At 40.0% G+C, this 57,671-nt stretch carries 52 protein-coding genes, 2 tRNA genes and 1 other RNA gene; 23 read left to right on the top strand and 32 right to left on the bottom strand.

The window, feature by feature from the left end; genetic code table 11:
• The first annotated feature begins 78 nt into the window (after positions 1–78).
• From HMPREF9969_RS01305 to ccsA, 4 genes are all read left to right on the top strand, one after another.
• Positions 79–1,383: a hypothetical protein gene (locus tag HMPREF9969_RS01305; protein ID WP_009434142.1), complete on the top strand. Its 1,305-nt coding sequence runs from the start codon at positions 79–81 to the stop codon at positions 1,381–1,383.
• A gap of 41 nt (positions 1,384–1,424) precedes the next feature.
• Positions 1,425–2,786, top strand: a complete 1,362-nt coding sequence (locus HMPREF9969_RS01300; RefSeq protein WP_009434178.1) for an imelysin family protein — start codon at positions 1,425–1,427, stop codon at positions 2,784–2,786.
• A gap of 102 nt (positions 2,787–2,888) precedes the next feature.
• The gene (locus tag HMPREF9969_RS01295; protein WP_009434116.1) at positions 2,889–4,586 is read left to right on the top strand and encodes a di-heme oxidoredictase family protein; all 1,698 of its coding nucleotides are present in this window, start codon (positions 2,889–2,891) and stop codon (positions 4,584–4,586) included.
• A gap of 78 nt (positions 4,587–4,664) precedes the next feature.
• Entirely contained in the window at positions 4,665–6,842 is a 2,178-nt protein-coding gene (gene ccsA, locus HMPREF9969_RS01290; RefSeq protein WP_036894584.1) for a cytochrome c biogenesis protein CcsA, read from the top strand.
• A gap of 725 nt (positions 6,843–7,567) precedes the next feature.
• Here ccsA and HMPREF9969_RS01285 read toward each other — a convergent pair.
• The 3 genes from HMPREF9969_RS01285 to HMPREF9969_RS01275 are packed head-to-tail and all read right to left on the bottom strand — an operon-like array spanning position 7,568 to position 9,418.
• On the bottom strand, positions 7,568–8,134 hold the full coding sequence (locus HMPREF9969_RS01285) for a UpxY family transcription antiterminator (protein WP_009434151.1): 567 nt from the start codon (positions 8,132–8,134) through the stop codon (positions 7,568–7,570).
• A gap of 28 nt (positions 8,135–8,162) precedes the next feature.
• Complete coding sequence (locus tag HMPREF9969_RS01280) at positions 8,163–8,741, bottom strand: anthranilate synthase component II (RefSeq protein ID WP_036894582.1); 579 nt, start codon at positions 8,739–8,741, stop codon at positions 8,163–8,165.
• 14 nt (positions 8,742–8,755) lie between these two features.
• Positions 8,756–9,418 carry a phosphoribosylanthranilate isomerase gene (locus tag HMPREF9969_RS01275; protein WP_009434162.1) on the bottom strand — a complete coding sequence of 221 codons (663 nt, stop codon included), beginning with the start codon at positions 9,416–9,418 and terminating at the stop codon, positions 8,756–8,758.
• Positions 9,419–9,597: 179 nt separating this feature from the next.
• On the opposite strand from HMPREF9969_RS01275, the gene HMPREF9969_RS13260 reads away from it, so the two are divergent.
• Positions 9,598–9,726: a hypothetical protein gene (locus HMPREF9969_RS13260; RefSeq protein ID WP_009434083.1), complete on the top strand. Its 129-nt coding sequence runs from the start codon at positions 9,598–9,600 to the stop codon at positions 9,724–9,726.
• A 12-nt stretch (positions 9,727–9,738) separates the two neighbouring features.
• Positions 9,739–10,395, top strand: a complete 657-nt coding sequence (gene rpe, locus HMPREF9969_RS01270; RefSeq protein WP_009434202.1) for a ribulose-phosphate 3-epimerase — start codon at positions 9,739–9,741, stop codon at positions 10,393–10,395.
• A 76-nt stretch (positions 10,396–10,471) separates the two neighbouring features.
• On the opposite strand, the gene HMPREF9969_RS01265 is transcribed toward rpe, so the two are convergent.
• A complete protein-coding gene (locus tag HMPREF9969_RS01265) occupies positions 10,472–11,068 on the bottom strand; it encodes an RNA polymerase sigma factor (RefSeq protein ID WP_009434175.1) in 597 nt (198 codons plus the stop codon).
• A gap of 203 nt (positions 11,069–11,271) precedes the next feature.
• Positions 11,272–11,754 (bottom strand): DUF6359 domain-containing protein, encoded by a 483-nt coding sequence (locus HMPREF9969_RS01260; protein ID WP_009434219.1) that lies wholly within the window; start codon positions 11,752–11,754, stop codon positions 11,272–11,274.
• A 357-nt stretch (positions 11,755–12,111) separates the two neighbouring features.
• Here HMPREF9969_RS01260 and HMPREF9969_RS01255 point away from each other — a divergent pair, with 357 nt between their 5' ends.
• Complete coding sequence (locus tag HMPREF9969_RS01255) at positions 12,112–12,693, top strand: hypothetical protein (RefSeq protein ID WP_009434112.1); 582 nt, start codon at positions 12,112–12,114, stop codon at positions 12,691–12,693.
• A 251-nt stretch (positions 12,694–12,944) separates the two neighbouring features.
• On the opposite strand, the gene HMPREF9969_RS01250 is transcribed toward HMPREF9969_RS01255, so the two are convergent.
• From HMPREF9969_RS01250 to gap, 6 genes are all read right to left on the bottom strand, one after another.
• The gene (locus HMPREF9969_RS01250) at positions 12,945–14,345 is read right to left on the bottom strand and encodes a glycoside hydrolase family 57 protein (protein WP_009434192.1); all 1,401 of its coding nucleotides are present in this window, start codon (positions 14,343–14,345) and stop codon (positions 12,945–12,947) included.
• 46 nt (positions 14,346–14,391) lie between these two features.
• Positions 14,392–15,660, bottom strand: coding sequence for a glycosyltransferase family 4 protein (locus HMPREF9969_RS01245; protein ID WP_009434091.1), 1,269 nt, complete (start codon positions 15,658–15,660; stop codon positions 14,392–14,394).
• A 14-nt stretch (positions 15,661–15,674) separates the two neighbouring features.
• Positions 15,675–17,618, bottom strand: coding sequence for a glycogen debranching enzyme N-terminal domain-containing protein (locus HMPREF9969_RS01240; protein ID WP_009434101.1), 1,944 nt, complete (start codon positions 17,616–17,618; stop codon positions 15,675–15,677).
• A 436-nt stretch (positions 17,619–18,054) separates the two neighbouring features.
• On the bottom strand, positions 18,055–18,993 hold the full coding sequence (locus HMPREF9969_RS01235; protein WP_009434103.1) for a diacylglycerol/lipid kinase family protein: 939 nt from the start codon (positions 18,991–18,993) through the stop codon (positions 18,055–18,057).
• A complete protein-coding gene (miaA, locus tag HMPREF9969_RS01230; protein WP_050899956.1) occupies positions 18,987–19,955 on the bottom strand; it encodes a tRNA (adenosine(37)-N6)-dimethylallyltransferase MiaA in 969 nt (322 codons plus the stop codon). Before miaA ends, HMPREF9969_RS01235 begins: the two co-directional genes overlap by 7 nt.
• Positions 19,956–20,065: 110 nt before the next feature.
• Positions 20,066–21,094 (bottom strand): type I glyceraldehyde-3-phosphate dehydrogenase, encoded by a 1,029-nt coding sequence (gap, locus tag HMPREF9969_RS01225; RefSeq protein ID WP_009434068.1) that lies wholly within the window; start codon positions 21,092–21,094, stop codon positions 20,066–20,068.
• A gap of 268 nt (positions 21,095–21,362) precedes the next feature.
• Here gap and mscL point away from each other — a divergent pair, with 268 nt between their 5' ends.
• The gene (mscL, locus tag HMPREF9969_RS01220; protein ID WP_009434147.1) at positions 21,363–21,788 is read left to right on the top strand and encodes a large-conductance mechanosensitive channel protein MscL; all 426 of its coding nucleotides are present in this window, start codon (positions 21,363–21,365) and stop codon (positions 21,786–21,788) included.
• Positions 21,789–21,927: 139 nt separating this feature from the next.
• Positions 21,928–23,589, top strand: coding sequence for an IS1182 family transposase (locus tag HMPREF9969_RS01215; RefSeq protein ID WP_009434036.1), 1,662 nt, complete (start codon positions 21,928–21,930; stop codon positions 23,587–23,589).
• Between the two features lie 285 nt (positions 23,590–23,874).
• Here the strand turns inward: HMPREF9969_RS01215 and guaA are convergent, their stop codons facing one another.
• The 6 genes from guaA to HMPREF9969_RS01185 form a co-directional block, all read right to left on the bottom strand.
• Complete coding sequence (gene guaA, locus HMPREF9969_RS01210) at positions 23,875–25,419, bottom strand: glutamine-hydrolyzing GMP synthase (protein ID WP_004383348.1); 1,545 nt, start codon at positions 25,417–25,419, stop codon at positions 23,875–23,877.
• Positions 25,420–25,446: 27 nt separating this feature from the next.
• A complete protein-coding gene (locus HMPREF9969_RS01205) occupies positions 25,447–26,253 on the bottom strand; it encodes a nucleotidyltransferase family protein (protein WP_009434186.1) in 807 nt (268 codons plus the stop codon).
• A 142-nt stretch (positions 26,254–26,395) separates the two neighbouring features.
• Complete coding sequence (locus HMPREF9969_RS01200; RefSeq protein WP_009434078.1) at positions 26,396–27,937, bottom strand: phosphotransferase; 1,542 nt, start codon at positions 27,935–27,937, stop codon at positions 26,396–26,398.
• 70 nt (positions 27,938–28,007) lie between these two features.
• Entirely contained in the window at positions 28,008–28,208 is a 201-nt protein-coding gene (locus HMPREF9969_RS01195; protein WP_009434160.1) for a hypothetical protein, read from the bottom strand.
• A 775-nt stretch (positions 28,209–28,983) separates the two neighbouring features.
• On the bottom strand, positions 28,984–30,609 hold the full coding sequence (gene groL, locus HMPREF9969_RS01190; RefSeq protein WP_009434124.1) for a chaperonin GroEL: 1,626 nt from the start codon (positions 30,607–30,609) through the stop codon (positions 28,984–28,986).
• Between the two features lie 183 nt (positions 30,610–30,792).
• On the bottom strand, positions 30,793–31,062 hold the full coding sequence (locus HMPREF9969_RS01185; RefSeq protein ID WP_009434220.1) for a co-chaperone GroES: 270 nt from the start codon (positions 31,060–31,062) through the stop codon (positions 30,793–30,795).
• Positions 31,063–31,298: 236 nt separating this feature from the next.
• Between HMPREF9969_RS01185 and HMPREF9969_RS01180 the strand changes: the two genes are divergently transcribed.
• Positions 31,299–32,018 carry a DNA alkylation repair protein gene (locus HMPREF9969_RS01180; RefSeq protein WP_009434223.1) on the top strand — a complete coding sequence of 240 codons (720 nt, stop codon included), beginning with the start codon at positions 31,299–31,301 and terminating at the stop codon, positions 32,016–32,018.
• 229 nt (positions 32,019–32,247) lie between these two features.
• On the opposite strand, the gene HMPREF9969_RS01175 is transcribed toward HMPREF9969_RS01180, so the two are convergent.
• The 4 genes from HMPREF9969_RS01175 to HMPREF9969_RS01160 form a co-directional block, all read right to left on the bottom strand.
• The gene (locus HMPREF9969_RS01175) at positions 32,248–32,694 is read right to left on the bottom strand and encodes an HU family DNA-binding protein (protein ID WP_009434119.1); all 447 of its coding nucleotides are present in this window, start codon (positions 32,692–32,694) and stop codon (positions 32,248–32,250) included.
• Between the two features lie 435 nt (positions 32,695–33,129).
• On the bottom strand, positions 33,130–34,890 hold the full coding sequence (locus tag HMPREF9969_RS01170) for a hypothetical protein (RefSeq protein ID WP_009434069.1): 1,761 nt from the start codon (positions 34,888–34,890) through the stop codon (positions 33,130–33,132).
• A gap of 65 nt (positions 34,891–34,955) precedes the next feature.
• On the bottom strand, positions 34,956–35,129 hold the full coding sequence (locus tag HMPREF9969_RS01165) for a hypothetical protein (RefSeq protein ID WP_036894564.1): 174 nt from the start codon (positions 35,127–35,129) through the stop codon (positions 34,956–34,958).
• A 716-nt stretch (positions 35,130–35,845) separates the two neighbouring features.
• The gene (locus HMPREF9969_RS01160) at positions 35,846–37,264 is read right to left on the bottom strand and encodes a threonine/serine exporter ThrE family protein (protein WP_009434231.1); all 1,419 of its coding nucleotides are present in this window, start codon (positions 37,262–37,264) and stop codon (positions 35,846–35,848) included.
• 403 nt (positions 37,265–37,667) lie between these two features.
• Between HMPREF9969_RS01160 and sppA the strand changes: the two genes are divergently transcribed.
• The 5 genes from sppA to HMPREF9969_RS01135 all read left to right on the top strand — a co-directional run bounded on the left by sppA (position 37,668) and on the right by HMPREF9969_RS01135 (position 42,743).
• Complete coding sequence (gene sppA / locus HMPREF9969_RS01155) at positions 37,668–39,446, top strand: signal peptide peptidase SppA (protein ID WP_036894640.1); 1,779 nt, start codon at positions 37,668–37,670, stop codon at positions 39,444–39,446.
• Positions 39,447–39,452: 6 nt separating this feature from the next.
• Positions 39,453–40,631, top strand: a complete 1,179-nt coding sequence (lpxK, locus tag HMPREF9969_RS01150) for a tetraacyldisaccharide 4'-kinase (RefSeq protein WP_009434086.1) — start codon at positions 39,453–39,455, stop codon at positions 40,629–40,631.
• The gene (locus HMPREF9969_RS01145) at positions 40,561–41,325 is read left to right on the top strand and encodes a purine-nucleoside phosphorylase (RefSeq protein WP_036894561.1); all 765 of its coding nucleotides are present in this window, start codon (positions 40,561–40,563) and stop codon (positions 41,323–41,325) included. The genes lpxK and HMPREF9969_RS01145 overlap by 71 nt, the downstream gene beginning before the upstream one ends.
• A gap of 99 nt (positions 41,326–41,424) precedes the next feature.
• Complete coding sequence (locus HMPREF9969_RS01140) at positions 41,425–42,534, top strand: thiamine-phosphate kinase (protein ID WP_009434110.1); 1,110 nt, start codon at positions 41,425–41,427, stop codon at positions 42,532–42,534.
• Positions 42,535–42,670: 136 nt separating this feature from the next.
• Positions 42,671–42,743 (top strand) — tRNA-Phe (locus HMPREF9969_RS01135).
• Between the two features lie 314 nt (positions 42,744–43,057).
• On the opposite strand, the gene HMPREF9969_RS01130 is transcribed toward HMPREF9969_RS01135, so the two are convergent.
• The 3 genes from HMPREF9969_RS01130 to HMPREF9969_RS12960 form a co-directional block, all read right to left on the bottom strand.
• Positions 43,058–44,185: a metallophosphoesterase gene (locus HMPREF9969_RS01130; protein ID WP_009434210.1), complete on the bottom strand. Its 1,128-nt coding sequence runs from the start codon at positions 44,183–44,185 to the stop codon at positions 43,058–43,060.
• 310 nt (positions 44,186–44,495) lie between these two features.
• A complete protein-coding gene (locus HMPREF9969_RS01125; RefSeq protein ID WP_036894558.1) occupies positions 44,496–45,845 on the bottom strand; it encodes an MATE family efflux transporter in 1,350 nt (449 codons plus the stop codon).
• Positions 45,846–45,849: 4 nt separating this feature from the next.
• Complete coding sequence (locus HMPREF9969_RS12960) at positions 45,850–45,990, bottom strand: hypothetical protein (protein ID WP_009434072.1); 141 nt, start codon at positions 45,988–45,990, stop codon at positions 45,850–45,852.
• A gap of 172 nt (positions 45,991–46,162) precedes the next feature.
• On the opposite strand from HMPREF9969_RS12960, the gene HMPREF9969_RS01120 reads away from it, so the two are divergent.
• Together HMPREF9969_RS01120 and HMPREF9969_RS01115 are read left to right on the top strand one after the other, a co-directional pair.
• Positions 46,163–46,564, top strand: coding sequence for an FKBP-type peptidyl-prolyl cis-trans isomerase (locus HMPREF9969_RS01120; RefSeq protein WP_009434107.1), 402 nt, complete (start codon positions 46,163–46,165; stop codon positions 46,562–46,564).
• A 51-nt stretch (positions 46,565–46,615) separates the two neighbouring features.
• Positions 46,616–47,041: a hypothetical protein gene (locus tag HMPREF9969_RS01115; RefSeq protein WP_232212629.1), complete on the top strand. Its 426-nt coding sequence runs from the start codon at positions 46,616–46,618 to the stop codon at positions 47,039–47,041.
• Positions 47,042–47,118: 77 nt separating this feature from the next.
• Here the strand turns inward: HMPREF9969_RS01115 and HMPREF9969_RS12735 are convergent.
• The 5 genes from HMPREF9969_RS12735 to rnpB form a co-directional block, all read right to left on the bottom strand.
• A tRNA-Cys gene (locus HMPREF9969_RS12735) sits at positions 47,119–47,189 on the bottom strand.
• A gap of 196 nt (positions 47,190–47,385) precedes the next feature.
• Positions 47,386–47,571 carry a FeoB-associated Cys-rich membrane protein gene (locus tag HMPREF9969_RS01110; protein WP_004382722.1) on the bottom strand — a complete coding sequence of 62 codons (186 nt, stop codon included), beginning with the start codon at positions 47,569–47,571 and terminating at the stop codon, positions 47,386–47,388.
• Positions 47,572–47,590: 19 nt separating this feature from the next.
• Positions 47,591–47,998 (bottom strand): YkvA family protein, encoded by a 408-nt coding sequence (locus HMPREF9969_RS01105; protein ID WP_009434176.1) that lies wholly within the window; start codon positions 47,996–47,998, stop codon positions 47,591–47,593.
• Between the two features lie 21 nt (positions 47,999–48,019).
• Complete coding sequence (locus HMPREF9969_RS01100) at positions 48,020–48,448, bottom strand: hypothetical protein (RefSeq protein ID WP_009434198.1); 429 nt, start codon at positions 48,446–48,448, stop codon at positions 48,020–48,022.
• Positions 48,449–48,538: 90 nt separating this feature from the next.
• Positions 48,539–48,923: RNase P RNA component class A (rnpB, locus tag HMPREF9969_RS12275), an RNA gene on the bottom strand.
• A gap of 620 nt (positions 48,924–49,543) precedes the next feature.
• Between rnpB and HMPREF9969_RS01095 the strand changes: the two genes are divergently transcribed.
• From HMPREF9969_RS01095 to HMPREF9969_RS01070, 6 genes are all read left to right on the top strand, one after another.
• The gene (locus HMPREF9969_RS01095; RefSeq protein ID WP_009434073.1) at positions 49,544–51,016 is read left to right on the top strand and encodes a S1C family serine protease; all 1,473 of its coding nucleotides are present in this window, start codon (positions 49,544–49,546) and stop codon (positions 51,014–51,016) included.
• 171 nt (positions 51,017–51,187) lie between these two features.
• On the top strand, positions 51,188–52,051 hold the full coding sequence (locus tag HMPREF9969_RS01090; RefSeq protein WP_009434031.1) for an RNA polymerase sigma factor RpoD/SigA: 864 nt from the start codon (positions 51,188–51,190) through the stop codon (positions 52,049–52,051).
• A 21-nt stretch (positions 52,052–52,072) separates the two neighbouring features.
• Positions 52,073–52,492, top strand: a complete 420-nt coding sequence (locus tag HMPREF9969_RS01085; RefSeq protein ID WP_036894549.1) for a hypothetical protein — start codon at positions 52,073–52,075, stop codon at positions 52,490–52,492.
• Between the two features lies 1 nt (position 52,493).
• Positions 52,494–53,381 (top strand): hypothetical protein, encoded by an 888-nt coding sequence (locus tag HMPREF9969_RS01080; protein ID WP_009434206.1) that lies wholly within the window; start codon positions 52,494–52,496, stop codon positions 53,379–53,381.
• A gap of 3 nt (positions 53,382–53,384) precedes the next feature.
• Positions 53,385–53,876: a S24/S26 family peptidase gene (locus HMPREF9969_RS01075; protein WP_009434146.1), complete on the top strand. Its 492-nt coding sequence runs from the start codon at positions 53,385–53,387 to the stop codon at positions 53,874–53,876.
• Between the two features lie 79 nt (positions 53,877–53,955).
• Positions 53,956–54,348 carry a PqqD family protein gene (locus tag HMPREF9969_RS01070; RefSeq protein WP_009434195.1) on the top strand — a complete coding sequence of 131 codons (393 nt, stop codon included), beginning with the start codon at positions 53,956–53,958 and terminating at the stop codon, positions 54,346–54,348.
• A 644-nt stretch (positions 54,349–54,992) separates the two neighbouring features.
• Here HMPREF9969_RS01070 and HMPREF9969_RS01065 read toward each other — a convergent pair.
• From HMPREF9969_RS01065 to HMPREF9969_RS01055, 3 genes are all read right to left on the bottom strand, one after another.
• Entirely contained in the window at positions 54,993–55,460 is a 468-nt protein-coding gene (locus HMPREF9969_RS01065) for a DNA-binding protein (protein WP_009434120.1), read from the bottom strand.
• 234 nt (positions 55,461–55,694) lie between these two features.
• Complete coding sequence (locus HMPREF9969_RS01060; RefSeq protein ID WP_009434087.1) at positions 55,695–57,275, bottom strand: fimbrillin family protein; 1,581 nt, start codon at positions 57,273–57,275, stop codon at positions 55,695–55,697.
• Between the two features lie 34 nt (positions 57,276–57,309).
• Entirely contained in the window at positions 57,310–57,522 is a 213-nt protein-coding gene (locus HMPREF9969_RS01055; RefSeq protein ID WP_009433829.1) for a hypothetical protein, read from the bottom strand.
• Between the last annotated feature and the right edge of the window lie 149 nt (positions 57,523–57,671).

Raw genomic sequence — 57,671 nt, 5'->3', positions numbered from 1 at the left:
AGATATAGGTATTGCCTTATTCAATAAAAGAAAGTAACTTTGCAAACGAAATAATAATAAATAATAGACAAGAACTCTATGAATAATTTTACATTCGGGATTATCTTTGGAGCACTCCTAGCAGGAACGACTACTGCACGAGCACAAGTAAACGCTGCTGACTCTGTAATGAATCATGTCAAAGGAAACAAATTAAGTCTTGGTGGTTATGGTGAGGCTGCTTACTCACGCAACTTCTATAGCGATAATGGTAATCGTTATACAACACCAAGTCTCTATAAGAAAGACCCAAGTCATGGTCGATTTGATATTCCTCATGCAGTTATCTACCTTGGTTACGACTTCGGTAAAGGCTGGTCAATGGGTAGTGAAATAGAGTTTGAACATGGTGGTTCTGGTTCTGCTATTGAATATGAAGCAGATGAAGCTATTGAGTTTGAGCACGAGACAGAGAAAGGTGGAGAAGTAGAGCTGGAACAATTTTGGTTACAAAAATCATTCGGAAAAGCTTTCAATATCCGTGCTGGTCATATCGTTGTACCATTCGGCTTAGTGAATGCTCATCATGAGCCATTAAACTTCTTCACTGTTTATCGTCCAGAGGGAGAAAACACAATTCTTCCAAGCACATGGCATCAAACCGGTATATCTTTCTGGGGACGTAAGGGTGACTTTAGCTATGTAGCACAAATGATTGCAGGATTGGATGCCTATCACTTTAGTCGTGCTAACTGGATACAGAAAGGTACGTCAAGTCCTTTCGAGTTTGAGGTCGCAAATAAATATGGTTTCCTTGCACGTGTAGACAACTACACTATCCCTGGTCTTCGCATTGGTGTTAGTGCTTATGCAGGACAGGCGATGCACAATAACGTACCACATGATAGCGAGAAGGGTGCAAAGAAGAAGATTAAAGGTAATGTTTATCTTGGTAGCTTAGACTTCACCTATAATAAATACAACTGGATTGCAAGAGGTAACATCGATTATGGTTACGTTAGCAATGCAAAAGAGATTACACAGCTTTCTTATCCAAACGTTCAATATGTTAAGCCATACGAGTCGGGGAATGGTAAATACTTCGGTAGTCATGCTATGGCAATGATGTTTGAAGTAGGTTACGACATCTTCTCTCAAATTAATAAGATGCGTGCCGATAATCAGAAGCTCTATATTTTCGGTCACATTGAGCATTATGACTCTTATATTCATGCCACAACCAAGCAATGGACTAACAGAACCATCCTTGCAACAGGTATCAACTACTATCCTATCCCACAGATAGCTATCAAGGCAGAGTACAACTATCGTAATCTTAAGAAAGGATACAACGATGAACCTTCTATAAATATAGGTATTGCATACGAGGGCTTCTTCCTATAAGAGAAAACACTATTATAAATTATCATTAAATAAAGATTGTAATGAAAAAAGTAACAAAACTCGCAATGTTCCTTCTTGCAGGAACATTAGCTACAGGCTTCGTATCATGTAGTAGTGATGATGATGAGCCTATTAACACAACAATTCTCACACCAGAACAGCAATCTGCTTTAAGCCAGGCTGCAAGCGAAAGTAGAGCAAACGCTAATAAAACAGAGATGGGCAAGGTTGTTGCCAACTACATTAATGAAGTTGTTAAACCTACATATTTAGACTTGGCAGAGAAGTCTGATATCCTTTATAAGGCTTGCCAGAATCTTTATCAGAAGCGTAAAGCAGGTACTTTGACTCAGAGTGATATTGATGCAGCTTGTGAGGCTTTCAAAGGAGCACGTAGAGATTGGGAGCAGAGTGAGTCATTCCTTTATGGCGCAGCTTCTGATAATGAGATTGACCCACATATCGACTCATGGCCACTCGACCATGATCAGTTGACAAGAGCATTGAATGATGCTTCCGTTATTGCTGGTATCAATGGTGAGAACCCAACCAAGTATGTTTATGACAACAATGGTAACTTCGACTCTGTGTTAGGTTTCCACGGATTGGAGTTCGTTCTCTTCCGTAATGGTAAGAATCGTACAGTAGCAGACTTCAATGCTGAGAAAGAGACAGAACAAGGTCTTACAAGTGTAAGTACTGTAAACGAAGCAGCCTTTGCAGCAGCTGTTGCAGGTGACCTCCGTAACATGACTTACCTTTTGGAATATGGCTGGTTAGGTACAAGTATACCAACTTCTCACGTGAACCAGCTTGCTGATGCAATGTGGGTAGTTAATGGAACACGTCACAAAGGACTTTCTCCAAAGTTGATTCCATACCGTGATTACTCACAGTTCGCCACTACAGAGAATGGTATGTTTGCTTCATGGCATGAGACACTGAACAATATATTCATTGGCGGATGCTCTGGCATCTGCGAAGAAGTTGCTTCACAAAAACTTGGTCAGGCTTATCGTAAGGCTACAGGTACTGGTACGGCAGACGATGCAGCTAACTACATCGAGTCACCTTATAGTAAGCGTTCATTCCAAGACTACCAGGATAACATCTATTCTATCAAGAATTCACTCTATGGCAAACGTGGTACAGAGACAATCTCTACTCCAGCAAAGAACTCTATCATGAACTTCTTGAAAAATAACAATTATCCTAAGTACAATGAGTTGAACAACGCTCTCAACGAGGCAATCGCATCTTTGGAGACAGCTAAGAAGAGCGGTATTGCCTTTATTGATCAGCCTGGTCATCCACAGGTTAAGAATTGTATTGAAAAGGTTGATGCCTTGAACGAAGCACTTAATGCAGCTGGTACATGGATTAATCAACAGACTGACAAGTAAATTAGTACTTGTATATCTGAAAATCAAAGATAATTAAAAACGTAGCTTTGTCTTCTTTAGGCAAGGCTACGTTTCAAACGTAAATTTAAACTATAAAACATTATGAGACACAACAGCTATAGCAAATTCCTACTTGCGGGAGCGCTATTATGTGCATTTGCTGCTTGTTCTGACGACAATGTTTCGCCAGAAAAGCCACAGCAACCATCAGAACCTGAGACAAAGTACATTGGTCAGGCTGTAGGTAACTTCTCTGCTGATGAGTGGTATCCAGGTGGTAAGCTCGGAACAACAGAGAATACTGCTGCCGGTGGTTATGAGGATAATACACCTGCTATCGACGAACAAGGACTAACCGATCTCTTCAACCAAGGAGATATGATGGCAAGTGCTAAGTACACCCTTAGCACCGAACCATACAAAGGTTGGGGACCGGTAGCTTCACGTCGTTCATGCGAGTACTGCCACTCTGGTGGTTATGCTCATGGTCATAGCCGCAATGACATGGAGCCAGTAAAGGGCAATGGTTACATTGTTTCTGTTTATACACCTGATGCTCCAGGCAGCAACAATGGTACTCCTATCAATCAGCTCACAACATTCACAATGTTGCAAGCCGTTGAGCCATTCTTGCCTCCTGTTGATCCGAAGCAAATACACATCACATGGCATGACGTAACATCTATGCCAAGTGGATTGCCAATGCAGTTCCCTGATGGTGAGAAGTATCATCTTCGTTATCCATCAGTATCTATTCCACAATCTGCATTCAACACAGACCCAGTACCAAGCAACTATGAGGTACGCTTGATAGCATCTTGTAATTTCCAAGGTCTTGGTTTGATTGATGCAATCTCTAACGAAGACTTGGAGAAGCAATACAAGGCAGAAGGAAAGTACGTAGAGTTGAACCCAGAGTTCTTCGATAATACAACAAAGCAGTTGAAGCCTGAGGCATGGGCAGAAGATGCTTTTGGTAATAAGTTTGTAAAGCGTTTCAACTACGACTTACTCGATGGTTGTCTCGAGAACGACGTTGCTCTTTGGGACGAGTTGAATGTTCTTCGTTCAGATATCAAGCACATCTGTTCTACAGAACCATGGGCTAAAGCAATGTCAGAGAACGAGAACGTAATTAGTTACATCCAACAGCATGGTAGTGATCCAAACTCTTACGTACATCCATACTACAACGATGGAACACGTGAAGGTATCAAGAAGGCTGTTCGTTACTTGCTTTCACCAAGCGACAACGTAAACCTTTACAACAATCCTTACTATAACTTCAAACCAGAGGTGAGCGATGAAGCTTATCACGCATTCATGGTTTGGCACAGAGGTATTGCCGTTCCACGTGCAAGAAACTTAAATGACAAGGACGTACAGCGTGGTAAGGAACTCTTCACAGGAGAGTTAGGTTGTGCACACTGTCACAAGGCATCTTGGACAACAGGTGCTGATAACCATGGTTCTTCTGTAATCCTTGGTAACAAGCAGTTGCCTAAGTATGCTAATCAGAAGATCTATCCATACTCTGACTTCATCCAGCATAAGCTCGACATGAAGAACGATATCCACGGATCTTGGTGCCGCACTACTCCGCTTTGGGGCAGAGGTCTTTCATTGATAAACTCTGGTGCAGAAGATCGTCTACACGATGCTCGTGCTCGTAATGAGATTGAGGCAATCATGTGGCACGCTTATAGCAAGAATAGTCAGGCTTATAAGGCAGCTGTTCAATTCTATAACTTGCCAAAGAAAGATAGAGATGCTGTTGTTAAGTTCATCCGCTCTATCTAATGAATAGCAATTAACCAAACATTAATAAGAAGAAGATGGGATTCGCAAAAGAATTCCGTCTTCTTTTATCTTACAATAATGCGAACAAAAAGATTACTTGAGATTGTGTATATTCTCATTGTTGCCATAATGGCGATAGGAACAGTTATAGGAAAATACACAAGTCTTGATTATGTTTCAGATAATATCTTCGGTTCTTGGTGGTTCTGCCTATTATGGGCAATAGGAATTGCTGCGGGAATCGTTTACTTCATAAAGCGAAAGACGCGCCGCCCTATCATCGTATTGTTACATTTATCATTTGTTGTCATCCTCCTTGGCGCATTGCTTACACATCTTACGGCGCACAAGGGAATGTTACATCTTAGGCAAGGTAAAGTCGTAAACACGTATATAACAAAAGACGGCAACGAGGCACAATTACCTTTCTCTATCTCACTCGACAGATTCAATATTACCTATCACGCAGGCAATATGGCTGCAATGGATTATGCTTCTGTGATTACTATAATAGAAGGTGAAAGGAAAGAAGAGTTTCAGGTATCTATGAACAAGATATATTCAGGCTATGGCACACGTCTTTATCAAAGTAGTTTCGATGAAGATATGAAAGGCTCATACTTATCCGTCAATTCTGATCCATACGGAATCCCCGTAACATATATAGGTTATGCCCTACTCTTCCTTGGACTCATTGCCATGCTCATCGAACCTAAAGGGAACTTCCGTCGCTTACTTCGTAGTAATAGTGGTAAAGCCATTGCGTTACTCTTACTACTTCTAGCAGGAACATCACCTATCAGTGCACAACCATCATTAACACGTGAGACTGCAGATGAGTTCGGAAAGGTTCTTATTGTTTATAATGGTCGTATCTGTCCTATGCAAACCTACGCCATTGACTTCACAAAGAAACTATATGGTAAAAAGAATTACAAGGACTTCACTCCCTGCCAAGTACTAACAGGTTTCATGTTCTGGGGGAAGGAATGGATGAAAGAACCTATCTTTAAGATAAAAGGAAGTGAGCTACGTAATAAATTAGGGCTCAGTGAATATATATCCCCTATGAGTCTTTTCGGACAACAAGGATATATTCTCGGTCCATATCTTGAAGACGCACAGAGTCAACCTAACGATGCTGTCGCTAAACAGATTCTTGACACTGACGACAAGATGATGTTATTAATGGATCTTATGCAGGGCAAAACGCTCAAGATATTCCCTTATACTTCAAATAAAGGAAACATTGACTGGTTTGCACCTACCGATCGTATGCCCAAAGCTATGCCCAAGGCACAACAGCAATACATTCATACAATTCTCTCCTTAGCAAGACAATTAGCCAACCAAGGAAACACTGGAATGCTGAACGAACTTGCTCTAAAGTTGCAGAAATATCAACAAGTTTATGGTGGTAATACGATCCCTACACCAACGGAAATAAAAGCAGAGAATATCTATAATTCTTGCTCGTTCGCAACGATTCTCTTCATCGCCAATCTGACGTTAGGACTTTTATCCATCTTATTCTTAAACAAAAAGAAGAGATACAGAATTTTCACCTGTCTCATGGGCTTATCATGGCTTATCCTTACATTTACATTAGCTTTAAGATGGATTATCAACGGGACGATTCCTATTGCAAATGGCTATGAAACAATGCTTTTACTCTCATGGCTCATTATGATTGTATCAATCCTAACAACCCATAAGATGCAACTAATGACCACTTTCGGACTACTCATGAGTGGATTCATGCTACTCGTAAGTCATCTTGGTGAGATGGATCCGAGTATCACGCCACGTATGCCCGTACTAAATAGTCCGTTGCTGAGCATACATGTCAGTATTATCATGATATCTTATGCCCTATTTTCTTTGACATTCATCAGTGCAATCGCCTATTTCTTTACAAATAAAAGTAAAAAAGCAAGTATCATTCAGATTAATAAGCAACTGACAACGCTCTCACAAATATTCCTCTATCCTGCTATAACCACCCTCGGATTAGGAATATTCATAGGAGCAATTTGGGCAAATATCAGTTGGGGTACTTATTGGGGATGGGACCCGAAAGAGACTTGGGCACTCATAACTTTCATGATTTATGCCATTCCTTTGCATAAAGCAAGTTTACAGTCATTAAGAAGTGAGAAGAAATATCACATCTTTATGTTTATTGCATTCTTAAGTATCCTAATGACTTATTTCGGTGTCAATTACATTCTTGGTGGTATGCACTCTTACGCTTAGAAAAAGCATAGTAGCATCAAGTGCTTTCGTCCTAGCTTACAGACTTTCAGTGAGTAAGTTCTGAGACGATTCCATAAGATAAACAAGGAAAAGTTCGCAAACAAAATCGAAATTGTTTGCGGACTTTTTTCATATTGTCTGTAAACAATTCTCCGTATTTCATAGCTCTATTATCATCCTTCTAATGATTGAATTTCTTATTACAGCTTAGCAAATATCCGCCACATCGCTAGGTTCATTTTTTCATGCTAATAGATGTTCCGTGAATGGTAATAACAGAAAACGTTCCGCTTAATTCGGAGAAATAACTTAGAAAAACTCTATCTTCATTACAAAAATATATTACATTTAATTTTATTATTCTAGCGTATTCTAGAAAACGATTTATCAATCAAACACGTAAAATAGGACTTAAAAATAAAATCTCATTACATTTTCAGAGATTTTCCAGTACTTTTCACCCGAAAAATAAGGACTTTTCATAAAAAACGATAGTACTTTTTGACGGAAACGATAGTACTTTTTAATCAAAACGATAGCACATTTCAGTAAAATAGATAGGATTTTCTTCTCAAAACAATCTAACTTTTTGTAACTCTATGACTATCAGATTATTACAAATAGTAGGAAGAATTATCTCAAAAATCGTATATTTCAGATGGAAATATAAGTTGCTTTCGAATAACGAAATTATAGGTATCAAAAATAACAATATTACTTTACATTTATTTCTCCATAGGAACACAACACCATCTGGAAATCTTTAGCATTACACCGATACCAGGAATCTCCTTTAATAAATAATACTTTTTGTTAGAACGAACCAATCGCCCAGTCATTCCTTTCATGGGTCCGAACTTGACCAATACCTCATCACCAGCTTTTAGATGTGCCTCGTCGGAAGAAACGAACTTTCGCATTGTCACTTCAGGATTACACATAAGACGAAATTCATACATCTGGTCGTGCGGAATAAGGCAATATTCCTGAGAACTGATTGATTTGCGCAGAACACTTACCTTATAGTTCATCTCGCTAACAATATGGCAAAACTGCTTTTCGTCAATGGACTGTTTCACAAAAACAAGGTTACGAACGACAGGACGCAATATTTGATGTGGCTTGCCATCACGCCCTTCTATCGTAATATATTGCTCGGGAATGAAACATTCTAAGCCTTTTTCCTCAAAATAGGTTCTTACTTCTTGTTGACGAATGGTAAAGAGTTTTACTGCATACCATGATAATCCGTCGTCAATAATTGTATCTATATATTTAGTTGTCTCTACCATCGATGATTATAGATGTAATAAATATTGTTCAAAGCACTAACCAGTTGTGAAGAATCCTATTGCCTTGTGGCGTTAAAACACTTTCAGGATGGAATTGAATGCCATATAAATTATAGTCACGATGCCTCAATGCCATGATAATCCCATCAGACGTTTCAGCTATTATCTCTAAACAATCGGGAAAATCATCCTTTGAAACCGCCCAACTGTGATAACGCCCTACGATGATTGGACGCTTTAATCCTGCAAATAAAGGGGAGTTGATGGGCTGAATTATCTCTGCGGAAACTCCGTGAAATACGTCTGAAAGGTTCTCCAGCTTAGCCCCGAAGCTCTCCGCAATAGCTTGATGTCCCAAACAAACACCTAAGATTGGTTTGTGACCAGCATAATGACGAATGACATTCATTAATTGACCCGCTTGAGAAGGTAGCCCTGGTCCAGGACTAAGTATTATCTTGTCGAAACATTCTAACTCATTAAGTTGGAAGTCATCATTATGAAAAATGGTTACTTCTCCCCCAACTTCTTTGATAAGATGCGCTAGATTATAGGTGAATGAATCATAGTTATCAATGATAACACACTTCATTTTCGTAAGTTTCATTTATGCGTCCCCGTTTATCTTCGCACGCCTTCTAAGAAAGTCTTAAGCAGAGTGATATCTTTCATGGCTGGTTCTTTCTCAAACTTCTGATCAATGTTAATGCCATAGAACTGAGGATGAGAAAAATCATTAATGCTTGATAGGTCCTCTATGCCAATATTTCCTGACAACAGAAAAGGAATATTCCCATCGTATTCATTTAAAATTGTCCAATCCTTAGCACAATCTTCCGAAGTTTGCATATCAAATAGGAAATAATCAGCACTATTTACATACTGCTTATACTGGTTTATATCCTCACGAGTCCTAACCGAAATAGTCTTCATTATCTTTATTCCAGCATGAATGTCGGGATCAATCGTGCGACGAAGATTATCTAACATGACAGGACTTTCCTCGCCATCAAGCTGAACGATATCAAGATTGAAATTATAGACACACGTAACTATGTTCTGTGGCATATCATCTTTAAAAATACCACATAACTTCGGGCGATTACTTTCAGATGTATCCACCTTTAACGAACCATAATCTGGGATAATACCAGCGCGCGAGGAGATTTGACTGACATAACGTTTATCTGATGGGCAGAAGTTTAATCCTAACCACTCAATACCTAATTGCGATACATCATGTATATTCACGGCATCACGCATGCCACATATCTTTACTATCATAGTTATATTTTTTGTGCTACAAAGATAATCAAAAAAAAGATTGTACCCGTAGTATCGCTATAAAAACATTGCGAATGTGGGAGATAAAAGGAAATAATGTTTCTATCAGATATAATAATCTTTAGACAAGCACGTTTAAAAAACAAAGAACTCTCTAATTAATAGCATAATTTAAGCCTATGGTGAATATTTTTACTCCTGAAGAATTAAAGCCTTCTGAGAAGACTTTAGCCCTTATCCGACAGATAGCTTACACCTATCGTACCTTTAAAATGAATGGGAAAATACAGTCTTATTGCTTGAATTAAGAATAAAAAAGTATGGAAACAATAGTATCTCCTTCCCTTCTCTCTGCTGATTTTTTGCATTTAGACAGAGAGATTGAAATGATTAATGAGAGCGATGCCGATTGGCTTCACATGGATGTTATGGATGGTGTATTCGTTCCTAACATTTCCTTTGGATTTCCAATCTTGGAAGCAGTGGGTAAGGCTTGTAAGAAACCTATGGATGTACACTTTATGATAGTTCATCCAGAGAATTACATCCAGCAGACTGCTTCGACAGGAGCTGCAATTATGAACGTACAATATGAGGCTTGTGTGCACCTTCACCGAACAATACAAGCAATTCATAGTGCAGGAATGAAAGCGGGAGTAACACTTAACCCATCTACTCCCGTGAATGTGCTTGAAGATATTATTTGTGATGTGGATATTGTACAACTCATGAGCGTTAATCCTGGCTTCGGTGGTCAGAAGTTTATAGAACATACGATTAAAAAGGTTCAACGACTTCGCCAAATGATCGATAACGAAAATAGCAAAGCTCTCATTGAAGTTGATGGCGGTGTACAACAAGAAACAGCACCGCGCCTTGTAAAAGCTGGAGTTGATATCCTCGTTAGCGGTAGTTATGTCTTCAAAGCGACTGATCCGAAAGCCACAATCCATTCGTTGAAGACTTTGAAACGATAAAATGAAAAGGTGTTGAATATTAGAAATATATAAAGGTTATGGTTACATAACATCTAATATTCAACACCTTCTTATATTAAGCAAACTGTAAATTTAGATTATATTCACGCACCATCCTTCTCAGATTAAGGATTGCATAACGCATACGTCCAAGACTTGTATTAATGCTCACACCAGTTGTCTCGGCAATCTCCTTAAATGACATCTCCTGATAAAAACGCATGTATACAACTTCTCGTTGTGGTGCCGGCAATAAGTTCATCAAACGCTTAACTTCTGAAAGAGTTTGGGAATTAATAAACTGACATTCAATATCCCCTATGGTAGTTTCACTGCCAGCTATGTTAGAAAGGTTATTTTCTTTTGGTGCATCAACAATCTTGTCTGCACGCTGAGCACGATACCAATCCATTATCACATTGTGAGCAATACGCATAATCCAAGCATAGAACTTTCCCGTTGGAGAGTACTTACCTTGTTGTAGTCTAGTTATAACCTTCACAAATGTTTCCTGAAATAAATCATTAGCAGCATCTTGGTCATGCACTACAAAAAGAATATATGAGAATAGTTTTGATTGATTACGTAAAAGCAATAAATCAAAAGCCTCGTTACTTCCATTAATATATGACAATGCCAACTGCTCGTCGGTCATATCACTTAGATTCTTCATTTATATTGTTATTATTTTATGAAGTATAATTGTTTCGATAGGCTTTTATTGCTTTATCTTAATTTAAAAATAATCATTCCGTACTCACTGAAAAAACTTAGGCAGATAAAGGTAAAATCATTCTCTTTCATCTTACCCATTACAGTTAAAGTTTTGCAAATATAGCAACTTTTATCCTTTGCAGCAAACTTTTCATACAAAAATCATTCATCTAGCCATTGTCCGCCCACAACATTCTTCTTCATTCCTAGTACACCAAGATACTTTTGCTTTGTACCATAGAACGCAACAGTACGCCCATAATTATCAGGCGTTGTAGCTAAACCAAACTCTGCCTTCATTGCTTTTGTCCTTAACTGAATAGCAATAACCTTCTCTGGAGTACAATCTCCTAAACTATCTGCTAATAAAATTGCATTATCATAGGTGAATGGATCCATCCATTCTGCATATTTAATACTCTTACTACAAGCTCCTACAATAATTCCCTTCACCCAAACATACCTATCGCCTAATTCCGTATTACGAAATTCTTCGACGCTATAAACTTTCTGTTCTGAAGAAGGATCGTCATCCTCCTCTTCATATCTAGGTAAAGTCTCGCTATTATCTGCAGGACTTGTTTTCTGACATCCAAAGCAAATAACACAAGCTAAAAATAGTATTATCAATCTATTCATTTTCATAGAATCAAGTTTATATTAACTCCACAAAGATATGAAAAGATTCAGATAATGTCAAGGGAATCAATAAAAAAGAGGTTGGTGCAGGAAGCTACCAACCTCGAACTAGATTTAGCAAAACATCTAAATCTGTGAAAAACACGCTACAAATATAGCGCATATAAAGGAATAAAACAAATTTTATTGATATAAAAAGGAGAATTTAACATTAAAAGCGCACACATGAAGAAAACGAGGAAAGAAATATCGTTATTTATCAATTCAAGTTCAAATTATAATAAGAAACTTAATTGCAAATATCATATCAAATACCTAAATTTGCATTGTTATTTATTCTTTTAATCATTAAACAATTTTATTATGAACAAAACTTTACGCTTAATTATCACTATTGCTTTCACGGCAATCAGTTCTTTTTCATTTGCACAGAAGCAAGTAGTTATCAGTCCTGAGGAACTACAAGGTCCGACAGCTGGCAAAGACATCAGTATTAATAAAGATGGAATAACTATAACGATATCATACGGAGCAATGAATAACAAGTTTTCATACCGCCTCTATCAGAAAGCTACAATGACTATCACATCTGCCAATTATAATATGACAAATATCATCATCGAATGTGATACACACGAAAGTGGGGGAAAGAGATATCTTGCCGATGGGTTTGCTGATAATATGGAAGGAGTCACTGTTTCTAGTGATAAAGTTACCGTTACATGGACTGGTGATGCAAAAACAACTTCTTTCACTGCAGCAAAGAAACAAGTACGCATTAAAAAGTTCACCATAACTTTAAAGGATACACCTAATGATATCACAGGAATAAATGTAGAGTCTAATAATAACGCACAACCAATGTATAACCTTTCAGGGCAGCGTGTAGACAAAAACTACAAAGGAGTTGTTATTCAGAATGGTAAAAAATTTATCAACAAATAAGACTGTCTATACATAAAGTTCTAACAAATTAAATTTCAGAAGAGCCTTTTCTCCAACGAAGAAAAAGCTCTTCTCATGTAAAGAAAGGTACTATGTCACATCAAAGAGAGTCTTCTTTCAATATTTAATAAACAGTTTAATCGAAATTAATAGGTATTAATGTAAAAATGATAGGTACAGATGAATCTTTCCGTACCTATCATTTATTTTAGCAAACCATTATAACTTATAACGGATAAGTAATATTTTACTTACTTAATTGCAGTTTTTGCATTCTTTGAAGTGGCCTTCTTTGTCGATGTCTTTTTGGTAGAAGTCTTCTTAGCAAGCTCTGCTCTCAACTCTTCTTCCTGTATCTCTAACTTTTGAACCTTAGCCTGAAGATGAGAGATCTCCTTTGTTTTGATATCAATCTCTTCACCTTGATTACGGATAGTTGTAAGTAAGCCATTCAACTCTTCATTATCAATTTCTGCAGGATAGAGGCTATTGACACGACTAATGAAATCACCAAGAATGTTCATATAATTAGTAAAGGCATCAAAAGGACTCGCATATATCCCTCGATCCATTCCAACACGTGAAGGCTTGGTTGACATGAATCGGAAGTTATCACTAGCTTGCAAATAATCCCAATCTTGATTTATCTTAGGGTCATTGGCAATACGGACACGATCAGCAATACCATAAAGTTTATTGAAGGCTTCACGTTGCATTGCGTTTCCTAACCATGTACTAACATCACGTTCTTCATCCATCCAACTTAACGTATCTGGTACAGAGAGACTATCAACACTCTTCAACTTCATACAAATCTCCGTTGGAGTTGAGAATGTTATGCCACGCTGTTTAGCACACGCAGGCAATGCCTTGAGGAATTCTAAGATATTACTTGATAATGGCTGTTCTATACCCAAAGCCGAGAGATTCATAAAGATACCAATTACCTGTTCTTCGTTGGGTAGCGCCGCAATCTCATCCATATAAGTATCAGCAAACAAAGGATAGCCTTCCCAGTCAGAATTATTAAAGCGAAGAGAGATATCATCACTCAATTTGACATCACGCAATAGTAGTTTTAGATTAGGATCTAATGCACAATTATATACATAATGTGGACTCTTCCAGCCTAAAACATGTTTTGCTCCTTCAGTCAACATCGCCTTAAAACCCATTTGCGAAGCAAGTAAACCAATTTCGTCACTATAGATAAGCGAAGAGTTACGAAGAACCTTTGGTGTTTGACCAAAGTATTCCTTTATCTTATGTGCTTGACGCTTTACTTCAGACTTAAAACTTTCCTCATTAGCCAATGAGGCAAGACCATGCGAATAAGGTTCTGCCAAGAACTCTACACAACCAGTATTATTTAATTCTTGCAATTTCTCAAGAACTTGTGGGGCGTGCATTTCAAGTTCCTCTATTCCTACTCCTGATAATGAGAAAGCCACCTTGAAAGCTTTTCCATGTTCATGAACCATTTGTAACATAGCCTCCAATGCTGGCATATAACTCTTCTCAGCTATATCTGTTATCGAACGTTCATTCTCAAAGCTATCATAATAATAATGGTCAGTCCCAATATCAAAAAAACGATAACGCTTTAAGTGAATAACCTGATGTATCTCGAAATATAAACAAATTGTCTTCATTGCTAATTATTTTGGTTTTTAAAGATTATGGTTTTTTATTTTGCTTTTATTGCCAACCTAATGTGTGGAGATAGAGTTCACGAATCCATGCACCAACTTTCTCCCACGTAATCTGATCGACTTCTCTCTTCCCTTCTACAGATAAGTAATCAAAGAGACTCTCATTATGACAAATAGAATAGATGGCATCGGCCATTGCATTAATATCCCAATAATCAACCTTTATACAATTATCGAGAATCTCAGCACATCCACTTTGTTTTGATATAATCGTTGGTGTTCCGCACTGCATAGCCTCTAAAGGAGAAATTCCGAAAGGTTCGCTGACTGATGGCATAACATAAACATCTGAGGCTTTTAAGCACTCATAGACTTGTTTACCACGCATAAAACCAGGGAAATGGAATCTATCAGCAATCCCACGTTCTGCCACTAAAGTTATCATTTGCTCCATCATATCCCCCGAGCCTGCCATACAGAAACGGACATTACGCGTACGATGGAGAACCATATTAGCAGCCTCAACAAAGTATTCTGGTCCTTTCTGCATCGTTATTCGACCGAGGAAAGTAACAACCTTCTCTTTACCTTTATGGTCAGGGCGTGGTATATCAGCAATCTCTTTATCTAATGGATAAACAGCATTGTGTACTGTAAATACCTTTCGGGGATCTTGATGATACTGATGTATAACTGTCTGTCGTGTCAATTCTGATACACACATGATACAATCCGCATTATCCATACCATCTTTTTCTATACCATACACGATAGGATTTACTTTACCACGCGAACGGTCGAAATCAGTTGCATGTACATGAATACACAAGGGCTTACCACTAACACGTTTCGCATGTATACCAGCAGGATAAGTCAGCCAATCGTGTGCATGAATAATATCGAAATCGTATGTACGTGCAACAACACCTGCTATAATCGAATAATTATTAATCTCCTCATGCAAATTTGAAGGATAACCACCAGCAAAGTCCATTGCACCAAGCTCGTTAACATGCATATAATTGAAGTCGGCATAGATATGCTCACGTAACTTGAAATAAAGTTCTGGAGTCATGACATTGCCTAATCGATTCTTCACATAATCATAACTGAGCTCACGATAAGCAATAGGAACACGATTCATTGCTACAATTTCAGCATAGTTATGGTCTTCATCACCGAAAGGATGAGGCAAACAAAGAATTGTCTCAATATCACCTTGCGCGTGGAGTCCCTCAGAAATACCAAAATTAGCAGTTGCAAGACCGCCATATACATGAGGAGGATACTCCCATCCAAACATTAAAACTTTCATACTTGTTCTGCCTTTTAATATTTATACTTCTCTAGCAACTCTAACGTACGCAGAACTTCGGCTACATTCATAGCAAAAGAGATTGCACCACGACCACTGAATGGAGGATTGCCATCGAATAGTTCTGGTAATGTACTTAGACAATGATAGAACATTTCATCTTCATAACCAACTAACTGTCGCTCAACAAAGCTTAATCTAGTTTGCTTATAGAGCTTTAAACAAGCCTCAAGATAGAAACCTTCTAGCCATGGCCAAGCTGTTCCCTGATGATATGCCTGATCACGTTGCGCTTGTGGTCCAGTATACATTGGATTATAACCACCACTCTTTGGAGAAAGCGAACGGAGTCCCTTTGGAGTTAACAATTCACGTGTACAAATATCTAATACACCTCGCTTTTGTTTCTGATCAAGTGGAGAATAATCAAGAGCTACGGCGAAAACCATATTAGGGCGAACGCTCCAATCTATCATCTTACCATCTACAAAATCGTAAAGATAACCATACTCATTTAAGAAGGTATCAATGAAGGAGGCTTTACACTTATCTGCTAATGTGTCCAGTTTCTCCGCATATTCTTCATTACCTGATTCCCGCTCTATTGTTGCTACAAAGCGTAACGCATTATACCAAAGGGCATTGAACTCAACAATATATCCAGAACGAGGAACAACAGGCTGACCATTATTCATAGAGTTCATCCATGTAATAGCCTCTCCCTTAGCGTCTGCATAGAGTAAGCCGTTCTCATCAAGAACAAGATTAGGATGTTTGTCTGTGGCAAGATAGTCTATAATGTCATGCAAGAAAGTTCCATAAAGTTCTTTACAACGGACTTTACCAGCCTTCTTTGCATATTGTTGTATTGCCCAAACACACCAAAGAGGGACATCCGGTTTATCCATCTCATAGATGTCTACACTAACAGGTTTGTCATTCATAAACTCGCGTAAACCTTTCTCTGCAGTCTGCATAACAAGTTCAAAGTAGTCCTGTTCTTCTATGCTCAATGTTAATCCTGGCAATGAAATAAATTGATCACGAGCACGGCATTTAAACCATGGATAACCAGCAAGGATATAGCGTTCATCATTCTTTGTACGATTATGAAATTGATGAGCTGCATTAACAAGACAATGGAAGAAATTGTCTCTCGGACTTCTTGTCTCAACTTCTTTATCAAATAAATCTTGTAAAGTTGACGTGTCACACTCTGCCGTTGACGCCGCAAAAACGATACTTTCCCCTTTACTAATGTTCATCTCAAAGTAGCCTGGAACATATAAATCTTCATTAGAATCATAGCCTCGTTCCTGCTCTTTTGGGTATTCTAAGCCACGATACCAATAAGGTTCAAAATGAAACTCATTACTCTTTGAAAATTGCATAAATAGCAAGGGGTAACCAGCATACATACAAGTGCTAATACCATTATCTACTTGTTCATAAGAGCGATTTACAGCCGAATTCTCGTGAGTAAACTGTCGAACACTACGAAAAGCTAGAAATGGGCGGAATTGTAAAGTAGTTTGAGAATGAGCTTCTAATAATGTATAACGAATTAAGATGCGATCCTCATAGTGTTGGAAAACTACTTCTTTCTTTAACAATACACCACCAACACGATAAATCGTGGTCGGAACAATATCACAATCAAACTCTCGAATATACTTGTGTCCTTGCGGACTAAAATTCCCTCCTTGATACTTATGCAATCCTAAATTGAAAGCAGCACCATGCTGAATAACCGTTGGATCAAGCGAACTCAGCAGTACATGATTCTCATCATCCAGTTCAGGGACAGGGACAACAAGTAATCCATGGTACTTGCGCGTGTTACAATCAACGATTGTGGAACAAGAATAGGCACCAGAGCGATTGGTTCGTAATAACTCTCTAGGAAGCGAGTCCTGAAGATTTGCCATGAGGGCTTTTTCAAATTTTAAGTAGCTCATGTCTGTTAAGGTTTACTATTTGGTTTTTATATCATTCGGGTAGAATCCTTTACTGATTTTACCATTTGGCACTCCAAAGATACAAATATTTTTCATAACAGCATTAAAAGTAAGATATTATTTTCAAGGTCAGATTTATCTTATGACTTGTTGTACGAAAAAGTTTTAAATATCTTTGCCTTAAAAGCTCTTATAAACAATAGGAAAAGCTTAGGAGCTTTTTAGGAAAAGCTTAAGAGCTTTTTAAAGAAAGCTTAGGAGCCTTTTGGAGAAAGCTTAAGAGCTTTTTAAAGAAAGCTTAGGAGCTTTTTGGAGAAAGCTTAGGAGCTTTTGAAGAAGTAATTAGGATCTACCTATAATTTGCATAAAAGGAAAAAGAATTTCCTTCTATAAAAAGCAAGAAAATAGATAGAACCTATATAATATATAAGGTGTATTAACTCGGTATGATAAAGTTAATAACTTCCTTCTCCACACTAATTCTAAATGTACCAACAGGCGTACCATTCAAGAGTCTTCCATCAACACTGACTGGTGTATGCGGAGCTATCTGTGCGCTCAATTCCTGTGTTCTATAAGGTAATACACTACGATGATTCAATATCTTGTCCCGTAATAAAAGATACATACCCTCCATTGCTTGTAACATCTTTGGCTGAGAAACGATTGAAACATCTAGCAAACCATTATAAGGAACAGCATTCGGCGTCTGTCCATAACCTTGAGCATTACCAACACAAACAGTCATCAGACGCTGTTTGATAGTATCTGTATTAATTTTCAATGACATCAAATAATCCATACGCTGAAACAAAAGTAAAAAGAATGAGAGGATAAACGAGATTGTGCGAGAAATAAAGAGGTGACGCATACGACGACGCATACTCATGATATTTGCTACCATACCTATGTTCACACAATTAAGGAAATATCTACGACAACGTTCTTTCTTTTTGTTTTCATAGTGAATGCATCCAATATCTACTCGTCTTACACGCTTCTGCTTGAGCCAAGCAATCGTCTGTTCCAAGTGTGACTCATCAAATCCCCAAAAATGTGCAAAATCATTCAGTACACCATTTGGAATAACTCCCAACGTTATACAATTACGCTCTTCAGGCTTTAAGAGCATGAGATAGTTGACTGCGTCATTCAGTGCCGAATCGCCACCATAAATGATAATGGTCTTGTAACCATTACTAATCAGCATGCGAACCAAACGATCCACACCTCGAGGATTCTCGCTCTGTACCATATCATATTGTATACCATGTTCTAGCAGACAACGTTCAGCCTGCTCCCAACGCTTTACAGGATTAGTAAACAATCGACCTTTTGGACAATAAATAATGCCCCATCTTCCTTCCTCTACCATAATTTCAATATTTCTTCTACTTTTTCTTCCATCTTCCGCGCAGCATTTACCCAATGAATCGTAAAGCCCCGACGCTCCATACCACGAAACCACGTCATCTGCCGCTTAGCAAACTGATGAATAGCAATCTCTAACTGTTGGAACATTTCATCATAAGACAATTTTCCTATAAGATATTCCGTCACAAATTTATATTCCAAGCCATAATAGATAAGATCTTCTGCTGGGATGCCACGCTTCAATAATCCATCTATCTCATCAACCATCCCCCCCTCAAGGCGTGTTTTCAAACGATGAGTAATCTTTTCTCTTCGCGCTTCTCGTTCAATATCCACTCCTATTATTAATGAATCAATCGGCGGACACTGGCGTTCTTCTGTCGGCTTTGTGAGGTTATAGGTTTCTATCTCTATCGCACGAATAGCACGCTGACAAGAATCAACATCGGTCTTATTGTGCATAACAGAATGATTCCTTCTCTTCAAATCTACCAATATGTTTGTAAGTTCTTCGAGATTCTTACCCTCTAATTCAGTACGTAAGGCTGGATTCTGAGGCACTGGCGAGAGGCTATAACCTTTCAATACGGCTTCTATATAAAGACCTGTACCACCACAGAGGATAGGCAATGTTCCTCTACTTCGTATATCCTCATAACAATCAAGGAAATCTTGTTGATAGCGGAAGAGATTATACTTCGTACCAGGCTCACAAATATCTATCAAATGATAAGGTATAACATGACCATCAACCACGTAATCAGCCAAATCCTTACCCGTACCAATATCCATGCCACGATACACCTGGCGACTATCAGCACTGATAATTTCAGCATTGAGGCGAGCTGCTAAATGCGTTGCAAGATCTGTCTTGCCCGAAGCCGTAGGACCTAATATTGTTATCATACGCCTTGCTGGACTATCTTTCGAAACCATTAATTCACTTGCTTGTTCATGATTCATGTCACAAAGATAACAAAAAAATCCCTGCCAGCAAGCTGACAGGGACTAATATTTTATCCGTCAATAACTCTCTACGCAAGAGAGAATTGCAGATGACCTTTCGGTTGGTATTACTTCAACTCTGCGAAGTACTTGATTGTACGAACCATCTGAGAAGTGTAAGAGTTCTCATTGTCGTACCAAGAAACAACCTGTACCTGATAAGTATCATCGTCGATCTTGCTTACCATAGTCTGAGTTGCATCGAACAAAGAACCGAAACGCATACCGATGATATCAGAAGATACGATCTGATCCTCGTTGTAACCGAAGCTCTCTGTTGCAGCAGCCTTCATTGCAGCGTTGATACCCTCAACAGTTACGTCCTTACCCTTAACAACAGCAACAAGGATAGTTGTTGAACCTGTTGGAGTTGGAACACGCTGTGCAGAACCAATCAACTTACCATTCAACTCTGGAATAACAAGACCGATAGCCTTAGCTGCACCAGTTGAGTTAGGAACGATGTTGCAAGCACCTGCACGTGAACGACGGAGGTCGCCCTTACGCTGTGGACCATCAAGAATCATCTGGTCGCCAGTGTAAGCGTGGATTGTTGACATGATACCTGACTGGATTGGAGCGTATGCATTCAAAGCAGCTGCCATTGGAGCCAAGCAGTTAGTTGTACAAGAAGCTGCAGAAATAACAGTATCAGCTGCAGTCAAAGTCTTGTGGTTTGTATTGAAAACGATTGTAGGAAGATCGTTACCTGCAGGAGCAGAGATAACTACCTTCTTAGCACCAGCCTTCAAGTGAGCAGAAGCCTTCTCCTTAGATGTGTAGAAACCTGTACACTCGAGTACAACGTCTACCTTATTAGCAGCCCATGGGCAGTTTGCAGCGTCCTTCTCAGCAGAAATCTTAATCTCCTTACCATCAACGATAATTGAGTCCTCAGTAGCCTCTACAGTGTGCTTACCCTCGCCGAACTTGCCAGCGAAACCACCCTGAGCGGTATCATACTTCAACAGATGAGCAAGCATCTTAGGACTTGTCAAGTCGTTGATTGCAACAACCTCATAACCTTCAGCCTCAAACATCTGACGGAATGCGAGACGACCAATACGGCCAAAGCCGTTAATAGCTACATTTACCATTTTTACTTTAATTTATTTATAAAAGTTTATAAAACTAGTTGTCTTTTTACCTCCTAATGAACATTATTCTATGTTACGATTGCAAAGATACAATATTTTTTTTATTTTTGCAGTCGCTTTGCGTTTAAATATTATAAAAAATGGTTCGTTTCAGTTGCATGATAGAATCAACGATAACACTATAATCCATGTTTGTAATATCTATGTAGCAAAGCACATAAAAAGAACATATAATCAATAAAAGAACAAATTAATAACATTTAGAATCATGGGTAAATTCATTCAAGAGTTTAAAGATTTTGCAGTTAAGGGTAACGCAGTTGACATGGCTGTCGGTGTAATCATTGGTGGCGCATTCGGCAAGATTGTTTCGTCTATCGTTGATGACATTATCATGCCACCTATTGGCTGGTTGATTGGTGGTGTAAAGTTCACAGATCTTAAGTACACTCTCCCAGCAGTTCAACTTCCAGGAATAGAGAAGATGGAAGCTGCGACTATTAACTATGGTAACTTTTTACAGACAACACTAGATTTCATCATCATTGCATTCTGTGTATTCCTTCTAGTAAAGGGTATCAACAAACTTTCAAAGAAGAAGGCGGAAGAACCTGCAGCACCAGCTCCTGATCCAGAACCAACAGCAGAAGAGAAGCTCCTTACAGAAATTCGAGACTTACTTAAGAAAAAGTAATAGTAATCATATAAATAAGAAGAGGGTGTGTCAAAATGTACACATCCTCTTTTTTATGCACAAAGCCCCGACTTTCTCAAGCCAGGGCTTTGCTATTTCCTAAAGTTTTTGTACCTTTAGGCATACAAAAAATCTCATTATGACAAAGGTACACTTTCGTTCTTACATACACAAGAAAATGATTCTTTTTCCTCAAAGGATCGATAAGGATATCGCAGAAGATGCCCCTGTTCGTCTTTTAGACGCCTTGGTGGATAATCTTATGTTGGATAATGTCTACAAACTTTATAAGCCCAGTGGTCGCAAGCCTTATCATCCACAAATGATGCTCAAGGTGATTCTTTACGCCTATATGAATAATATCTATTCCTGCCGTCGTATAGAGTCGCTTCTCAAGCGTGACATTCATTTCATCTATCTTGCAGGATATGAGCAGCCTGATTTTATTACCATCAATCGTTTTCGTAATCGTGTGAAAAAGGAAATCAACAATATATTCACACAAGTGGTATTAGTACTTGCAGCCAAAGGTTTGATAAGTCTTGACGTTGAATATATTGACGGCACAAAAATAGAATCGAAAGCCAACAAGTATACCTTCGTTTGGAAGAGAACCGTGGAAAAGAACCGCGCCAAGTTGCAGGAACAAATACGCACACTTTTACTTCAGGTTGATGATGTCATAGCGCAGGACAATGCCGCTAAAACAGAAGGTGTCGAGTTTACTGTAGCTCTGCTCGATGAGATATCCGAGGAATTGAACAAGTCTTTGGAATCAGCCCCTGAGCCTAAGACTAAAGAAGAGAAGCAGACTGTTAGATCCAAGAAAAAACAGCTTAAAGAACTTGAGAAGAAACGTAATAAACTCCAGGAGTATGACCAACACCTTGAGATTATGGGAGAGAGAAACTCCTACAGCAAGACCGACCCTGATGCCACGTTTATGCACATGAAGGAGGACGCTATGCGGAACGGACAGACTAAGCCTGGATATAATCTGCAGATAGCAACGGAGAACCAGTTTATCACAGACTTTGCACTCTATGCTAACCGTACAGACACACTCACACTTCCTTCTTTCTTGGAGTCCTTCAAATCACGCTATCATCGTTATACCAAGACAGTCGTAGCCGATTCAGGGTATGGTTCCGAGGAGAATTATCTGTTCATGGACGTACATAATATGGAAGCCTATGTGAAGTATAACTACTTCCATAAAGAGCAGCGCCCACGCTACACACCTAACCCATTCAGTCCCGCAAGCCTTTATTATAATAAGGAACAGGATTTCTACGTCTGCCCTATGGGACAGCATATGAAGCGTATAGGTATGAAGCGTTCCCTAACCTCTAATGGATTCGTTACTTACAGCGTACGTTATCAGGCAGAACGCTGTGAGGGATGTCCGCTGAGAGGTTCATGCTTCAAGGCAAGAGGAAACTGGATTATAGAAGTAAACCACCAACTACAGCACTATAAACAAAAGGCACGGGAACTACTGACCTCGGAAGAAGGCATCAAGCATCGAGGACGAAGGTGCATAGAACCTGAAGCTGTTTTTGGACAAACAAAATATAATAAAGCCTATAAGAGGTTTAGGCATTTGGGGAAAGACAAGGTCAATACGGACTTTGCCTTCTTTGCCATTGCCTTTAACATAGGGAAAATGTGTAGAAAAACCAATCTCAAGGAACTAAAAGACATTATGGAGGTACTTTTAGGCACCTTCAGATGCTCTATACAAGTTTATATAGGCTATTTAAAGCCCTATAAATCATTTTATATGAAATTAGCAGCATAGCTGCAATAAATAACGAATTATGTGGTAGACAAGGTAAAGGGAGAGTAAAAAAGAGGATGTATCAATTTTGACACACCCTCTTTTAATTTATAAAGATTTACTTTATCATTCCTATTCCTAAAAGGGAGACTCTCCTTCTTTCAGAGAGAGCCTTTGCTATCCTCGAGAATAGCCTTTGCTAAACTATAAACAATACTTCCTTCAAATTATGATTATAACTAAGTGGAAATCAGCTAAGATACTTTTCTATAATTCAAAAGAGCACTCCCCATTTAGCAAGAGTCTTTACTCCCACTCAATGGTCGAAGGTGGTTTTGATGAGATATCGTAACATACACGATTAACTCCCTTCACCTTGCGAATAATCTCATTAGAGACATCTGCCATAAAGTCGTATGGAAGATGTGCCCAGTCAGCTGTCATTGCATCCATAGAGGTAACAGCACGCAAAGCAACTGGATGCTCGTAGGTACGCTCATCACCCATCACTCCTACCGAACGAATTGTAGAAAGCAACACTGTTCCAGCCTGCCAAACATGATCATAAAGACTCGAACCATCTGGCAATGTATAATCGTGCATCTTCTCGATATAGATATCATCCGCATCTTGAAGAATACGGACTTTCTCACGAGTAATATCACCTAAAATACGAACAGCTAATCCAGGACCAGGGAACGGATGACGCTTAATAAGACGTTCTGGCATTCCCATCTCATGACCTACACGACGCACTTCATCTTTAAACAACCAACGAAGTGGTTCACAGAGCTGCAAGTGCATCTCTTTTGGTAATCCACCAACATTATGGTGACTCTTAATAACCATACCCGTTATGCTCAAGCTCTCAATGCGATCAGGGTAGATTGTTCCTTGTGCAAGCCATTTGGCATCAGTAATCTTCTTCGCCTCTGCATTGAACACCTCAACAAAGTCACGACCTATTATCTTGCGTTTCTCCTCTGGGTCACTTACTCCCTCAAGATCTTTAAAGAACTTTTCTGAAGCATCCACACCAATAACATTCAATCCAAGTCCCTTATAAGCATCCATCACCTTTTGGAACTCATTCTTACGCAACATACCATGATCAACGAAGATACAAGTAAGATTCTTGCCAATAGCTTTATTCAATAAGGTAGCACAAACGGAAGAATCTACACCACCAGAAAGTCCAAGAATAACACGATCATTACCAACTTGCTCTCGAATCTCTTGCACTGCGCTCTCTACGAATGAGGCTGCACTCCACTCCTGTTTACTACCGCAGATATCTACAACAAAGTTCTTCAGAAGCTGCTTACCTTGTAATGAGTGATAAACTTCAGGATGGAACTGAACAGCCCATACTGGTTGTGTCTTTGAAGCAAAGGCTGCATACTTAACATCACCTGTAGAAGCGATGATCTCATAATCTGAAGGAATAGCCGTAATGGTGTCACCATGGCTCATCCATACTTGAGAGCCCTTTTCAAAATCTGCGAAGAGGCGGTTATCAAGATTGATTGTCTCTAGATTCGCACGACCATACTCACGTGTTCCTGTCTGTTCCACCTTACCTCCATTAGAATAAGAGATGAATTGTGCACCATAGCAGATACCAAGCACAGGTACCTTTCCAATGAATTGGCTAAGATCAACCTTAAAGGCTTCTGCATCATGTACCGAATAAGGCGAACCAGAAAGGATTACACCTATCACGGACGGATCATCTTTTGGGAACTTGTTGTAAGGTAGGATTTCGCAGAAGGTATCCAACTCGCGTACACGTCGACCTATCAACTGTGTTGTCTGCGAACCGAAATCCAAAATGATTATCTTCTGTTGCATGTTAGTGATGATATGTTTTAAAAAGTATCATTGCTCCGCTTTGGGGCTTTGATAACCTAAATTTACAATAAAGTCTTCTGCTGCTTGCAGTGTATCGAGCTTACCTACATCAAGAAGTTGCAGATCGCTCTTCAATTCTCCATAGATATTCAACTTGTCACAATTACGAAGATAGAAGTCCATTATGGGGAACTTATCCTCATCAACAGCCTCAACCGCCTGTATAGCAGTGGGAGCTAAGACATGAATACCCGAGAAAGCATAGAGATAATGACCATTCTGATGATAAGAAGTAGTATCATCAGTTGGCTGTACAAAATGTAATTGTCGCACATCCTCATACGGCGATTTCACTTCTCCTGTAGCAACATTCGTCCAACCAACAAGGCGCATATCTGAATTAAAGACTAGATAACGCTGCGTGATACGACGGCTAACCAACAGAAGAGCATCCGTTTTACTATCTACGGCATGCTGATAGAAAGCTTTCAAATCAACATTACTCAGAATGTCTACATTATGAATGAGGACAGGCAAGCTATCATCAAAAAGCGAAGCAGCTCGCTTGATACCACCACCGGTATCAAGGAGCTGCTTTGTTTCGTCAGACACAAGAATATCCACCCCATAATCGTGCATATTCAGATAGTCAATAATCTGATTAGCGAAGTGATGGACATTAACAACCATACGCTTGCATCCTGCGCCTATCAATCGATTTATTACATGTTCAAGCAGCGGCGCACCCCCTACCCTTACTAACGCCTTTGGCATTGTGTCAGTAAGCGGTTTCAAACGAGTGCCGAGACCGGCTGCAAAAATCATTGATTGCATTAGCTTTTCTTTTATATTTGCAAAATTACGGCTTTTATTTCAGTTGACAAAGGAATCACAAGCCTAATCTTCTCCCGTTGCTCTTATTGCTTCTTGTCTATTCTATAATAATAAAGGTGAGAGGAGTTAGGCTGAAGCCTTCTTACTTTGCCGACAATACTTGCTCAATACCTTGTTCTCTATGCGTTATTCGCACCTCAATGCCATATTTCTTATTGAGATGTTCGGCAAGATGTTGCGCACTATAGACGGAACGATGCTGCCCACCCGTACAGCCAAAACTGAACATTAGATCCGTAAAACCACGTTGCATATAACGTTCTACATGATGATCAGCCAACTGATAAACGGGTTTCAAGAACTCAAGTATCTCACCATCATCCTCTAAGAAACGAATAACAGGTTCATCCAAACCAGTGATCTTCTTATAGGGTTCATACCGACCCGGATTATGCGTGCTCCGACAATCGAATACATAACCGCCCCCATTACCAGTTGTATCCTCGGGAATACCTTTCTTAAACGAGAAACTAAACACCCGAACTACCAATGGACCTTTCCCATCATATTTAGAGAATGTAGCAGGACCATCCAACGGATTCGCCTTATAGACATCCTTCTCTGCCGTTTTAAATCCATCGGTTCTATTAGCCGCTGGCTTCTCAATGTGCGCAAATTGCGGTAATTGTGTGAGTCGTTTCAGCATATCAAGCATATAAGGATAAGGGAAAACCTCTTCGCCTAAAGCCAATATGTCACGCAAATTCTGTATTGCTGGAGGAATAGAATCAATAAAATGCTTCTTACGCTCAAAGTAACCTCGGAATCCATAAGCCCCAAGCACTTGCAACGTTCGGAACAATACGAAGAGGGAAAGGCGATTGACAAAGTGACGTTTTGAGGGTACTTCAGTATAATTCTTCAAACTTTGATAGTATTCAAACACAAGTTCACGACGCAACTTGAAGGAATACTTCGCACTTGCTTGCCACAAGAATGAAGCTAAATCGTAATAAAATGGTCCCTTACGCCCTCCTTGGAAGTCTATAAAATAAGGATTACCAGCAGTATCTAACATGACATTCCGAGCCTGAAAGTCACGATAAAGGAACGAATCCATCTTTTCGGACGTTAGGTCTTTGGCAAACATTCGGAAATTCGCCTCAAGTTTCAACTCATGGAAATCAAGCTCCGTCGCTTTGAGAAAGCAGTATTTAAAGTAATTCAAATCGAAAAGAACGCTCTCTTGATCGAACTCTGGCTGTGGATAACACTGACTAAAATCTAGCCCGCGCGCACCACGAAGCTGTATATTAGGCAACTCACGGATAGTTCTTCTAAGCAATTCCTGCTCTGCAAGATTATATCGCCCACCTGCTTCACGCCCGCCTCGTATAGCATCGAAAAGAGAAACAGTGCCTAAATCCGACTGTAAATAACAGGTTTCGTCAGCCGTAACTGCCAACACATGAGGCACAGGCAACTGACGTTTCTCAAAATGTTTCGCCAGATAAACAAAAGCATGATTCTCATCACGACTCGTACCAATAACACCTATCACTGCCGAGCCCGCATCATCTGTCAATCGATAATACTCACGATTACTACCAGCACCAGCAAGTTTCTCCACATTGACTGCTTCTGCACCCTTCCACATCCTATACAATTCCAATAATTCCTTCATGCTTTGTCTTGATTGCTTATCCAATCATCCTATAAAGTTACGGCAACGAATCATATCTCATCAGCTAAAACTAATCTTCTAGCTTCTTTTTTATCTCTTCCGCCTGCCTCTCGCCCTTCTTTTTATTATCATATTGACGCAAAAGACCATCTATGAGCAAAAGAAGAACAAGGATGCCGCTTGTAATCCACAACGACCTCGTTATATAATATAAGCATCCAATAACGATGAAGAGTACTATAAATTCTTTCCAGTTGACTAATCTTTTCATGCCACAAAGTTAAGCAAAAGATTAGATATAGGACGTGAAAGTAGGAAGTTTTTAGTCTTTTTCAAATCCATTCCTAATATGTTAATACCAACACAAATACTTGTTGCAAATCAAATCAATCCATTCCTACATCTTATCAGAACTAAGAAACAAAACAGATACAGCCCACTCACATAGCTGAAAGAGAGGACTTTCTACACAAAAAAAACCTTACATTTAATTCTTTCTATCTATCCTTTTCTAGAACGTAACAGAGCTTTAAAACGAAACGAAATGAGCTTTTTCTAGAAACGTATATAGGTTTTTAGTAAAACCAACCTCCATTTTTAGCAAAACCGACCTCCGTTTTGACTGAATCGTACCTCCGTTTTGAGTAAAAAGTACTATCGTTTTGGGCAAAAAGTACTATCATTTTAGGTAAAAACTAGCCCATTTCCCTATATTTCGACGATTCCATTCAGTCAACAAAATGCTTCATTCCTTACAACCTACTAGTAATCAACCCATTACAAGTCTAACCATTTCCTTCTCTCTATTTCCCGTATTTCCGAGCAAACACCAATGCTTCTCAGAAAAACGCAAATATAAACCATCAAATTTGCTATATTTTATTACAAAATAAATCCTATTGATAAATTCAAAATGAAGAATGGTAAAGGCTTTTTATACTATAAGAAGGACACAAAAGTCAGCTATTTTCAAATAGAATCAAATAAAAAAAGGAAGATACTCTCAGAGCATCTTCCCTTTTTTGATTGTATGATTTAATCTGAAATTACATCATTCCGCCCATGCCTGGTGCTGCTGGCATTGCAGGAGTTTCCTCTGCCTTGTCAACAATGAGGCATTCGGTTGTCAAGAACATTCCAGCGATTGAAGCTGCATTCTCCAATGCTACACGAGAAACCTTAGCAGGATCGATAACACCTGCAGCACGCAAATCCTCGTAAACATCCTTGCGAGCATTGTAACCATAGTCACCCTTGCCCTGACGAACATTGTCAACTACAACGGCACCTTCGCCACCTGCATTCGCAATGATCTGACGTAAAGGCTCCTCAATAGCACGGCAAACAATGTTTATACCAGTCTGCTCGTCCTGATTCTCGCCCTTGAGATCCTTCAATGCCTCTTGAGCACGGATGTAAGTGGTACCACCACCAACAACAACGCCCTCTTCCATTGCGGCACGAGTAGCACAAAGAGCATCGTCAACACGATCCTTCTTCTCCTTCATCTCTACCTCAGAGTTAGCACCGACATAGAGAACAGCTACGCCACCAGCCATCTTTGCCAGACGTTCCTGCAACTTCTCCTTGTCGTAAGAGCTTGTTGAAGCAGCAATCTCATTTTTGATTTGTGCCACACGCTCCTTGATTGCGTCCTTATCGCCAGCACCATCAACGATGGTTGTATTGTCCTTTGATACATTAACCTTCTTAGCTGTACCCAACATATCGAGTGTAGCCTTATCCAATGAAAGACCCTTCTCCTCGCTAATAACAACGCCACCAGTCAATGTAGCTATATCTTCTAGCATTGCCTTACGACGATCACCAAAGCCTGGAGCCTTCACTGCACAAATCTTCAAGCCTGCACGTAGGCGGTTTACAACCAATGTTGTCAATGCTTCAGAATCAACATCCTCTGCAATAACCAACAATGGGCGACCACTCTCAGCAGCTGGCTGGAGAATTGGCAAGAAATCTTTCACATTTGAAATCTTCTTGTCATAGAGAAGGATGTATGGATTCTCCATTACACACTCCATCTTATCAGTGTCGGTAACGAAGTAACCTGATAAATAACCGCGATCGAATTGCATACCCTCTACTACGCCAATGCTTGTCTCACGGGTCTTGCTCTCCTCAATCGTGATAACTCCATCCTTAGAAACCTTACGCATTGCATCAGCCAACAGCTTACCAATCTCAGGATCATTATTAGCACTAACGGTTGCAACCTGCTCAATCTTGTCATAGTTATCGCCGACAACCTCAGCTGATTCCTTGATATGCTCAACAACCTTTGCTACAGCCTTGTCAATACCACGTTTGAGATCCATAGGATTAGCGCCAGCCGCAACATTCTTCAAGCCTTCTGTTACGATAGCTTGTGTTAGGATTGTGGCAGTTGTGGTACCATCACCAGCATCATCACCAGTCTTACTAGCTACACTCTTTACTAATTGTGCACCAGCATTCTCGAAGTTATCTTCAAGTTCCACCTCCTTAGCAACGGTTACACCGTCCTTTGTTATCTGTGGAGCACCGAACTTCTTACCGATAACAACATTACGACCTTTAGGACCTAGCGTCACCTTTACTGCATTTGCTAACTGATCAACACCACTCTTCAAGAGCTCACGTGCATCTGTATTGAATTTTATCTCTTTTGCCATTTTACTTTTACTTTGAATTTTGAACTTTAATATTGACTTTGATATCTAAACTTTGAACTTTAACGTTTGATTTTTGAACTTTAGATTAGATGTTCAAAGCTATCGTTCCATTCCTGTTCTCCCCTCCTTTCGGAGGGGTTAGGGGGAGGCATCCCTCCCTTCGTTGGGATTGGAAGAGGTTTTTTATTCTACTACAGCGAGAACATCGCTCTGACGCATCATCAGATACTTCTCACCTTCATTCTCTAATTCCGTACCAGCGTACTTTCCATAGAGAACCTCATCACCAACTTTGAGAATCATCTCCTCATCCTTTGTACCATTACCAACTGCTACAACCTTACCACGCTGTGGTTTCTCTTTAGCTGTATCAGGGATAATAATACCACCAACTTTCTCCTCTGCTTGTGCAGGAAGAATCAATACTCTGTCTGATAAAGGTTTAATTGTCATAATCTCTTTATATTTTTAGATTTTAATCTTTTGTTTATCTACTAAACCAGTAGTTCCGCTTTGCTTTATACGAAAACCATGCCAAAGAAACATACATATAAACATTCAAAACAATATCTGACATCCTGTCAGCATACACATACAACATTAAGAATTTATAGAAGAACCCTCATCAATTTCTATTGAGCCATAACATAAATGTAGTATCTTTGCAACAAAAACAAATTTATACAAGTATGACAGAAAGCATAAGCCCAACAGTGAAAATGATTATTGACGAACTCCAAGCGTTATCAAATGCTGAAAAGAGAGAAGTATTCCCACGCTTCTTCAAAACAGGAAAAGGGGAATACGGTGAGGGCGATCTCTTTTTAGGTGTCACAGTTCCCAACATCCGCACTATAGCCAAACAACATAAAGATATATCCTTGGATGTAATACGAGAACTAATGCTGTCAAAATGGCATGAGGTAAGACTCTGCGCACTGCTAGTCATGGTAGAGAAAAGCAAGAAAAAGGACGAAACACTTCGCAAACAGCTCTTTGACCTCTACCTCGCCATGACCGAAAGAATTAATAATTGGGACTTAGTCGACCTCTCCTGTCGTTTTATCGTTGGTGAATACCTGCTTGACAAATCGCACGAACGCCTCTACCAATTAGCACAAAGCCAACTTCTATGGGACAACCGAATCGCCATCGTTTCCACCTATGCCTTTATCCGCAAAGGTCAACTGGAGGACACATACGCACTAAGTGACCTTATGATGCGCCATCCACACGACCTCATGCACAAGGCGATTGGCTGGATGCTTCGTGAAGCTGGCAAACGGAATCCCGAGCGACTCTATGCGTATGTCATGGAACGCCGCGCGGATATGCCACGCACCATGTTACGTTATGCCATTGAGAAATTTAGTCCGAAAGAACGTGCTATACTTATGAAGCGAGTATAAGCACAAAAAGATTTGAAACGATTTGCATGATTCCCCAGACATAATCCTACTAAAAAGGTGCCTAACGGCAGAAATAGAACAAATCGTTTCAAATCAAACAAATAAGATTCTTACGAACTATATCCCGTTAGGCACTCCCCGCCCTCGGCTTGAAGAGGTTTTCCGTAGCACATTTTCTAACTAGCCCCCGTAGGCACATCCACTCCGGAGGAGGGGATTGGGGAGGCTTTTACCCTGCTGTCGGTCCACTTTCCTCTTCTTTCTTTTTCTTCTCCTCTTTCTCCTCCTTTTCTTCCTTCTTCTTTCTCGGCAACTCATACAAGTTGTCGCGTAATCCATTTTTCAGTTCCACGCCTGGCGTAAATGTTACTCGAGGTTTGATGGTTTCAACCTTAAAACTCTTCTCGTCCAACGCACCAGTACTAGATAAGGTTAAGCGCATCGTACCGAACTCGCCCAACTGTACGCTAAAGCCATCACGGAGATAAGAAGGCAAACACTCCATAAAGTTTGTAAGCACATTTTCAATGTCACCGCGTGTCAATGACGAACGACCCGCAATATCTCTCGCAATGTCGCGCAACGTCTTCTTACCAACATTCACTGGGTTTGCATACAACTTACCTGCGTCTTCCTTTGCGCCTGGTCTCTTTCTTTTTACTAATTTAATTTTCATGATTTATTTTATTTTTAGTTATAATTAATGTGCTGCACTTTGCAGCATCTTCATTTCTTATTACTTTAAACCGATGGAAATAAACGCCCATCAGCCCGAATCTTCAACCCAAACAGCCTCCAATTCCAAAGGCATTACGACAGCGTTCAATTTCCATCAGCTTTACGATAAATTTCCAACCTGTTCCCCATAAATTTCTAACACGTTAGAAATTTTCTTCTAACACGTTCCCCGTAAACCGCAAACACGTTAGAAATTTCTCGCAAACACGTTCCTCGTGAATCGCAAACACGTTGGAAATTTTCGGAGAACAGGTTGAGAAGTCCGTGCAGCATTTTCTTTCCATATATTCGCTTTTTACTCTTTATGCTTTCGTATGCATCAAGGGCATTAGCTTTTTTATTTTCTGCTACGCCTCTTTCAGAACAGGGACTTTTAGTGATAGAGAATAACTGGTCTTATCTTCGCAGTTTCCGTCTTAGACTTTAAGCCCAAGTGGAACTTACCACCAGAAATCTCTATCGTTGCCATCTTATATTCCGTTCCATCTTTGCATTCCATGTATGTCCAATACGTGCCTGATGGAGGCGTGCCACCTTCTTTCGTAAACGCATTGTTGAAGCGTGCCATGTCCATTGCTGGGAAATTGACAGTAGAGGGGGCTGGGGTGAAGCCCGTTGCTGCGGCTCCTGAAGGTATAAAAAAAGCATAATCTTTTCCACTAACTACATAAGATACGTAATCCTCAAAGCTACTACCTTCCTTAATTCTTCCCAAGGTAGTTCCCATTTGAAAGAAATTCACCAATGTAGGGACTCGCCATGTATTCCCAGTAGGAGCTGCGGGAGCATATCCACTCACAGCACTTTTTGCAGCTCCTGTAGCATTCACTGCTCTTCCATATTGATTAGCATCAAAAAGATCTGCATAATTCGCACAAGTATTGTACCAGGATGGCACTTCTGAAGAAGTAGTGTTACTGCCCCATTGCAGCTGCTCTGCCCCTCCTTCATTGACATCATGGAGCGCAATTGCTATGCGGTCAGATACAATCACTGCGATAGGTGTCTTAGTAGAGTTTTGAGAGCGTGGACCATAACTGCCGTCACTGTAAACATATCGGTCTGCAAGGTAGAGACGCATTATAACCGCATAAGCCTTATTCGCCTCTACCAACGTACTCGTTGGTATCGTGATAGACTTGCCTGCCAGATTACCACCATTTATTTTCCCGTGTGTAAAAGTAAGTTTCATATCGGCACAATTGGTTGAAGGAAGATAATAATCGGCAGGTACACGGATTGGAGATCCGTTGAAGGCTGTACCAGGCGTGCTATATGCAACGGGGGCTGTACCAAGATTTACATTTGCAGACTTAGAGACCTGCTCCGTTGTTGGGTAGGAGTAAGTATCGGTAGCAAAGTTGTAAACCATGGTTGAAGGCACTGTGCTTGCTGCTGATGCTATCTTGTACTTGATACGATCTTCTTCATTTGCAAAATCGCATACATACGCAGGTTGTCCATACTTATCTATGGTTTGAGTATTTGTTACTATTCCCTCAAACACAAATTCTTGAGATTCAAGGTAATAGCTAACAATTGCACCTGCATGCTTGAGGGTAAATTCAACTTGCTGCTTTGGATCTTGATTGATAACAACTCCGCGTTTTACCGTAAAGCGGGCTGTCGCAGCAGCAGAGCGATTGACAGTGAGTTGCGTACCGTTGGATGTAACATCATCGTTGAAGCAGACGAAGTCGTAAGTGCCATGAGGGAGACCGATAGCTTCTGGCTGACCAGTATCTGGCGTAAACGTAGAGCCATTGAATGTGCCTTTTAGTTCGCCTTTCTTTACGCCGCCTTGAAAGGCTTGGATAGTGTAATGGGTTGACTTGTTGATAGCTCGTGTCTTGGGCGTAGTGGATATATGCGTGGTGTCAGGCACAAGGCTAACTTCTGCCATCAGTCCGTCGCCAAGGTCTTGTGTTACTGATTTTGTCTCCTCTGCAGCTGCACGCGTCTTAGGGTTGTCAGTTGCTGGCTCGTAATCCTTTTCAACGATAGAGAATGACACGTTGCCCGTTCCCTTCTCTTGGGGATTAACGTTGGCAATGTCTTCGTTGCTGCATCCTGCGAGCGTCATACCAGCGAGGGCGAGCAGCAGAAATGCCGTATTAATTCTTTTGATTTTCATTGTTGTTTCCTTTTTAATTGTTTCTTAATTGAGATAAGTACGGAATATTCTTATTGGGAAGCAGATTAAATATCTTGTGCTCCACCGTCTACTGATCCTCCATCTTCCCACTCTTCCTCTGTTGTCAGTGGCGCGTTGGGGGTAACTTTTGTAGATATACAGATAAATGTTTCTGTCTCCATTTTGTGAACGGCACACTCGGGTCGTTCGTAATCTTTCTTTTCTTTCTTTTTGCTCATTGCTTTTATTGATTAAAAAATAGTTATTATTAATGATTCTCATTTGCTTTACTTCGTGTCACAGAGTTCAAGAGGGAGACGAAAGCATAAGAAGAGTTGTTAAAACAATGAATTATCTCCTTCTCTTGATGCTCTGTAGCACTATGTAAGTTTGATTTTATACTCGAAAAAATTGCTATATTTTGCGTTTTAGCGGTCTTCAAAAAGGGCATAAAAAAGCGAACAAAGGAAACTCTTGAAAGTCCTTTGTTTACAGGGGTTACGGCACGCTTCGCGCGCGCGTATGCGAGAAGAAAAAATGTGTTATTAGACGCTAGGTGCGAATGTGTGTGTGTGTGTGTGTGTGTGTTAGCAAATTATTTGGATTGACCAAAGATAAAGTGCAAAAAGATGCAAAGAATCGAATAATTCTTTGCAGTACTTCGTTCACTTGATATGTCATTGCTAATTCTTTCACGGCGGCAAAGGTAAGAAGATAAAATGGAATGAGCAAGGAAAAAGAAAGAAAAAAAGCCTCACCCCGACCCCTCTACAGCCTCACCCCCGCCCCCTCTCCGAGTGGAGAGGGAAGTGAATAGTACTGTTTGCAGGAGATTGACTACTATGAAGGAGGGGAAGAAAACTAACGCTGATTACACCTTATAATATATAGCCCCCTTGACAATCTGCTATTAAACAATACCGACAAGGGGGCAATCACATATAAATGATAGAACTTAGTCTACAACAAAGTTATGCAAGTCTACAAACTTACCACGCTGGCGGCGTTCCTCTATCATACGAGCTAACTTAGCTTTGCGATGTGGGGTTATCCATTTACGTGCAAAGATATTTGGAATAGCAACACCTAACGCAATACAGAATAGAACTAACGAACCATTGATTGCATTAAACACTGCAAAGGTTACTTCACCCACTACGCCTTGCATCTCCAAGAAACCATAAAGGGCACGATACATCAATACACCTGGTACGATTGGGATTACTGCTGGAATTGTAATACATTGATGTGGTGTATGCAATATATGTACGGCCTTTATATTGATAATAGAAATAAGCGCAGAACCACAAAGCGAACCAACGATTAAGCCCATGCCCAATCCTATATTACCCGTTGCAGGACCAAGATTGATAAAGTTACGAGAGCATACACAAATAATACCGCCAATGGCTATCCATGGCATTAAGCGATAAGGAATATTGTAGATAGTGGCAAACCCCATAGCTGAAATAGCCGCAGCTATGGCATACTCTACGAAACTATGATGTGGTGTCATAGATAAGTCTTTCACAAAGTTGTCTATACTTCCGCATTTGATTGCCATTGCAATACCAAATGCCATAGCAACTACTATGAGAAGTGTATTCATTGCTCGCACCAAACCTGTGTTGATATGGTTGTCCAATAAATCATTCACAGCATTGATCAGCGGTACTCCTGGTACGATATACAATGCACAAGCCAAGAGCGGATGCCAAGGAGTGGACGTATAGAGTATTGGACGGAGAAATTCTGGTAAAGCAGATTGTACACCAGGAGTAGACAAATAAGATGATAGCCAAGCAAGAAGTGTACTAACAAAAGCAGCTAAAGCGAAGTTCGCATAAAGGTTAGAACCAGAATGATTGAGGAACATTCGTAATCTATTACCCAATATAGCGGCAATAGAGGCATAGAAGAATGCCGTCCAATCACAACCGAACTGAATACAGAAACCACCACAAGCAAAACCTGCTCCGATAGCAATCATCCAATCAGTATAATAATGCCTACCATTGGCTATCTTGTCTAATTCCTCCTGATATTTATCAAGTGTGTAATCCTCCTGGATAGCTCGCCATGAGAGTTTTGAAACTTCCTGAATGGCTAGCATATTAATGACGTGTTTGTCACAACGTTGCATTTTTGAGAAACTATGGGTTTCATCGCTAACATTCACCTGAAGAATGTAATAACCGATGTCCATGTGTAGATTCTCCTTAGGAAGCCCCAAATAAGCCGCCGTACGCTCCATATTGCGCTTTACACGACTTGTATCTGCAGAACTCTCCATTAATATTTGTCCTGTCCTTAGGAGTAGATCCAACTTTCTACGAAGGATCGTTTTGGAAGATACCATCTGATTTTCGTCCATAAAAAACAATCTTTTAGCTTTTAAAAAACGGCTACAAAGTTACTATTTATAATCCATATAGGGAAATTACCATGCTATAAATCGGACATCAACCTAACTTTTCTTACCCTTGTTTTATCGTACGATAAGGCTCTTCTCGCAAAAGGTTGACCTTTTTCCCAGAAAAGGTTGACGTTTTCTGCCAAAAAGGTTAACCTTTTCCACCAAAAAGGTCAACCCTTTTCGACTGAAAGGTTAACCCTTTTCAGAAAGAAGGTAAAGAGTTAAGATTATAGAGGAACTTAAATTAAGAAAATAACACGTTTCTTCTTGACTACAATGTTATTAAGAAATCTTGAATTATTTGGCTGTTACATCTATTATATATATCTTTGCAAATGGTAAACCACAATTAGATACCTTTATGAAACAGTTTTTCAAGTATGTATTTGCTTCGTTTGTAGGAACACTCCTTTTCAGTATTATTATGGGGTGTTTTGCTTTTATCACAATTATTGGTATGATAGCCTCAACGCAAACGACAAACGAAATAAAAGATAACTCTGTCCTTGTTTTAAATCTGTCAGGTCAACTCACTGAGAGAAGTGAAGATAATAACATAATCAGTCAGTTGCAAGGAAAGATAGGAACTATTGGATTAGATAACCTCCTATCAGCTATTGACAAGGCAAAGAATAATAAGAACATTAAGGGAATTTACATAGAGGCTGGTGCTTTCACTGCTGATTCCTATGCTTCTTTACAAGCTGTACGGAATGCATTGGTAGACTTCAAAAAGTCTGGCAAATGGATTATCACTTATGCAGATATCTACACACAAGGAACATATTACCTGTCTTCTTCTGCTAATAAAGTATATTTGAATCCACAAGGTCAGATTGATTGGCATGGTTTATCGTCTCAGCCAGTCTTCGTAAAGGATTTATTAAAGAAATTCGGAGTAAAGATGCAAGTGATGAAGGTCGGAACTTATAAGAGTGCGACTGAAATGTTTACGGGCGATAAGATGAGTGATGCCAATCGTGAGCAAACTTCTGCTTACTTGAATAGTATATGGGGAACTATAACAAAGGATGTAAGTGCTACTCGTCATATATCCGTATCTTCTCTTAATGCTTATGCAGATAGTATGATTACATTTGCAGCACCTACAGATTATCTCAAATATAAACTTGTTGATGGTTTGCTTTATACTGACCAAGTAAAGGCTGTTGTTAAGAAACAGCTAGGTCTTGATAAGGACGATGACATTAACCAAGTGTCAATTGACGATATGCAAGGTGTAGAGGATGAGGAGAATGATAATAGTGATAATCAAATAGCCGTTTATTACGCATACGGAGACATTGTTGATGGTGCTGCAGGAGGTCTATTTGCACAAGGTCATACGATTGATGCACAAGTTGTATGTAAGGATTTAGAAAAACTTGCCAATGATAAAGACGTAAAGGCTGTAGTCCTTCGTATCAACTCTGGTGGTGGGTCAGCTTATGCATCAGAACAGATTTGGCATCAAATAATGGAATTAAAAAAACTAAAGCCTGTCGTTGTAAGTATGGGAGGAATGGCGGCATCAGGTGCATACTATATCTCAGCTCCATCCAATTGGATTGTGGCAGAACCAACAACACTTACAGGTTCTATAGGAATCTTCGGAATGTTCCCCGACTTTAGTGGCTTATTAACAGAGAAACTTGGAATTAAGTTTGACGAAGTAAAAACCAATAAGTTCTCAGGCTTCGGTACTCAGTCTCGTCCTTTCTCTGAAGAAGAAATGGCATACTTAAACCAGTATATCAACCGTGGTTATAAGCTCTTCCGCCATCGTGTAGCAGAAGGTCGTAAGAAGACTGATAATCAAATAGAAAAGATTGCGCAAGGTCATGTTTATTCTGGGCAAGATGCAATAAAGATTGGTCTTGTTGACCAACTAGGAGGATTAGATGTAGCCATTACAAAGGCGGCTCAATTAGCTAAGTTATCGAACCATAGCATAGCCTCTTATCCTGCACAAAAGAGTATGTTTGAACAGATAATACAGGAATCAACACCTAACAATTATCTTGATGAACAATTACGTGCAAACTTAGGAGACCTCTATGAGCCATTCACACTATTGAAGACGCTCAATCACCAGAGTGCTATTCAAGCTCGTTTACCTTATTATCCTAACATCCACTAATAGTATATGGAAGGCGACCACATTAAAATAAACAAATGGCTATTGCCTTTCAGTTGGCTGTATGGGCTTATTGTGGGCATACGTAACGAATTATTTGATTTAAATATACTCAAGACTAGGAGCTTTGATATACCAGTTATATCTGTTGGTAATATTACAGTTGGAGGATCTGGTAAGACACCTCATGTCGAGTATCTTATCCGACTCCTTCAAGATAAAGTAAAAGTAGCAGTTCTCTCACGTGGCTATAAACGTAAAAGCCATGGATACGTGTTAGCCAATGCTGATACACCAATGAGAGAGATTGGGGATGAACCCTATCAAATGAAAACAAAGTTCCCTCATATCCATGTAGCTGTAGATAAGAAAAGATGTGAAGGTATTGATAACATAACTTCTGACCCTGAAACCAATGATACGGATGTTATTCTACTGGATGATGCTTTCCAACACCGATATGTAAAACCTGGTATAAACATTCTTCTAGTGGATTATCATCGGCTCATTATCTATGACAAATTACTACCAGCAGGTAGACTTCGTGAGCCATTATCTGGAAAACATCGGGCAGACATCGTTATCATTACAAAATGCCCCAAGAGTCTTAATCCAATAGACTATCGAGTGCTCAGTAAGGCTATGGAACTCTACCCTTTCCAGCAACTCTACTTCACAACTCTTGATTATTGTGATTTAGAGCCTATATTTAAGGAAGGAGAAAATATACCTTTAACAGAGATCAGAGGTAAGAACATTCTATTGCTCGCAGGTATTGCGACTCCTAAGCATTTGGAATTAGATTTAAATACATATACAGGAAATAATGCTCTGACAATCTTATCTTATCCTGACCATCATTCTTTCACAACGAAGGATATCAATAAAATTAATGAGACCTTTGCACAAATGGAAGAACCCAAATTAATAATAACAACAGAGAAAGATAAAGCAAGACTTATTGATATAGAAGGGTTATCCGAGGAAGTAAAAGACAATATATATACACTCCCTATCAAGGTTAGATTCATGCTTGATAAAGAAGAGACATTTAATGAAAAAATAATTTCTTATGTACGAAAAAATTCAAGAAACAGCATCCTGGCTAAGAGAGAGGATGACAACAAGTCCAAAAACAGCCATCATTCTGGGCACCGGCCTAGGACAATTAGCTTCAGAGGTAACTGATAGCTATGAATTCTCTTACAAAGAGATACCCAACTTCCCTGTATCTACAGTAGAAGGGCATGCTGGTAAACTGATTTTTGGTAAGCTTGGTGACAAGGACATCATGGCTATGGAAGGACGTTTCCATTTCTATGAGGGATACGATATGAAACAAGTAACTTTCCCTATACGTGTTATGCACGAGTTAGGAATCGAGAGCTTATTTGTATCTAATGCTTCTGGCGGTATGAATCCAGAGTTTAAGATTGGTGATTTAATGATTATCACTGATCATATTAACTTCTTCCCAGAACATCCTTTACATGGCAAGAACTTCCCAACTGGACCTCGCTTCCTTGATATGCATGAGGCTTACGATCACAAACTCATACAAATGGCTGACGAGATAGCAAAAGAGAAGAACATCCGTATAGTACATGGTGTTTATATGGGTGTACAAGGTCCTACCTTCGAAACACCTGCAGAGTATCGCATGTATCATAAGATGGGGGCTGATGCTGTTGGTATGAGTACTGTTCCAGAGGTTATTGTTGCACGTCACAGCGGTATTAAGGTCTTTGGTATTAGTGTAATTACAGACTTAGGTGGTTTTGATGTTCCTGTTGAAGTTAGTCATGAGGAAGTACAGGAAGCAGCTAACATGGCACAACCACACATGACAGAGATTATGCGCGAGATGATTAAGCGTTCATAATAATAGATACATAAAATTGCCCGGACGTTCTTTATCATATATATAATAAGGTGTAGATAAAGAACGTCCAACATTTATCACTAAGTTTTTTGATAATAAATGGAAATTAAAGATCTCGGTAAGTTCGGTCTTATAGAAAGACTGACAAAGAACATTGTCCCCCAAAACGCCTCCACCCAACAGGGCATAGGAGATGATGCTGCCGTACTGAATTACTCCAATAAGGAGGTTCTTGTAACATCAAAGATGTTTATGGAGGGGGTTCAGTTCGACCTTACATATATCGATATGGAGCATTTGGCTTACAAGGTAGCTATGGCAACAATGAGCAATATATTTGCAATGAATGGTCAGCCACGTCAACTCATTGTTTCATTAGGCTTAGGAAAACGATTCAAGGTTGAGGATATCGAATTGTTCTATGCTGGTTTAAATAAGGCATGTGCTAAATGGAACGTCGATATTATTGGTGGGGATACCAAATCATCTTATACTGGTTTTGCTATCAATCTCACCTGCATTGGAGAAGCCTCCAAAGAAGACATAATCTATCGTTCTGGTGCAAATGAGACAGACCTCATCTGTGTAACAGGCGATCTGGGTTCTGCCTATATGGGCTTACAAATCCTTGAAAGGGAAAAGTCTGTCTACTATCAACAAGTTGAGGAATATAATAATAAGGTAAGGGAGGCACAACGGAACAATGACCAGGCTCGATTGAAAGCCTTACAGAAAGAACGTGCTGCTATTGATGATTTCCAACCCGATTTTGCTGGAAAAGAATACCTCATTGACCGACAGTTGAAACCAGAAGCACGTGGGGATGTCTTGCAACAACTACGTCAAGCAGGAATCCACCCCACTTCAATGATTGATATTTCTGATGGTTTAGCTAGCGAACTAAAGCATATTTGTCAACAGAGCCACTGTGGGTGTAGGGTCTATGAAAAGAATATTCCTATTGACTATCAAACAGCAGTAACCTGTGAAGAGTTCAATATGAATCTCACAACTGCGGCTTTAAATGGAGGAGAGGATTACGAACTACTTTTCACTGTTCCAATCGGTGACCATGAGAAGATTGATAAGTTAGAGAATATCAAGCAGATAGGTTATATTACAAAGGAAAGTCTAGGTAACTATATCATCACACGTGATGGTAATGAGTTCGAATTGCAAGCACAAGGATGGGCAGTAAAGGAAAATTAAGTTATCTGTTAAAGGATTAAAATTGTAAGGAAAATCCTTAGAAAGGTTTGGAGGTCTCAAATAAAAGCACTACCTTTGCATCGCAATTCAGAAATAGCAACAATGATAGCTAAAGTATGAGTAGTAAAAACATGATGGTGCCATAGCTCAGTTGGTAGAGCAAAGGACTGAAAATCCTTGTGTCCCCGGTTCGATTCCTGGTGGTACCACTCCTCCTTTCATCAGGGCGGTTCTCGTAAGAGGCCGCTCTTTTCGTTTTATGATCCTACCATAAAGAGTACATTAAAGATTTACAAAATACTTGAAGGAAACACGAGATTCTTAGAAGAGGATTGATTTCTTATTGCGTCTATTATCTTATTCAAGTTTGATAGATTCCTATCGTAGCCCAACTATAAATTTCACTTTATTTGCTGTTATAACTATCTCTTATAGAAGCACTCGCATAAGCAAATAATTACGAGTACAAGAGGAAGGATAGTTATAACAACAAAATCGATGAACGCTCTCAAGCTAATCATTTCTACTTAATCTCGGCCACCACATATTCAGAACGTGTACCAATGCGGAACTTACCGCCCCAAATACCGATACCTGAAGAAACATAATACTGTGTATTACCCTTTTGTAAAGGACCAAAAGCATCTTCATAGATCATATCCTCTATCCAACTAACAGGCCAAACTTGACCATAATGTGTGTGCCCTGATAACTGAAAGTCAACTCCTGCTTGCTCTGCCTCCTCCAAATGATAAGGCTGATGATCCATCAGAATGGTATAGTAGCCCTTTGGTGCTTTTTGCAACAACGTCGATAGACTAGCACGACGCCTATTTGTTCTATCGTCACGCCCCACAACAAGCAAAGTATCACCATCAGTCAGAGGTACAAGCGCATGATCATCAATCAGCAAATGAATCCCCGCATCCTTATAAAATTGCTTTGCACGAGGCTCTCCACTATAATATTCGTGGTTACCAAGGCAAGCATAGACGGGTGCATTAAGTTTCTTAAACTCCGCAGCCATATTCTGATCAAGTAATGCACGAATACTTCCATCAATAATATCTCCAGCTATAAGTATCGCCTCCGCATGCTCAGCATTCACTTTGTCAATCCATTTACGGAACTCCTTCACACGATTGTGATAACCTAAGTGCAAGTCCGTAAGCATGACTATTCGATGTTGTTTGTGCATTGTCTTCGCTGAATTTAAAGTCAATGGCACACGCTCTTTATGTAAGTAATTCAGATAACCATAAACGAACAGCCCCACGATGATAACAAGCACCGAAGTCGTCCCTATCCAACTATTGCGCAGAAAGGTGGGCGGAACGAGATGTGCAACTTTCCCTAAATCGAGGATGAGGAACAGCATCATCAGATACAAACCAATGAAGAGGGATGAGTTGCCCACTTCGTAAAGTATTGTTGCAACTGACATCGGCAACCGATCTATAAAGAAGTGGGCAAAAAGACTAAGGAAACAGAGGAGCAACGCTCCTGTTATCACCCATTTACCAACATTACTCAAGGGCAATAATTGCCAAACGTGCCAACCAACATACCCACAACCTGTCAAGAGGATGAGGGCAAAAACAACTATCATTGTTACATTCATACTTCTACCTTTGTACTTTACTTTTACCATTATTTATATTATAACTTAGTCGTTATTTATATCCTACTTTAATCATCAAATGAACTTATACTTAAACTGCAATCGTACTTATACTTAATCGTCCATCATACTTATACTTAGACTGCGATCCTACTTTAAGTTAGAGTCCGATATTCTACACGTTTGTATAACGAATTATACACGTCTGTATAATTGATTCTACACGTTTGTATAATTCGTTATACAAACGTGTAGAACTCGGTAAGTCTTATTGAAGTACGATTGAACACTAACATAAAGTATGGTTGACACCTAACTTAACCAGCTATCACACTTATCCTTAGACATCAATCCTAGTGAAAAAGCGCATCCAAACCATCGAGGCTAATCCTCTCATCAGTAGGAAAGTAAGGAAGGCAAGCCACAATGCCTCATTAGCAAGATTCCCCCTAAACCCTAAGTAAACAGCGAAGAACGATAGCATGGCAATGACCGTTGAAAAGAGCATACCCTTCGTGTCAGTAAGTCCGATGAATACTCCATCAAGGATGAAAGCCGTCACACCTACAACTGGTATCAAGCAAGCCCAAGGCAAGTAAGGTCGTGCCGCCTCAACGACAGCGGCATCATCCGTAAGAAGATGTAAGAATCCTGTTCCACCTATCACATATAACCCCGTGAACATTAGGGTCATCAAGCCGCCAAACGCAAACAAGCGTCGTATCGTAATTCGCAATCCTTGCTTATCTCCAGCACCATAATACTTGCCACTCAAGGCTTCTCCTGCATAAGCAAAACCATCCATGACGTAAGAGAAGATAGTGAACAAGGTCATCAACAGCGTGTTTACAGCCAACAGCATTGTACCTTGTTTTCCTCCCGCCGAAGTAAAATAGAAGTTAACGGCTATCAAACACAAGGTGCGAAGAAAGATATCTTTATTGACAAGAAAGAAGTCAATCCACGCTCCTTTCACGGCAAGAATGTGAGTCAAGCTAGCCCAAGTAGACTGCCCTAAGCTCGTTACTTTTCTCGCCTTATTAATCTTACTTACACGCTTCCATGCACTTAATAATGCCACCAGAAAACCAATCCATTGAGCGAGCAACGTTCCTGTAGCTACACCTGTTATCCCCCACCCCAAGGCAAACACTAAGGATAAAGAAGTAAGAATATTCACTATATTCTGTAAGATGGCTACTACCATAGGTGTACGTGTGTCCTGCATCCCAATGAACCAACCTGTCAACCCGTATAAGCCCAACATTGCTGGTGCGCCCCAGATAACAATGCGGAAGTAAGTTGCAACATAATCCCACGAGGCTTCAGGCGTATTCATCAGACGTAATAAGCCCCATTCCAATCCTCTTTGAGCAAGGATGAACGATAAACCGAAAGCAAGTCCAATGGTTAAGCTACGCACCAATATACCAATACATTCCGCATTGTCCGCACGTCCAAAGGCTTGAGAAGTCATCCCACTGGTTCCCATTCTTAGGAATCCAAGTAACCAGTACATCACATTGAAAATCATTGTTCCAACGGCAATCGCACTGATATAGGCTTCATTGCCAATATGCCCCACCACCATAAGGTCAACTAGTCCTAACAGCGGCACCGTGATATTACTCACAATGGAAGGTAAGGCTAGGCGGAGTATCTCCTTATTCTTATCGTCCAATCGCATCATTGTTTCACTCACGAATATAGTCTTTCGCTACAAGGTCGTAATATAAAGCTTCCAACTCAGCCAAGGATAAACGTTCTATGGAATGTTCTAACACGCGGATAAGCTCCATCCGACGAGTTTCATTCTCTACTCTATCAAAGTTCATAAGATTTCTTTTCTATATTATATCGTTGATTTTCCTACTAGAAGGGACAACATGACATACTAACTTACATTGCTATATACACGCAGAATGAGTCGGCAAAAGTAATTGAATTAATTGTGAATTCAAAAGATATTAGGTAATTTTGCGTACATTAATGTATTATTAAACCATCATGGGAAAGAAACAGGAATACAAGCAAAAGAATGAGGAATATCTGAAAGAAGTTAGTCAGCGGGAGGGAATAAAGGTTCTTCCTCATGGTATTCTTTACGAGATAATAAAAGAAGGGACGGGCGAAGGAAAGGTGCAGTCACGTTCTATCGTGACTTGTAATTATCGTGGGAGCCTCATCTCTGGTAAGGTTTTCGATGATAGTTGGCAAAGGGGAGTGCCAGAGGCTTTCCGTGTTAACGAATTGATTACAGGCTTTCAAATAGTTCTATGCGCCATGCACAAGGGGGATCATTGGCGTGTTTATATCCCTTATCAAGACGGATATGGTACGAAAAGAGACGGGGATATACCTGCCTTCTCTACACTAATCTTTGAGATTGAACTCATTGGGATAGGTTAAGAACGTAGAGCGGAAAGTAATCTTCAATTAGCTTTTTAAAATACAATGCCTATGCTGATTAAAACTTTCATTGGTTCTTGCATTGCGTTAATATCCTTCTGTTCTTGCAATTCAAAGTTGACTGTCGGGAACATGGCAGGAGAATACCACTATATATATAAGGTGGGAAAGGGGATGAGTGGGAGTTGCCGTCTAGCACTACGTAAGGACAGCAGTTTCAGTTACTCAGAACATTTCGACCTCATGTATTCAAGTGGTAAGGGAGTGTGGGAACTAAAGAAAGACACAATAACCTTAATGTTTGACAATCCGCCTTATAGCATTTACGAGGCACTAGCAGGCGGAGAGACTTATCGTGGAACTTGGACTGTGCCCGTCATAAGAAGAAACAAAGTGCAAGTAAAGAATATTATACTCGTTAAGAAGTTGCACTTAACGAAGAAGTCATCTTGTCTTGAGATGAAGAAGAATGATTAATTCACATTCGGATATACGTTGCACCTTATCATCAATCGGCACAAAAAAAAGACTCTCATCATTGAGAGTCTTTTTTGAGGTGCCTAGCGGAATCGAACCGCTCTACATGGTTTTGCAGACCATTGCCTAACCTCCCGGCCCAAGCACCATTGTTGTTAGCAAAGGAGTATCTTGCTTTGCGTGTGCAAAGATAAGTACTTTATTCGGTTTAACCAAACTTTTCAAGATTTTTTTCAATGCCGCATAAGAAAATCATCCTTACGTTGCATTGCTCAATACTACTTAAAGGGTATTAAAAAGAGGACTTCAGTTAATGGTTAACTTGCGAAGTCCTCCGTTTCTAATTACTTAAAGCATACAGGCTTCTTGCGCCCTTTCAACTTCCGCTTAGCTTTGAGTTGGTCGTGGATAGCACATCCGGCGCAACCATGACAAGGGTCTTTGGCAGTTTGAAATGTTTGCCAAATTCTATAACCCACATAGGCTAGAGCCGCAAGAAGAACTATTGCTAAAACAATATATTGCCACATATCCTCCTCCTTCTATCTCTTAAACAGGAACGTTCGTATCATCCTCAGCAAATGGATCTTCAGAGAAGTTTAGCTCATCCTCATCAAACCATTTAGAGAGTTTCTCCTTTGCTTTATCCTTTAAGTTTTCGTCAACTTGACTCCAAACCTTCCCTAAAGCATAGAGAAGAACGGCGAGGTCGTCAGCCAAACCAGCTATTGGTATTGCATCGGGAACAACATCTATAGGAGAGATCAGATAACCCAAAGCCCCAATGATGATGGCTTTGTCTTTCAATGAGACCTTGTCACTCTGCATGAGATAATAAAGAATCAAAGCTATATAAACCAACTTAGCTCCTGCTCGCTTGGCTATGCGTTGTATCTTCTCAATGAAGTTCTGCTGTGAGAACTTGTCCTTGTATTTCTGTAAATCAGGTATTTCCATATTACAATTACATTAAAATTATTACTTAAAGGCTATCACTTTGTCAACGTATGCTTTAGCTTCTGGATAATCTTGATTAGCACGACGAACACGACTACGAACAACTGCCTTCATGATTACTCTATAGATTAAGAAGAGCACCAAACCGACAGCTATTGCCGCCAAAACATTCCACACGCCTTTGAAAGGTAGTGAGTCGTCAGGGAAACCAGACATTACGAGGATTGGCAAACATAATAAGATGCCAGCTACAGTATAACGTGAACGTTCGGTTCCCTCGCTATCTAAAGCTGCTTGATAATCAAACAAATAATCTGAAAGAACCTCTTCGCTAACCTCTACTGGACGTTGAGGGAAACCTGCTTCATCCTTGTGATTTCTTATCTTATTCTCTACAACGTGCTGGAAGTCATCCACTACAGTTACATATTGTTCTTCTAAATCTTTCATGATTAAACTTGTTTTTTAGCTAATGTCACACTCTCACCCACGCTAATCTTCTATAAAGGAAGATTAAAGGAGCATAATTGATAAAAAAGATAAAGCAGTGTTCCTATAAGCCGGGTTCCGTCTCTTCCTCATCTTTCGATAAATAGGAAGATGCCTGTCATTTATCTAGTTTACAAGTCACCTTGTAACTCAAGCATTCTACCCTCCGTTGTGCTAACGCTTGGGCGGGCAGCCCTCAAACAACGGTTTACATGAACTTGCAGCTCCTGAACGGTACAGCCAGACGATCACCCGCCTGCTGGTAGTCTCTTACACTACCTTCTCACCCTTACCACTATTAGAAGTGGCGGTCATTCTCTTCTACCTTCATCTACTGTCACCAATAGCTTCTACTTTCGGAAGCAGGATGCCCTATGCTGCCCGGACTTTCCTCTCGTACCTTTAAAGGATACCAGCGACAGAGCCGGAACACTGCCTTATCAGGGTTACAAAGATACTATTAAAACATGGAACGGGCAAAATATTTTGATTTTTTTCATATAAGTAGAAGGGCTCACAAACTATAACTACATTGCATATCACTATTCAATAGCATAAGAAAAGAGCATATTCTTTATCTTTAAAGGTACTCTTTTCTTATGAAAGAAAGCACCTTTTATAACCTTACAAAGCATCTTGTAATATACTTCAAATTGTCTGTTGATTATCAGGATGTTATAACCTTAGTTTAAACATCCCTCCTTTTTCTCCTTAGAAAATCATATATAATAAAGATATCAAGTCCTTTGATGATACTTACAAAGACTTAGAATCTATGGTTATAATTAACTAACTTGAAAGAATAAACAATGAATTGAATAAGAGATAACAGAAAAAAGCATTGAAACTGAACGAATGTAAATTTATCAATTCTTCTAATTAAGAGCCGTTAAGTAGCGAAATTAAAGTGTTAAAATCGGATAAAGATAACTGACAAAATAACCGATTTACACAATTTGCACCTATATTTGCATCCACAAAAGAAGTCTGATGGACATTCCATACAATGCCAATTTGACAGATAACAAAGTTACTAATAAATAAAAGAATAAGTATATGAAGAATTTATCAAAGTATTTGACTGGTGCAGCATGTGTTACTGCTCTTGCCTTTTCCACTGGTGCTTTCATCAAAGTATATGCAGCTGAAGCACCGGTTGTAGCTCCAGGTCAGCCAGTAGACCTCACTTATGCAGCAGAGAAAGCACTGCCTGCTGTAGTGCATATTAAGTATGTACAAAACTCTAAGACACAGACAGTAGACGTTCAAGATGACCCATTTGGAGACTTCTTCGATCCATTCGGTTTCTTCGGCAACCCTAATCAAGGTAACGGAGGTTCACGCAAACAGAAGATTCAAACACCAAAGAAAGAGGCAACTGGTAGCGGTGTTATTATTTCATCAGATGGATATATCGTAACGAATAACCACGTGGTTGAAGGTGCTGACGAATTGACAGTTACCTTAAATGACAATAGAGAGTTCTCTGCACGTATCGTTGGTACTGACAAACAGACAGACCTTGCCTTATTGAAGGTAAATGCAAAGAATCTCCCTACTCTACCGATTGGTGACTCAGATAAACTAAAAGTTGGAGAATGGGTAATCGCTGTTGGTAACCCTTATAACTTAAGTTCTACTGTTACAGCTGGTATCGTTAGTGCAAAATCTCGTGGCTTAGGAGCTTCTCAAAATGGTATCGAGAGCTTCATTCAAACTGATGCAGCTATCAACCCAGGTAACTCTGGTGGTGCACTGGTAAATACACAAGGCGAACTGGTTGGAATCAACGCAATGCTTTACTCACAGACTGGTTCTTATAGTGGTTATGGTTTCGCCATCCCAACAACTATAATGAATAAGGTGGTTGATGATATTAAGAAGTATGGTAGCGTTCAGCGTGTAACCTTAGGAATTCAAGGCGGTGACGTTCTCAACTATATCAACGCACAGAAGGAAGATGGTAAGAATGTAGATCTTGGAACGAATGAAGGTGTATATGTTGCCGAAGTAATGTCAGAGGATGGCAATGGTGCAGCTCTAGGCTTGATGAAGGGTGATGTTATCACAAAGTTTGATAACCAAAAGATCACACGCATGTCTGAACTTCAACAGGCACTCAATGGAAAACGTCCTGGTGATAAGGTTACAATAACCTATCTACGTAATAAGAAAGAAATTACAAAGACAATTACATTGAAGAATGCGCAGGGTACTACAAAGATTATCGAGCAAGCTGATATAGATGTTCTTGGTGGTCAGTTCCGCCCAGTAACAGAGGCAATGAAGAAGCAATTGAACATCAACTATGGACTTGAAGTACTGAAGGTTAATAACGGTGCGTTGAAGTCTGCTGGTATCAATCGTGGCTTCATCATCCAAAATGTCAATGATAATATGGTTAAGAGCATTGACGACTTACAAGGTCTCGTAAAGAAGGCTTCAACCAGCAAAGATCCAGTACTCTACATACAGGGTATTTATCCAACTGGCAAGAAAGCATACTTCGCAGTACCATTAGGTGACTAAGCTTTTAGCTATAGTCTTTTGAGACAATAAAAGATAATCCTCCTTTCTCCTGAAAATAACCATGAGAAAGGAGGATTTCTATCTATAATAAGGTAATATTTTCTACGTTTTATTTGTTCAGCTCATTGAATTTACGTAAATTTGCCATCACTTTAGTTAATGCCAAACAACATGAGACAATTGAAAATCACAAAATCGATTACGAATCGAGAGAGTGCTTCTCTTGATAAGTATCTTCAAGAAATCGGTCATGAAGAAATGATTAGTATTGAGGAGGAAGTTGAACTTGCTCAGCGAATACGAAAAGGTGACCGTAAGGCTCTTGAGCGGCTAACTAAAGCCAACCTACGCTTCGTTGTCTCTGTGGCAAAGCAATATCAAAATCAAGGATTATCGCTCGCCGACCTTATCAATGAAGGTAACTTCGGATTGATAAAGGCTGCTGAGAAATTTGATGAGACGCGCGGTTTTAAGTTTATCTCTTATGCAGTGTGGTGGATTCGACAGAGTATCTTACAAGCTATTGCAGAACAAAGTAGAATCATTCGATTACCCCTCAATCAAGTTAGCTCGGTCAACAAGATAAACAAAGTGCTAAACAAGTTTGAGCAAGAAAACGAACGAAGACCAAGCATAGATGAGATAGCACAGGATACAGATATTCCTGAAGAAAAGATAATTGAGGCTTTTAAAGTAAACACACATCATATCTCTGTTGATGCTCCTTTTCATGATGACGATGAAAGTAGTTTATTGGATGTTATTCCGAATGATGCAATTCCATCTACTGACAAGTCTTTAGTGGAAGAAAGCTTACGAGCAGAGATTGGTAGAGTGTTGGATATCCTCGAAGATAGAGAAAAGAAAGTCATTGAGGCTTACTTCGGTATCAACCAACGGGAGATGACCTTGGAAGAGATTGGAAGTAAATATGGACTGACACGTGAACGCGTAAGACAAATAAAAGAGAAAGCAATAAGACGACTACGTCAACAAACAAATAGTAAAATACTCAAGGCTTATCTTGGGCAATAATATTAACATAGAAATAAGAAAATGAGACTTCGCCAACTATTAATCGTCACAGCTCTTCTTGTGGGATGTGTAATTAACGGTAATGCAAAAGGATATAGACCAGCAAAGATTTATATGTTTGGGTTTGCTGCTTCTTTTAACGATTCAACTGTCTATCTAACGGATATTCAAACAGTAAATGCGTACTTGGTAAACAACAGAACAAAGTTCTTGGCTAATCGTGAAGACTATTCTTATCAATTACGCAACTATTTACAAAGTAATGGTTTGGAGGCTTATCCTACTTGTATAACAATGTTCGCAGAGAACGAGAAAGATGCTACAAGGAAGTATCTTAAACTAAAAGAACGTTACGAGAAATCGAAAAAGAAATACTCCATCAAGAGTTTAAAAGATAGTCAGTTTAAGTACACGCCTGTTGAACCCGACCAACAATCATAAAATGGACGTAAACAACTTTAGAGTAGCTGACCTTGATGTACAGATTACATTCCGTGATACAAGTATCAACGGAATGCACTTGTTACGCTCGTTTGAACCTTTTAGAGTCAAGGAAGAATCGGACAAACCTTTCTTTCGTCTTATTGTTGATGACTCAATAAGACCTGTACCCAAAGAGCAACGCAAACGTATTCGTGCCTTTGACACTGGTAATGGAGATACCATTGTTGATCGTGTTGAAGACGGAAGTTATCAATACATCATCAAAGATATTAGTGGTGCTGATTGTTGCTTGCTTAAATGTAATAAGGATTTCAGCGAATGTTATTGCGCCTTGAATGGCAACACCAATATGCGTACATTCGGTCTTAATAATGCACTGATGCTCATCTTTGCATTTGCGGGTGCTCAAAGAAAAGTCTTGCTTATCCACGCCTCCTTAGTACGCAATAATGGTTATGGATATGCTTTTATAGCAAAGAGTGGAACGGGAAAATCAACACAAGTCAGCATGTGGTTGCGTCATATTCCAGGTAGTGATCTCATGAATGATGATAATCCCATTGTGAGACTTATTGATGGAGAAGCATGGATCTATGGAAGTCCTTGGAGTGGAAAAACTCCTTGCTATCGTAATATTAAAGCTCGCTTAGGCGCAATCACACGTATAGACCGAGCTAAAGAGAACTCTGTCGACAAGCCCTCTCCTATTGAAGCATTCGCTTCTCTCCTCCCTTCTTGCTCTAGTATGAAATGGGATTCAGCCATCTACAATGCTGTTTGTGATACTATCACTAAAATAGTTGAGACTGGTCGTATATATACTCTCCACTGCTTGCCAAACAAAGAAGCAGCGGAGGTTTGTCAACGCGCAATAGCAATTAAATAAGGAATGTCGACTAAAAAGCCAATCCTCACAACGACAGAGATTCAATTTGCAAATGCCGATTTAATCCCGGAAGTCGTTAAGATCTTAAACGAAGGACATAATGTAACTTTGCGTCTTCGGGGATTCTCTATGCGTCCATTCCTTGAGAATGACAGAGACAAGGCTTTACTGGTAAAACCTTCAAGTATAAAGGTTGGCGATCCAGTCCTTGCCGAGATAGGTCCAAAACATTTTGTTCTGCATCGCATTGACCAAATAGACGGAGAGAATATCACGCTTCGTGGTGACGGAAATCTCGGTGTTGAACATTGTAAACGAGAGAACATTGTTGGTGCAGTCATTGGTTTTTACAGAAAAGGACATAAGACCATGGATCGTACTGACGGGTGGAAATGGAAGTTATATAGCAAACTATGGGTAGGTTTACTTCCCTTTCGTCGCTATCTCCTTGCCGCCTATAGGCGATTGTGGATTCCATTGTTCGGACCAATCTAAGCAAATGACAAAGTTCCTTTCTCTATCCAATCAAACAAATAAGGCTAAGACATTAACTCATAATAAGTAATCAACAATAATGAAAGTAAAGAATGGCTTTAACCTCCGTGAAGTCTGCGGAGAAAATATCATAGTTGCAGAAGGAGATGAGAATATCGACTTCAGCAATATCATCTCTATGAATGAGAGTTCGGCTTACTTATGGCAAGAAGTGCAGAAACTAGACAACTTCACCATTGATACTCTCACCCAACTCCTTTGTGAACAATATGAGATTGATGAAGAAACAGCTAAAAAAGATGTAACAACACTTGCTACACAATGGGCTGCAGCTGGAATCATTGAGGGTGAAGATATGCCTGAGGTTAAAGTAGAAGAGCAATTTCACAAAGAAGATATCAATCTTCAAAAGGAGGAAATAACGAAATCAGAAGAGAAAAAGAAAGGTTTCTTTAAGCGTATCTTTGGATAGATAAGGATTAGACTCAAGCCAGACCAAGACTAGCTTATATATAATAACGACTCATTTACATTCCCATTCGAAAGTAAATGAGTCGTTATAGTCTTTCTTATATCACCACTATTTGCTTAGGTATATAAAAAAACGACCCGCACATTTGAGCATCGTTGAGAGGCTTGGCGGGTTCTCGCACTGCAAATATACACAAATTACACAAACATCTTTAAAGAAAGGATTATAAACTAGACGTTTTAATCAAGATAAATTGTTTTGAACATAGAATTGTGTTCCTCTGTCTAAAACAAAAGCCTCACCCCGTTAGGCGCCCCCCTCTCTGAAGGAGAGGGGCTGGGGGTGAGGCAGTGTACCACGGAAGCGAGAGAACCAAATTAATACACTAGTTTTGAAAGACATTAATTTCACAATTAATATAATCGATTGTCTTATTACAGAACGATTGATACCCTGAATCAATCTAAAAAATGCTCCCGTGGTATAAAAAGAAAGCCTCCTAAAAGGAAGCCTCCCCAAGCCCCTCCGAAGGAGGGGATGTCCTTATTGCATACAGTTTGAAATAGCCAAATATATATGAGCGGACTTAGGGACATCCCCTCCTCTGAAGGGGCTTGGGGAGGCTTTCTTTTGTGGAGGGGGTATTACCCTGCCTGTGGTCCTGTGTGGTCTTCACTCCCCTCTCCACTCGGAGAGGGGGCGGGGGTGAGGCCTTGTTTTCTCCTCGCAGGATTATCCACATCCACCTGCAACTCCTTCAATGCCTTACGCACCGACTCTTTCCAAGTCAATGTCAACTTCGGAGCTTTAAGGCTCTTGGCGCATACATCCTTCTCGTTTTCTTCCATCTTCGAGGGAACGTTCACACGCAAAGAGAAGATATCGCCGAGGTCTAAGCCTGTCCCCATGCGTGCACAGTCCAAGATAAGGTTACGAAGCGTAATAATCACGTTACGTGCATCACCCTCCGTTAATGAAGTCTCACGAACAATACGTTCCAACACCATTTCGGGTGAAATCTTCTGTTGACCTTTCGGTACGGCGATATACACCGTCTTACCCTTCATTTTTCCCATTGTTGCCTTACGAGGTGCAACTTTGAATTCAATCATTTTGATCTGGTTTTTAATTAAACATTAGATTAATATATCAACATCATTTTGATGCCTTTTTCGTATGTTTTATACCCAGCAGTTGGGTCGTCTTGTACCCAGCTGCTGGGTAGCGTCGTACCCTGCCCGTTGGGTAGACCCCTACCTATTCGCTGGGTACGATCGTACTTCTTCGCTGGGTATAACTCTACCCATTCGTTGGGTACAAAAACAGACTACGAACAATCGCAAGGACTACTCGAATGCTCCGACCCTGTTCCCCTGCCAGCGGCTGCTGGAGGTATAACCGACGTTTCCACTGTGATCGAAGGTCAGGCAGACTGCGCCCGCCGACACCCCCCTAGAAGCACTAGACGACCAATAGTAGCCGTATATGCCAATTCCTTGCAGTTGACCTTTGTAGTAGTAACCCAAGGCGGGCAGGTAGAAGTAATTGCCTGCGTCAGCTGCATCGGGGAGGGTGCTAGATGCACTCCTACCTAGGGTGGGAGTGCCAAATTCTTTTCGCCAATCACGTCCAACGAGTGCTGTGTTAGCGTTGAATCCGCTTATGTATGCTTTCTTCTTAAACCACATACCACCTTTGTATAAATGCCCCATAGATGTCCAAAGTTCATCTGCATCCCACCGAGGATCACTTGTGACGTACCACATTATCTCGTTGGCATTAGGGAGAGTGCCGCATGAATGGGTGGCATTGAAGAAAGGGGAACCGTTGCCCTCGTTATAATAACGTGAATCACTATTACTCTGCGCGTAATTTGGGGAACTGTTACCATCTGGTGTTGGCTGACCTGTGTTTCCTGGCAAATGCTTTGTCCATTCGTAACCATACCAATATTGCTGCTGTGCATCCCACATGTAGTAATGATCGCCGTCGTAGTTCTTGATTTGCAGATCAGCTTCCATGTTGACATATTCGTTCTTTGCAAAGGTGTGAGAAGGAATAATCTTGGTAATTGTTCCCTCTATTTGTGTCGCAACATCCTTTACCCAGTAACGGATTCTTAAAGTGTGTGTGCCTGGCTTGATAACCATGTAAGCACCATTGGTTGTTAGGCTGGCAGAAGTATTTGTCAATGGGAAACCATTTGGGTATGTACTACCATAGTCGCCTTTTGTTGTAAGTTCTATCTTATTTCCTGAACCTGTACCGGTCAATGCGCCTGTATTTGTCTCAGCGGTTGGATCAAGGGTATAGGTATCTGTAATATCGTTATCTGAAGTTACTTCAATCTTCGTGAGATAACAATACTTTAGTACATCATTGCTTGTATAAGGCTTAAAAACAAGGTAAGCAGCCTTGTGGTCGAGTGCAAACTCAAACTCGTGGCTTGTAGCGTTGCGTGTTGCTTTGGCTATACCGCAATCGCCTGATGCACCAAAGTGAGCTGTGGTATTAGGCTCTGTTTGTGTCTGATTCGCAGAGATGGTTACTCGGTCTTGATTACCATTCTTGCCAGGATAATAAACCTCGTATGAAGATTTGGCGGTGTATTTACCAGGCATTAAGAACTTGAAAGAGGCTGTCTTACCTGTTGGCGAGTTGCTGCTTTGCTTCCAATTGCCGCTATCGTCCTTAACCCAAATCTTATCGCCTGCTTCCCAATAGAATGTTCCATCTGCCTCCATGGTTGTACGTGTTGCTGGTTCGCCAGTGCTGAATGCGGTTAAGCCTTTATCGTCAGTTGTAGTCTTGCCGTTCTGTGCTAAATCATCGTTCGCACAAGAGGCAAAGGCTAGTGTTAAACCACACACGACAGTCAAAGACTCTAGTCGTGTGATGAATGAATGTCGTTTCATTGTTTTCTTCATTTTTTACTTAGTTCTCTTTGTTAATAACTCTCTTTTAGTCTTCCCAAGCGGAAAAATCGTCTTCGTTCTCATTGTCAGCTCCCTGCCATGCTGGTGCTTGCTTAGCACTGCTGATGGTTCCTCCAGGTGTTGCTGGGTTGTGCTGACCATTAAAAGGAGACCCCGCCATTAAATTAGTGGTTTCGTTTACCTGAACTATTACGCAATTAGGTGCAGAATAGTTCTTCTTTTCTTTCTTTTTCTCCATTGTTTTATTGATTAAAAATAGTTGTTATTTCGTGCTTAATTTCTCTATATTTCGGTTTAGGTACGGACACAAAAAAAGAACAAAGGAAACTTCTAGAAGTCCTTTGTTTACAGGGTTTGCGGTACGCTTCGCGCGCGCGTACGCGAGAA

It is taken from the genome of Prevotella sp. oral taxon 306 str. F0472 (genome assembly GCF_000257925.1).
Lineage (GTDB): Bacteria > Bacteroidota > Bacteroidia > Bacteroidales > Bacteroidaceae > Prevotella > Prevotella vespertina.
The sequence above is the reverse complement of the archived record's forward strand: the minus strand, read 5'-3'. Positions and strand labels throughout refer to the sequence as shown.

What these genes read in the sequence shown, in the direction of transcription:
- HMPREF9969_RS01285 (WP_009434151.1), bottom strand. Translation starts at nt 8,134, where the DNA reads ATGGTAGAGACAACTAAATATATAGATACAATTATTGACGACGGATTA.
- HMPREF9969_RS01305 (WP_009434142.1), top strand. Translation starts at nt 79, where the DNA reads ATGAATAATTTTACATTCGGGATTATCTTTGGAGCACTCCTAGCAGGA.
- HMPREF9969_RS01110 (WP_004382722.1), bottom strand. Translation starts at nt 47,571, where the DNA reads ATGTGGCAATATATTGTTTTAGCAATAGTTCTTCTTGCGGCTCTAGCC.
- HMPREF9969_RS01185 (WP_009434220.1), bottom strand. Translation starts at nt 31,062, where the DNA reads ATGACAATTAAACCTTTATCAGACAGAGTATTGATTCTTCCTGCACAA.
- HMPREF9969_RS01090 (WP_009434031.1), top strand. Translation starts at nt 51,188, where the DNA reads ATGAGACAATTGAAAATCACAAAATCGATTACGAATCGAGAGAGTGCT.
- HMPREF9969_RS01175 (WP_009434119.1), bottom strand. Translation starts at nt 32,694, where the DNA reads ATGAAAATTAAATTAGTAAAAAGAAAGAGACCAGGCGCAAAGGAAGAC.
- HMPREF9969_RS01200 (WP_009434078.1), bottom strand. Translation starts at nt 27,937, where the DNA reads ATGAAGGAATTATTGGAATTGTATAGGATGTGGAAGGGTGCAGAAGCA.
- miaA (WP_050899956.1), bottom strand. Translation starts at nt 19,955, where the DNA reads ATGAATCATGAACAAGCAAGTGAATTAATGGTTTCGAAAGATAGTCCA.
- HMPREF9969_RS01240 (WP_009434101.1), bottom strand. Translation starts at nt 17,618, where the DNA reads ATGAGCTACTTAAAATTTGAAAAAGCCCTCATGGCAAATCTTCAGGAC.
- HMPREF9969_RS01140 (WP_009434110.1), top strand. Translation starts at nt 41,425, where the DNA reads ATGGAAATTAAAGATCTCGGTAAGTTCGGTCTTATAGAAAGACTGACA.
- HMPREF9969_RS01095 (WP_009434073.1), top strand. Translation starts at nt 49,544, where the DNA reads ATGAAGAATTTATCAAAGTATTTGACTGGTGCAGCATGTGTTACTGCT.
- HMPREF9969_RS01100 (WP_009434198.1), bottom strand. Translation starts at nt 48,448, where the DNA reads ATGAAAGATTTAGAAGAACAATATGTAACTGTAGTGGATGACTTCCAG.
- HMPREF9969_RS01160 (WP_009434231.1), bottom strand. Translation starts at nt 37,264, where the DNA reads ATGGACGAAAATCAGATGGTATCTTCCAAAACGATCCTTCGTAGAAAG.
- HMPREF9969_RS01180 (WP_009434223.1), top strand. Translation starts at nt 31,299, where the DNA reads ATGACAGAAAGCATAAGCCCAACAGTGAAAATGATTATTGACGAACTC.
- HMPREF9969_RS01275 (WP_009434162.1), bottom strand. Translation starts at nt 9,418, where the DNA reads ATGATAGTAAAGATATGTGGCATGCGTGATGCCGTGAATATACATGAT.
- HMPREF9969_RS01145 (WP_036894561.1), top strand. Translation starts at nt 40,561, where the DNA reads ATGACAACAAGTCCAAAAACAGCCATCATTCTGGGCACCGGCCTAGGA.
- HMPREF9969_RS13260 (WP_009434083.1), top strand. Translation starts at nt 9,598, where the DNA reads ATGGTGAATATTTTTACTCCTGAAGAATTAAAGCCTTCTGAGAAGACT.
- HMPREF9969_RS01235 (WP_009434103.1), bottom strand. Translation starts at nt 18,993, where the DNA reads ATGGTAGAGGAAGGAAGATGGGGCATTATTTATTGTCCAAAAGGTCGA.
- HMPREF9969_RS01215 (WP_009434036.1), top strand. Translation starts at nt 21,928, where the DNA reads ATGACAAAGGTACACTTTCGTTCTTACATACACAAGAAAATGATTCTT.
- HMPREF9969_RS01250 (WP_009434192.1), bottom strand. Translation starts at nt 14,345, where the DNA reads ATGAAGACAATTTGTTTATATTTCGAGATACATCAGGTTATTCACTTA.
- HMPREF9969_RS01165 (WP_036894564.1), bottom strand. Translation starts at nt 35,129, where the DNA reads ATGAGCAAAAAGAAAGAAAAGAAAGATTACGAACGACCCGAGTGTGCC.
- HMPREF9969_RS01195 (WP_009434160.1), bottom strand. Translation starts at nt 28,208, where the DNA reads ATGAAAAGATTAGTCAACTGGAAAGAATTTATAGTACTCTTCATCGTT.
- HMPREF9969_RS01260 (WP_009434219.1), bottom strand. Translation starts at nt 11,754, where the DNA reads ATGAAAATGAATAGATTGATAATACTATTTTTAGCTTGTGTTATTTGC.
- HMPREF9969_RS01060 (WP_009434087.1), bottom strand. Translation starts at nt 57,275, where the DNA reads ATGAAGAAAACAATGAAACGACATTCATTCATCACACGACTAGAGTCT.
- HMPREF9969_RS01065 (WP_009434120.1), bottom strand. Translation starts at nt 55,460, where the DNA reads ATGATTGAATTCAAAGTTGCACCTCGTAAGGCAACAATGGGAAAAATG.
- HMPREF9969_RS01170 (WP_009434069.1), bottom strand. Translation starts at nt 34,890, where the DNA reads ATGAAAATCAAAAGAATTAATACGGCATTTCTGCTGCTCGCCCTCGCT.
- ccsA (WP_036894584.1), top strand. Translation starts at nt 4,665, where the DNA reads ATGCGAACAAAAAGATTACTTGAGATTGTGTATATTCTCATTGTTGCC.
- HMPREF9969_RS01130 (WP_009434210.1), bottom strand. Translation starts at nt 44,185, where the DNA reads ATGGTAAAAGTAAAGTACAAAGGTAGAAGTATGAATGTAACAATGATA.
- HMPREF9969_RS01245 (WP_009434091.1), bottom strand. Translation starts at nt 15,660, where the DNA reads ATGAAAGTTTTAATGTTTGGATGGGAGTATCCTCCTCATGTATATGGC.
- HMPREF9969_RS01295 (WP_009434116.1), top strand. Translation starts at nt 2,889, where the DNA reads ATGAGACACAACAGCTATAGCAAATTCCTACTTGCGGGAGCGCTATTA.
- HMPREF9969_RS01205 (WP_009434186.1), bottom strand. Translation starts at nt 26,253, where the DNA reads ATGCAATCAATGATTTTTGCAGCCGGTCTCGGCACTCGTTTGAAACCG.
- sppA (WP_036894640.1), top strand. Translation starts at nt 37,668, where the DNA reads ATGAAACAGTTTTTCAAGTATGTATTTGCTTCGTTTGTAGGAACACTC.
- gap (WP_009434068.1), bottom strand. Translation starts at nt 21,094, where the DNA reads ATGGTAAATGTAGCTATTAACGGCTTTGGCCGTATTGGTCGTCTCGCA.
- groL (WP_009434124.1), bottom strand. Translation starts at nt 30,609, where the DNA reads ATGGCAAAAGAGATAAAATTCAATACAGATGCACGTGAGCTCTTGAAG.
- HMPREF9969_RS01255 (WP_009434112.1), top strand. Translation starts at nt 12,112, where the DNA reads ATGAACAAAACTTTACGCTTAATTATCACTATTGCTTTCACGGCAATC.
- HMPREF9969_RS01280 (WP_036894582.1), bottom strand. Translation starts at nt 8,741, where the DNA reads ATGAAACTTACGAAAATGAAGTGTGTTATCATTGATAACTATGATTCA.
- lpxK (WP_009434086.1), top strand. Translation starts at nt 39,453, where the DNA reads ATGGAAGGCGACCACATTAAAATAAACAAATGGCTATTGCCTTTCAGT.
- HMPREF9969_RS01120 (WP_009434107.1), top strand. Translation starts at nt 46,163, where the DNA reads ATGGGAAAGAAACAGGAATACAAGCAAAAGAATGAGGAATATCTGAAA.
- rpe (WP_009434202.1), top strand. Translation starts at nt 9,739, where the DNA reads ATGGAAACAATAGTATCTCCTTCCCTTCTCTCTGCTGATTTTTTGCAT.
- mscL (WP_009434147.1), top strand. Translation starts at nt 21,363, where the DNA reads ATGGGTAAATTCATTCAAGAGTTTAAAGATTTTGCAGTTAAGGGTAAC.
- HMPREF9969_RS01085 (WP_036894549.1), top strand. Translation starts at nt 52,073, where the DNA reads ATGAGACTTCGCCAACTATTAATCGTCACAGCTCTTCTTGTGGGATGT.
- HMPREF9969_RS01265 (WP_009434175.1), bottom strand. Translation starts at nt 11,068, where the DNA reads ATGAAGAATCTAAGTGATATGACCGACGAGCAGTTGGCATTGTCATAT.
- HMPREF9969_RS01125 (WP_036894558.1), bottom strand. Translation starts at nt 45,845, where the DNA reads ATGATGCGATTGGACGATAAGAATAAGGAGATACTCCGCCTAGCCTTA.
- HMPREF9969_RS01075 (WP_009434146.1), top strand. Translation starts at nt 53,385, where the DNA reads ATGTCGACTAAAAAGCCAATCCTCACAACGACAGAGATTCAATTTGCA.
- HMPREF9969_RS01055 (WP_009433829.1), bottom strand. Translation starts at nt 57,522, where the DNA reads ATGGAGAAAAAGAAAGAAAAGAAGAACTATTCTGCACCTAATTGCGTA.
- guaA (WP_004383348.1), bottom strand. Translation starts at nt 25,419, where the DNA reads ATGCAACAGAAGATAATCATTTTGGATTTCGGTTCGCAGACAACACAG.
- HMPREF9969_RS01080 (WP_009434206.1), top strand. Translation starts at nt 52,494, where the DNA reads ATGGACGTAAACAACTTTAGAGTAGCTGACCTTGATGTACAGATTACA.
- HMPREF9969_RS01105 (WP_009434176.1), bottom strand. Translation starts at nt 47,998, where the DNA reads ATGGAAATACCTGATTTACAGAAATACAAGGACAAGTTCTCACAGCAG.
- HMPREF9969_RS01300 (WP_009434178.1), top strand. Translation starts at nt 1,425, where the DNA reads ATGAAAAAAGTAACAAAACTCGCAATGTTCCTTCTTGCAGGAACATTA.
- HMPREF9969_RS01070 (WP_009434195.1), top strand. Translation starts at nt 53,956, where the DNA reads ATGAAAGTAAAGAATGGCTTTAACCTCCGTGAAGTCTGCGGAGAAAAT.
- HMPREF9969_RS01115 (WP_232212629.1), top strand. Translation starts at nt 46,616, where the DNA reads ATGCTGATTAAAACTTTCATTGGTTCTTGCATTGCGTTAATATCCTTC.
- HMPREF9969_RS12960 (WP_009434072.1), bottom strand. Translation starts at nt 45,990, where the DNA reads ATGAACTTTGATAGAGTAGAGAATGAAACTCGTCGGATGGAGCTTATC.